The sequence below is a fragment of the Geodermatophilus sabuli genome (genome assembly GCF_010686765.1).
Classification (GTDB): Bacteria; Actinomycetota; Actinomycetes; order Mycobacteriales; family Geodermatophilaceae; genus Geodermatophilus; species Geodermatophilus sabuli_A.
Map to the genome: position 1 here is coordinate 113668 of NZ_JAAGWF010000004.1, position 49057 is coordinate 162724.

The window sequence follows — 49057 nt, forward strand, 5'->3', positions numbered from 1 at the left end:
CGAGGACGAGAAGTACTGCATCGACATCCTGACCCAGGTCTCGGCCATGACGAAGGCGCTCCAGTCGGTCGCCCTCGGACTGCTCGAGGAGCACATGAGCCACTGCGTCGTCCAGGCGGCGCAGGCCGGCGGCCGCGAGGCCGACGAGAAGGTCCGCGAGGCCTCCGAGGCCATCGCCCGCCTCGTCCGATCCTGACCCCACCCTCCGAGGGAGCACCCATGAGCACCGCCACGTACACCGTCGTCGGCATGACCTGCAGTCACTGCGTCAGCGCCGTCACCGAGGAGGTCGGCGGCCTGCCCGGCGTCACCGAGGTCGCCGTCGACCTGCCCAGCGGCGGCCTGACCGTCACCAGCGACGCCCCGGTCGACGAGGGTGCCGTGCGCGCCGCCGTCGAAGAGGCCGGCTACGAGGTCGCCGGCAGCTGACCGCCGGTCCCACCCAGATCATCCCGAGAGGACGCCCGATGAACGCCCCCGCAAGGCTCGCCGCGGTCGCCCTCGGCCTGGTCGCCGTCTTCGGCGCCGCCGTCGGCGTGGGGTCGCTGGTGGGCCCCGTCGGCACCGTCGGGACGGCCGCAGCCGCGTCCCCGGCTGAGGGACACGGGGACGACGGGCACGAGAGCGCCCCGGCCGAGCCGCCGGCCACGTCCCTGCCGGCCGGGCTCGCGGTGGCCGCCGACGGCTACACCCTCGAGCTCGGGACGCCGACCGCCCCCGCCGGGCCGGCCACCGAGGTCCGCTTCCGCGTGCTCGGCCCCGACGGAGCACCGGTGACCGCCTTCGAGGTGGCGCACGAGCAGGACCTGCACCTGGTCGCCGTCCGCCGTGACCTCAGCGGCTTCCAGCACGTGCACCCCGAACGCGTTGAGGACGGCGTCTGGCGGGCCACGCTCGGCCTGACCCCCGGCGCGTGGCGACTGTTCGCCGACTTCGTGCCCGCCGCGGACGGCGAGAACCGGGTGCTGGGCGCCGACCTGTCCGTGCCCGGCGGTTACGCCCCCGAGCCGCTGCCCGCGCCGTCGGCGGTCGCGGAGGTGGACGGCTACACCGTCGTCCTGACCGGGGACCTGGTGCCGGGCCGGGAGTCGGAGCTGACGCTGAGCGTCAGCCGCGACGGCCGCCCGGTCACCGACCTGCAGCCCTACCTCGGCAGCTACGGGCACCTCGTCGTGCTGCGCAGCGGCGACCTGGGCTATCTGCACGTGCACCCCGCCGACGGGCCGGCCGGTGCGGCGCCCGCGCCCGGGCCGCACGTCGGCGTGCTCACCACCGCGCCCACCGCCGGCACCTACCGGGTCTTCCTGGACTTCCGCCACGGCGACGCCGTGCACACCGCCGCGTTCACCGTGACCACCACTGCGCCCGAGGAGGCCGGCTCGTGAGCGTCGACGCCCCGCCCACCGAGCTCGAGCTCGCCATCGGCGGCATGACCTGCGCCTCCTGCGCCTCCCGCATCGAGAAGAAGCTCAACCGCCTCGACGGCGTCACCGCCACGGTGAACTACGCGACCGAGAAGGCGCGGGTCAGCTACGGCGGCGACGTCACCGCCGCCGACCTGATCGCCACCGTGGAGAAGACCGGCTACACCGCGCGGCTGCCCGAGCCCCCCGCCGCCGCGGCTCCGGAGGAGCCGGGCGGCGACGGGCTGCGCACCCGGTTGCTGGTCTCCACGCTGCTGACCGTGCCGGTCGTGGCGATGGCCATGGTGCCGGCCCTGCAGGTGGAGTACTGGCAGTGGCTGTCGCTGACGCTGGCGGCCCCGGTCGTCGTCTGGGGCGGGCTGCCGTTCCACCGCGCGGCGTGGACCAACCTCCGGCACGGCGCGGCGACGATGGACACCCTCGTCTCCCTCGGCACCGGCGCGGCGTTCGCCTGGTCGCTGTACGCGCTCGTCCTCGGCACCGCCGGCGAGCCGGGGATGACCCACCCGTTCGAGCTCACGATCGCCCGCACCGACGGCAGCGCCACCATCTACCTGGAGGCCGCCGCCGGGGTGACCACGTTCCTGCTGGCCGGCCGGTACGCCGAGGCCCGCTCGAAGCGGCGGGCGGGCGCGGCCCTGCGCGCCCTGCTGGAACTGGGCGCGAAGGACGTCGCGGTGCTCCGCGGTGGCGTCGAGCACCGGGTCCCGGTCGACCGGCTGGCCGTCGGGGACCTGTTCGTCGTCCGGCCCGGTGAGAAGATCGCCGCCGACGGCGAGGTCACCGAGGGCGCGTCCGCGGTGGACGCGGCCCTGCTCACCGGCGAGTCGGCACCGGTCGAGGTCGGGCCCGGGGACGCCGTCGTGGGCGCCACCGTGAACGTCGGCGGGCGGCTGGTGGTGCGCGCCACCCGGATCGGCGCGGAGACCCAGCTGGCCCAGATGGCCCGTCTGGTCGAGGAGGCGCAGCACGGCAAGGCCGCCGTGCAGCGCCTGGCCGACCGGGTGTCGGGCGTGTTCGTCCCCGTCGTCCTGGCCCTGGCGGCGGCGACGCTCGGGTTCTGGATCGGCACCGGCGCCGGACTGCCCGCTGCCTTCACCGCAGCCGTGGCGGTGCTGATCATCGCCTGCCCGTGCGCCCTCGGGCTGGCCACCCCGACCGCGCTCATGGTCGGCACCGGCCGGGGTGCCCAGCTCGGCATCCTGATCAAGGGCCCCGAGGTGCTGGAGTCGACCCGCGCCGTGGACACCGTGGTGCTCGACAAGACGGGCACCGTCACCACCGGCCGGATGACCCTGCACGACGTCGTCCCCGCTCCGGGTGTCGACGCGGACGCGGTGCTGCGGCTGGCCGGCGCCCTGGAGCGGGCCTCCGAACACCCCGTCGCACGGGCGGTCGCGGCCGCCGCGGCGGAGCGCACCGGCCCGCTGCCCGCCGTCGCGGACTTCGCCAACGTCGCCGGGCTCGGCGTGCGGGGCGTGGTGGAGGGCGCGGCCGTGGTCGTGGGCCGGGCCGCCCTGCTGCAGCAGGGCTCGGTGCCCGTGCCCGCCGGGCTGACCCGCGCCCTGACCGCGGCCGAGGCCGAGGGGCGGACCGCCGTCCTCGTCGCCGCGGACGGCACCGCCCTCGGCGTCCTCACCGTCGCGGACGCGGTGAAGGAGACGTCGGCCGCGGCCGTCGCCCGGCTGCGGGGCCTGGGCCTGCACCCGATCCTGCTGACCGGGGACAACGCGGCGGTGGCGCGGTCGGTCGCCGCCGAGGTCGGCATCGACGAGGTCGTCGCGGAGGTGCTGCCGCGGGACAAGGTGGACGTCGTCCGGCGACTGCAGGCCGAGGGGCGCGTCGTGGCGATGGTCGGCGACGGGGTCAACGACGCCGCCGCGCTCGCGCAGGCCGACCTGGGGCTGGCGATGGGCACCGGGACCGACGTCGCCATCCAGGCCTCGGACCTCACCCTGGTGCGCGGCGACCTGCGGGCGGCGGCCGACGCCATCCGGCTGGCGCGGCGCACGCTGGCCATCATCCGGGGCAACCTCTTCTGGGCGTTCGCCTACAACGTCGCCGCGATCCCGCTGGCCGCCGCCGGGCTGCTCAACCCGATGATCGCGGGCGCGGCGATGGCGCTGAGCTCGGTGTTCGTGGTGACCAACAGCCTGAGACTGCGCCGCTTCGCCCCGCTCTGACATCCGCGGCGGACTCTCGGCGCCGAGAGTCCGCCGCGGGTGTCAGAGGGCGGGGAGGAGGAGCAGGGCGGTCGGGACCAGCAGCAGCAGGACGGCCGACGCCAGCGCCAGCACCCGGGCCCAGCCGGGCAGGGGGGACGGCGGCGCGAGCAGCCGGACCACCCGCTCGCGCACGGCTCCCCCGGCCACCGCCAGCGCTCCGCTGGGGACCGCCGCTCCCCCGGCCCCGCCAGCGGCCGCGACGATCGCCCGCGCCAGCGTGCGCCGCCGGTCGGGCCCCGACAGCGAGCGCAGGGCCACGTCGTCGGCCCGCATCTCCACCAGCGTGCGCACCGCCGCGTGCGCCCCGGCCGCGGCCGGCAGCACCGGCAGCGCCGCCTCCCACGCCACGAACGGCAGCAGGTAGAGGTGGTGGTGCTCGCGCAGGTGGGCCCGCTCGTGCGCGACGACGGCGGCCAGCTGCGCGTCGTCGAGCTCGGCGACCATGCCGGAGGAGAGCACCAGCATCGGCCGCCCGCCGGGGATGCAGAAGGCGACCGGCGCCGGGTGCTCCAGCAGCCGGGCCTCGGGCTGCGCGGCGGGCCGGACGACGAGCTCCAGCAGCTCCCGGTGCCGCCGGCGGGTGCGGGTCGTGCGCAGCCAGGACAGCAGCAGCACGCCGACCAGCTCGGCGGCCAGCACACCGGCCAAGGTCAGGGTGACCCAGTGGTCGCCCCGGACGACGGCGTCCGCCGGGTGCCCGGTGAGCACCGACCAGGCCGCCTCCGGCAGCGAGTGGCCCCAGGGCGCCAGCCCGTGCACCAGCAGCGCGCCGATGATCGACAGCCCGCCGGCCAGGCCGACCGCCTGCCAGCAGACCAGGGCCACCAGGGGGTCACGGCGCGGCCACCGGGCCCGCTCGAGCAGTGCGGGCACCGGCCAGGCGAGCAGTGCGGCCAGCACGGCCAGCGCCGCGGCGGTGGCGGGCAGCACCGGGTCAGCCGCGGTCGAGCAGCTCGCGCAGCAGGCGGGCCTCGTCCGCGTCGACCCCGCCGACGAACCGGGCCAGGGCGGCCTGCCGGTCCCCGGCCTGGCCGAGCACCTCGTGCATGAGCTCGGCGGCGTGCTCCTCCCGCGTGGCCCGCGGGCGGAAGCGCCGCGGCCGGGCCTCGTCGTGGACCACGAAGCCCTTCTGCTCCAGCCGGGTCAGGACCGTGTGCACGGTGGTGAGCGCCAGCCCGCGGTCGGCCAGGCCCTCCCGGAGCTCGGCGGCCGAGACCGGGCCCGACGCCGACCACAGGCGGTCCATCACGGTCCGCTCCAACTCCCCCAGCGACGCCACGGGCCCTCCTGTCCGGCAGATCACACGGGCTTCTTCTACGTGTCGTAGAACTGTACTTCTACTCGGCGTAGAAAGAAGTCGACCGATCGTACGTCGCTGGTGAGGGAGACAGGCCGTGGACGTCCTGGACGTGGCGCGCTGGCAGTTCGGGATCACCACCGTCTACCACTTCCTGATGGTCCCGCTGACGATCGGGCTCGGGATCCTGGTCGCGGTCATGCACACCATGTGGGTGCGCACCGACAAACCCGAGTGGCTGCGGATGACCCGGTTCTGGGGCCGCATCTACCTGATCAACTTCGTCCTCGGCGTGGCCACCGGCCTGGTGCAGGAGTTCCAGTTCGGCCTGGCGTGGAGCGAGTACTCGCGCTTCGTCGGCGACGTCTTCGGCTCGCTGCTGGCGCTCGAGGCGCTGCTGGCCTTCTTCCTCGAGTCGACCTTCCTCGGCCTCTGGATCTTCGGCTGGGGCCGCATCCCGAAGCGGGTGCACCTGGCCGCGCTGTGGGCGGCGGTCATCGGCTCGATCGTCAGCGCGTACTTCATCATCGCCGCCAACTCGTGGATGCAGCACCCGGTCGGGGTGGTCACCGACGACGCCACCGGCCGGCCGGTGCAGGTCGACTTCCTCGCGGTCCTGACCAACAACACCGCGCTGGCCGCCTTCGGCCACGCCATCGTCGCGGCGCTCATGGTGGCCGGCGCGCTGCTCGTGGGCATCGGGCTGTGGCACCTGCGCCGGCGGACGCTGGCCGCGCAGCCCCAGGACGTCGATCACCGGGTCTGGCGCCGGTCGGTCCGGCTCGGCGGCTGGGTCTCGCTGGCCGCCTTCGTGCTGGTCGCCCTCACCGGTGACTGGCAGGGCAAGCTCATGTACCAGCAGCAGCCGCTGAAGATGAGCTCGGCCGAGGCGCTCTGCGAGACCGAGGCGCCGGCGTCCTTCTCGATCTTCGCCTGGGGGAAGCTCGGCTCGAACGAGTGCGACGACGTCCACTCGATCACCGTCCCGTACCTGCTCAGCTACCTGGCACACGGCGACTTCTCCACCGCCGTCCCCGGTGTGCACGACCTGCAGGAGGAGTACGCGGCCGTCTACGGCGAGACCTACCCCGACGACCCGTCGCGCTTCGGGGACCGGGCCGGCGAGCCGATCGACTACACCCCGGTGCTGGCGGTCACCTACTGGAGCTTCCGGCTCATGATCGGCATGGGTGCGGTGTCGGCGGGCGTCGCGGCGTACGCGCTGTGGGCGACGCGGCGGGGACGGGTGCCGACCTCGCGGATCGGCGTGTACGGCGCCCTGCTCGCGGTCGCCGCGCCGTTCGCCGGCAACGCCACCGGCTGGATCTTCACCGAGATGGGCCGGCAGCCCTTCGTCGTCCACCCGAACCCCGACGTGCCGGTCGACGAGCAGGTGTGGTTCTTCACCGCGCAGGCCGTCTCACCGGGCATCTCCGCCGCCGAGGTCTGGACGTCGCTGACCGTGCTGACCCTCGTCTACGGCGCGCTGGCCGTCGTCGAGCTGTGGCTGATCGGCCGCTTCGTCCGCCGCGGGGTGACCACCGGGGACGGCGCACCGACGCCCGGCACTCCTCCCAGGGGCACGCCGGACGACGGCGGCGCCCGCCGCGACGACGACGTCCTCTCCTTCGCCCACTGAACGCCCACTGAGCCCGCTGGAGCCCTGACCATGGACCTGCAGACCCTCTGGTTCGCCGCCGTCGCGGTGCTCTGGACCGGCTTCCTGCTGCTCGAGGGGTTCGACTTCGGCGTCGCCGCGCTGCTGCCGGTGCTCGGCCGCCGACCCGCCGACCGGCACCTGGTGCTGCGCACCATCGGCCCGCTGTGGGACGGCAACGAGGTGTGGCTGATCACCGCCGTCGGCGCGGTGTTCGCGGCCTTCCCCGGCTGGTACGCCACCTGGCTGCCCGCGCTGTACCTGCCGTTCGTGCTGGTGCTCTTCGGCCTGATCGTCCGGGCCGTCGCCTTCGAGTGGCGGCACTCCCACTCCGCCCCCGCCTGGGACGCGACGTGGACGCACGTCATCACCGCCGGCTCGCTGATCGCCGCGCTGGGCATCGGCGCCGCGCTCGGTGCCACGACCCTCGGTCTGCCCGTCGACGCCGACGGCAGCCGGGTCGGTGGCGCACTCTCCGGCCTGGGCTGGCCGGCGCTGGTGGGGGCGGTCGCCGTCCTGGCGTTCTCGGTCGTGCACGGGGCGGTGTTCCTCGCGCTCAAGACCGACGGGCCGGTGCGGGTCGCGGCCCGGGCGTTCGCGCTCCGCTGGGCACCGGTGGCCGCGTTGCCCCTGCTCGGCTGGGCGGCGGTGGTGCACCTGCGGTACGGGACGCCGGTCACCGCGGCGCTGTGGCTGGTCGCCGCCGTCTCGGTGGTCGTGGCCTGGGCCCGGCTGAAGGTCGGTCGCGAGGGCCAGGGCTTCGCCGCGTGGGGGACGACGCTCGTCGCCGCGGCCGCCACCATCTTCGGCGCTGCCTACCCGGTCGTGCTGCCCTCGACGATCGACCCGGCCTTCGACGTCACGGTCCCCGACGCCTCGGTCAGCGACTACACGCTGACGGTCATGACCTGGGCGGCCGGGATCGGGCTGCCCGTGGTGCTGGCCTACCAGGCGTGGACCTACTGGGTGTTCCGGAAGCGGCTGACCGCCGAGCCCCTCTCCGAGCCGCCCGCCCAGGTGCCCGCATGACCGGCCGGAGTGGCCACGGAGGCCGTCCCGAGACCGCCCGGAGTGGCCACGAAGGCCGGCTCCGGGGGCCGCTGGGGGCGCTGGACGGGGTCCCGGGGATGCGCGGAGCGCTCGTCCGCGCCGCCCTGGCCGCGCTCGGGCAGACCGCCGGGCTGGTGCTGCTCGCCGCCGGGCTGGCGCACGCGGTGGCCCGTGCGGCCGGTCAGGCCGAGGGACCGGTGACCGGCCCGCTGGCCCTGGCCACCGCCGGGGTGGCGCTGCGGGCCGCGGCCGGGACCGTCGGCGAGCTGCTGGCCGACCGCGACGCCCGCCGCGCCGAGGAGTCGCTGCGGGCCCGGCTGGTCGCCCGGCTGGCCGACTCACCGGCGGCGGTGGCGGCCGCCGGTGGCCCCGGCCCCGCGGCGGTGCTGGCCACCACCCGGTTGGCCGACCTGGGCCCCGGGCTGGCGGCGTACCTGCCCGCGCTGGCCCAGACGCTCGTCGTCCCCCCGGTGCTGCTGGTGGTCCTCGCCGCGACCGACCTGCTCTCGGCCGGTCTGGTCGCGGTCACCCTGCCGCTGGTGCCCGTGTTCATGGTGCTGGTGGGCCTGACCACCCGGGACCGCACGACGGCCGCCGCCCGCGCGCTGGACCGGATCGCTGCGCACGTCGCGGAGCTGGTCCGGGGCCTGCCGGTGCTGGTCGGCCTGGGCCGGGCCGCCGAGCAGGCCGCCGCGCTCGCCGAGCTCGGGGAGACCTCCCGGCGGCGGACCCTGTCGACGCTCCGCCTGGCCTTCCTCTCCTCGCTGGTGCTGGAGCTGGTCGCCACGCTGTCGGTCGCGCTGGTCGCCGTGACGGTGGGCCTGCGGCTGGTGCACGGTGACCTGGCGCTGGCCGTCGGGCTGACCGCGCTGCTGCTGGCACCCGAGGCGTTCGCCCCCCTCCGGGCGCTGGGGTCGGCCCACCACGCCACCGAGGACGCCGTCCTGGCCGCCGCCGAGGCGCGCGCCGTGCTCACCGCCGCCGCCCCCGCCGACCCTCGCGCCGGAGGTGCGGACGACGACCCGCGCGGCGCCGACCTGGCCGTCACGGGGCTCACCGTCCGCTACCCGGGCCGGACCGTGCCCGCGCTGCCGCGGGTGGGCCTCGCCGTCCGCCCCGGCGAACTGGTCGCCGTCCGCGGGGCGAGCGGTGCCGGCAAGTCGACGCTCCTGGCGACCCTCGCCGGGCTGGTCGCGCCGGACGCGGTGGTCGAGGGCGCGGTCACCGGCGTCCCGGCCGGTGGGGTGGCCGCCGTCCCACAGCACCCGCGGACCACCGGCGAGACCGTCGCCGACGAACTGCGCCGGCACGCGGCCTCCGAGCCGGGCGTGGACGAGGTCGTCGGGGAGGCGTTCGTGGTCGAGGCGCTGGCGCGGGTGGGCGCGGAGCCGCTGGCCGGCCGCCGCTGCGACACCCTCTCCCCCGGTGAGCTGCAGCGGGTGGCGCTGGCCCGCGCGCTGGTGCGGGTCCGCCGCGGCGCTCGGCTGCTGCTGCTCGACGAGCCGACCGCGCACCTGGACGCCGACGCCGCCGCCCGGGTCGCCGCCGTCCTCGCCGGGCTGCGCGGCACGGTGTCGATGCTGCTGGTCACGCACGACCCGGCCCTGGCCGCACTGGCCGACCGCACGGTGACCCTCCCTTCCCCCGCCGCACCGGACGGGACTCCCGGCGCCGCAAGTCCGCCTCGAGGGACCCCCGGCGTCTGGAGCTCGGTACCGGTCCGGACTCCCGGCGCCGAGAGTCCCGAACCCCGACGGACTTCCGGCGCCGCAAGTCCGGGAGCGCGGGTGCGGGGTGGGCACCGGTGGCCGCGCCGGGCGCTGGTGCGGGCGGTCGCGGCCGGCACGGCGTCGGCCGGTGCGGGTGTCGCGCTCACCGCGGTCTCCGGCTGGCTGATCGTGCGGGCGGCGGAGACGCCGCCGGTGCTGACGCTGCTGGTGGCGATCGTGGGCGTGCGCGCCTTCGGCCTCGGCCGCGCCGGCCTGCGGTGGGTGGAGCGGATGACGGCGCACGACGCCGCCCTGCGCCTGGCCGCCGGTCTGCGGGTACGGGTGTGGCGGGCGCTGGCGGCGCAGGGCATCGCCGCGGACCGGACGCCGGGGGCCGCGCTCGCCCGGGTGGTCGGTGACGTCGGGCTGGTGCAGACCCTCTCGGTGCGGGTCGTGCCGCCCGCGGCCGTCGCGGGCACGGTCACTGCCGGCACCGTCGCGGCGCTGGCGCTGGTCTCTCCCGCGGCCGCCGGCGCCGCCGGGCTGGTGCTCGGCGCAGCCGCCGGGCTGGTCGTCGCGGTGCACCGGCGGGTGGACGCCGGCGCCGCCCGCGCGGAGGGAGCGCTGCGGGTGGAGCAGCTGCGGGACACCAGCACCGCGCTGGAGGGGGCGGCCGACCTCCGCGCCCACGGCCTGGCTGCCCGGACCGCCGCCGACCTCGGCCGGCTCGCGCGGTCGCGGTCGCGCGCGGCGCGCACCGGCAGCCGGGCCGGGGCCCTCGGTGCCGGGCTGGTCGGGCTGGGCACCGGGCTGGCCGCGATCGCCGCGGCGTGGGTGGGCTCGCGGCAGGGCGTCGCCGGTCCGCAGGTCGCCGTCCTCGCCCTCGCGCCGCTCGCCCTGGCCGAGCCGCTGGCCGGCCTGGTCGGGGCGCTGCAGCGGCGCGGCGCGCTGGCCGACGCCCGCGACCGGCTCGGCGCCGTCCTGACCGCGCCCGTGCCCACCGATCCCACCGACCCGTTGCCGGTGCCCGTGCCGGTGCGGCGGCTGACGACGACCGACCTCACCGCCGGCTGGCCCGGTGGCCCCGACGTGCTGCGCGGGCTGGACGCCGAGGCCCGCGCCGACGGTCGCTGGCTGGTGCTCCGTGGCCCGTCGGGAGCGGGCAAGTCGACCGTCCTCGCGGTGCTGCTCGCGGCGCTGCGCCCCCGCGGCGGCAGCTACACGCTCGAGGACGTGCCCGCCGACCGGCTGACAGGCGACGGCGTGCGGTCACGGATGGCCTGGCTGCCGCAAGAGACGCACGTGTTCGCCTCGACGATCCGGGCCAACCTGGCCGTGGCCGCCCCCCGGGGCGAGCTGAGCGGACCCGGCGGCGAGGCGCGGATGCGGGCCGCCCTCGGTGCCAGCGGCCTGGGCGGCTTGCTCGCCGGGCTGCCCGACGGGCTGGACACCCCGGTCGGCGCGGGCGGCACGGCGCTGTCGGGCGGTGAGCGGCGGCGGCTCGCGGCCGCACGGGCGCTGCTGGCCGACCGCGACGTCGTGCTGCTCGACGAGCCGACCGCCCACCTGGACCCGCCGACCGCCGCGGCACTGGTGCGCGACCTGCGGGCGGCGCTGGCCGGCCGGGTCGTGGTCTGCGTGACCCACGACGACGCCGTGGAGCAGCCCGGGGACACCGTCGTCCGCCTGGGGGAGCCGGTCGCGACGCTGACGCGCTGAACTGTCCGACGTCTCGGGCAGGCTGCCGGCATGGCGTCCTTCACCGGTTCGGTCTTCCTCGGCATGAGCGTCGACGGGTTCATCGCCCGCCTCGACGGCGACATCTCCTGGCTCACCGGCGGCGACGAGGGCGGCGGCGCCCCCGACGACGGAGCCGGCGGCGACTTCGGCTTCACGGAGTTCGTGGCCGGCATCGACGCCCTGGTCATGGGCCGCGGGACCTACGAGGTCATCGCACCGTTCGCCGAGTGGCCCTACCAGGGGCGGCCGGTGCACGTGCTCAGCTCGACCCTGACCGAGGGCGCCGATCCGCGCATCACCGCGGTGCACCGCTCCTTCGACGACGCCGTGGCAGCACTGTCCGCGGCCGGCTACCGGCGGGTGTACGTGGACGGCGGGCGGACCGTGCACGCCTTCCTCACCGCCGGGCTGATCGCCGATCTCACCCTCTCCCGGGTCCCGGTGCTCATCGGCACCGGTCACACCCCGTTCGGCGAGCTGCCCGCCGACGTCCTCCTCGAGCACGCCGCGACGCAGACCTTCCCCGGCGGCATGGTGCAGACCACCTACCGCGTCCGCCGGTAGGGCTGCGCGCGGCTCAGGCGGCGGGGACGTCGACGGGGATCTCCGGACCGAGCCGCGCCCCGAGCTGCAGCTGCAGGTCGTTCCCGGACCAGAAGCTGCCCGGGTCGTAGGCGTTGCGCGGCAGGCTCCCGTCGAGCAGTCCCATGGCGGTGTAGGTCGCCGCGACCAGCTCGGCGCAGAACACCGTCTCGGCCGTCGTCCCACGGCGCAGCCGGCCGTTGACCCAGCCACGGACCAGCCCCCGCGTGGTCGGGAAGGGCCGGCCGTCCAGGCGGGCGACGGTGCGCAGGACGGCGTCCTCCATCTCGGGCGTCACGCCGCCGTCGTCGGCCGGGCCGACCAGCTGCCGGAGCCACGCTCGCTGGCCGTAGCGGTGGGCCCAGGTGCGGACGGCGTCGGCGAGGTCGTGCAGCTGGACGCCGCGCTGGTGCTCGCCGGTCCAGGCGTCGGGCAGCGACCGGCCGAGCTCGGCGTGCCAGAGCAGCGGCGGCAGGTCGTCGAGCACCAGCGCCATGCCGACGTGGTTGACCGGCGCGTTGGTCAGGGCGCGGATGGCGCGGTCGGCGACCGATGCGCCGCGGAACACCCAGACGTCGCCGGTGCGGGTGAGCTCGACCGCGTCGTCCAGCGGGAGGGCGCGGGGCGGGGGCACGCGGCTACGTTAGGGGACCGTGCGCCTCTGGAAGCTCCTCGGACTGGCCGGCCTCGCGGGCGTCGCGGCGAGCGGGGCGGTGCTCGCCCGCAGCGAGCGCCAGCGCCGCGCGACCACCCCGGAGGAGGTCCGGGCGCGGCTGCGCGAACGGCACGCCACCCTGGTCGACGTCCCTGATCCGCTCCCACCCGCCCCGCCGGCCGTCGAGCGACGGCGGCTGGCCCGGCTGCTGCGCCGCGGCTGACCCGCCTCACGCAGGGCGACCGCCACACGGGGTCGCGCGCGGACCGGTTCCGGGCGGACCGCTCCGGGTCGACACTGCGGAGCGCCCGCCGGCGCTGCCGGGCGTCGTGAACTGGGTCATCCGCCCGGCGCGCCGACGCGGTCATCCCACCGCACGGGGGACGACTGCGAGGAGACGGCCATGTCCGAGCACCCGAACGTGCAGCGGCTCCGGGACGGCTACGACGCCTTCGGGAAGGGCGACTTCTCCGCCCTGGACGACCTGTTCGCCGAGGACATCCGCTGGCACGAGGGTGGCCGCAGCCAGCTCGCCGGCCACCTCGAGGGCCGGGCGGCGGTGTACGACCTGTTCCGCCGCCTGTTCGAGCTGACCGGAGGGACCTTCCGGCTCGACGTGCGGACCGCGTTCGCCGACGACACCGACGGCGTGGTCGTGGCCGTCGCGAGCGGCCGGGTCGGGAACCGGTCGTTCGACCAGCTCATGGAGGCCCACATCTGGCGGTTCTCCGACGGGCGGATCGCGGAGTTCTGGCACGCCCAGACCGACCAGTACGCCGTCGACGAGGTGTTCGGCTGACGATCAGCCCCGCCCGCTGACGGTCACCTCTCCCCGCGGCCAGCGCCGGGCCCTCGTCCTCGAGCCTCACGCCGGAGGCAGCGAGTTCCCTGGCCGCCGCGCACTGCCCGCGCCGCCGGCGCGTCGGGGTCGGCTCACGGACGCGACCGGCCACGCCTGGGACTCCGGTGCGGCCGCAACCCGTCGTCGACCCGGGTCGGCGGGTGCATCCGCGCGTCCCTGTCGTACGGAATGATGTATCGGCCGGGCACGACCGGATGGCTCGGCACAGAACGGAGGACGCAGCACCGGTGACCACTCTCGGGAGCAAGCAGTCCCAGGACGACGCCGACCTGCTGGCCGCACTGGCCTCGGGCGGGGACCTGAAGACGTTCCTCGCCGACCTCGTCGAACTGGCGGCCAAGAGCACCCCCCGCGCGGCGGCCTGCGGCCTCACGATGGCACGCTCCTCCGGCCCGGTGACGGTCACGGCCACCGACGCCCTCGCCCAGCAGGCGGACGAGGGCCAGTACGAGCTCGACGACGGACCGTGCCTGGAGGCCATGCGCGAGGGCGTCGTGGTGCGGGTCGAGGACATGACCCGCGAGACCCGCTGGGGCGTCTACCCGGCGCGCGCAGCGGACGCCGGCGTCCGGTCGTCGCTGTCGCTCCCGCTGGTGGTCGAGGGCCGCAGCCGCGGAGCGCTCAACCTCTACGCCACCGAGCCCGGTGCCTTCGGTCCCGATGACGAGACCACGGGCACGAACTGGGCCGGCCACGCGTCCGGCGCCCTCGGCGTCGCGCTGCGGATCGCTGACAGCGACGAGCGGGCCGACGCGCTCCAGGGCGGCCTGGACACCCGCACGACGATCGGCCAGGCCGTCGGGCTGCTCATGGCCCAGGAGCGGTGCACGGCCGAGCAGGCGTTCACGCTGCTGCGGCTGTCCTCCCAGCGGCGCAACGTGAAGCTGCGCGACGTCGCCACCAGCGTGGTGACCACCTTCGAGGCCGGCCTGCCCGACGGTCCCGCCCGCTGGTGAGCCCGAGGCGTCCGCCTCAGAAGCCGCGCCAGCGGCCGTCCTTGGCGTTGCGCTCGGGCCGGGAGGCGAAGACGTTGCCCTCCGTGGGTGCCGCGTCGTCGCCGGCGAGGGCGAACACCCGGAACAGCGGTCCCACCAGCGCGTCGTAGACCGCCGGGAGCAGCCGGAACCCGGCGATCACCACCGGGTTCGCGACGCCGGACTGCACCAGCCGGCGCGGCCGGTCCAGCCGCGCGAGCACCGCGCGAGCCACCCGCTCCGGCGAGTACACCGGGGGTGGCGGCCGTCCCGTGCTGCCCGCCCAGGTGGCGCCCTGGTAGTAGATCGGGGTGTTGACCCCGCCGGGGGCGACCGCCGAGACGTGCACGCCCGGGGCGTCGCGGACCTCTTGCTGCAGGGTGCGGACCAGACCGAGCTGCCCCCACTTGGCGACCGCGTAGGTGCCCATGAGGGGGGCGGTCACCGAGGCCAGCAGCGAGCTCACCACGATCAGGTGGCCCGCGCGCTGCCGCCGGAAGACCGGGAGCACCGTCCGGGCGAGGTTGGCGGTGCCGTGCAGGCTGGTGTCCACGACGGCCTCGAACGCCGCGCGCGGCACGTCCTCGATCCGCCCGTAGGCCATGGTCTGGGCCGAGTGGACGACGACGTCGAGCCGGCCGAACCGGTCCAGGGCGCTGTCCACGGTCCGCCGCAGCGCGTCCGCGTCGACCACGTCGGCCGGGCAGACCAGGACGTCCTCCGCCCCGGCCGCACGGGCCTCGACCGCTGTCGTCTCGAGCGCCTCCCGCCCGCGGGCGACGAGGACCAGGCGTGCACCGCGGCCGGCCAGGTCCAGCACGGTCGCCCGGCCGATCCCGCTGGAGGCGCCGGTGACGAGGGCGGTCAGCGGGCGCGACGGGGCATCGGACGACGGCGGCATGGGTCTCCTCGGGCTGGGGCCCGGGACCCGCCACGCCTGGCGGCCGACCCGGATCGACGGAGTCCCACCTACCCCGCAGGCCGCCCGGTCATGCAGGACGCGGCGGCAGCGCGGCCAGCAGCCAGCCCGGGCCGGTGACCGCCGTCCCCGCGGGCAGCCGCTCGCGCAGCCCCCGGTCGGCGGTGACCACCACGAGGTGGGTGCCCGCGCCGGCGATGCGTGCCGCGGCGGCGACGAGGGCGTCGTCCCCGCTGCCGGGAGCCCGCACGAGCGTGACGCCGTCCTGGTCGGGCACGTCGCGGGCGGCGCCCTCGACCACCGCGACGACCTCGTCGCAGCGCAGCGCCTGCCCGCCCGGCGTGGTCACCGACCCTCCGGTCAGGGGTGCCAGCTGCGCCAGCAGCCGGGACGTCGCACCGGCGCGGTCGCGCCACCAACCGTCGGGCCGGGACCCCACCACGTTGGCCACGTCGACCAGCAGCACCGCCATCGTCGTCCCCTCCGCCGCTCCGGCCGTCCCCCGTCCGGGCGAACCGCCGGGCCGGGCGTTTCCCCTGGTCGCGTCGGGGAACCGTGCGCCGGGGAAACGAGCGCAGCGTCCCTCGGAGGAGTCCGCCATGGCCAGCAGCGACCGCACCGCCCACGACCACGACGCGACGAACGGCGGCGCCGGCGCATCGGCCACCCGCGGCGCAGCCCGGGACGCCGTGGCCGCCCAGCGATCACGCTTCGGCGGCATCAAGTGGGGCGCGGCCTTCTTCGGCTGGCTGTCGGCCAACGGGCTCGCCGTCCTCCTCATCGCGCTGCTGTCGGCCGCCGGGGTGGCCCTGGGCCTGACGCAGGGACTGGAGTCCGTCGACGACGCCCAGGCCGAGTCCATCGGGGTGAGCGGCGCCGTCGCGCTGCTGGTGGTGCTGTTCCTCGGCTACCTCGCCGGCGGGTACGTGGCCGGGCGGATGGCCCGCTTCGACGGGCCCCGTCAGGGTGTCGCCGTGTGGCTGGTCGGGCTGGTCGTGATCGTCGCGCTGTCGGTCGCCGGGTACCTGCTGGGGCGCGAGTACAACGTGCTCGAGGCGCTCAACCTGCCGCGGATCCCGATCGACGAGGGCACCGCCACCACCGCGGGGATCGTCACCCTGGTCGCCATGGCGGTGGCCACGCTGCTGGGCGCCGTCCTCGGCGGTGCCCTCGGCACCCGCTACCACCGCAAGATCGACCGCGTGGGCTACACCGGCTGAGCCCGCCGTCGAGGCAGTGCCCCGGGCGGCGAGCGCTCCTGCTCCGTCGGGGGCCGTGCCGCGTCAGGGGCTGTGCCCTGTCGGCGGGCGCTCCTACGCTGCGGCCATGTGCCGGAACATCCGCCCCCTGGCCAACTTCGAGCCGCCGGTGACCCATGACGAGGTCCAGGCCGCCGCGCTGCAGTACGTCCGCAAGATCAGCGGCACCACCAAGCCGTCGCGGGTCAACGAGGAGGCCTTCGACCGCGCGGTCGCCGAGGTGGCCGACGCCAGCGCCCGCCTGCTGGCCGCCCTCGTCACCGCCGCCCCACCGAAGGACCGCGACGTCGAGGCGGCGAAGGCGCGACAGCGGGCGGCGCTGCGGTACGGCAGCCAGTCCGCCTGATCGGCGGTACCCAACCGGATCGGGCACGACGGGAGTGGGCGGGCCGCCCGCGGGGTAGGTCCTGGGCTCCTGCCGGGCGACGTCGCGCGTTCCGTCCCGGCGCCCCCGCCGCCAGAGGAATCCCCGTGACCCGCACGCCCACCGCCACCCCGCACTCCGCCCCGCATCCGGCCCCGCAGCCGGCCGGTGCCACCCGGTGCCCCGACTGCACCGACGGCCTGGGCAAGCCCCGCCCCGTGCGGCCGGGATCGTGGCGGGACCGCATCCGGCAGCGCCCCGCGTTGGCCACCGCCTACCGCGTCGCCGTCTTCGTGGCCGGGCTGCTGTTCGTCCTCCTCGGTGTCGCGCTCACGGTGCTGCCGGGTCCGCTGACCATCCCGCCGGTGCTGGCCGGGCTCTGGGTGTGGTCGACGGAGTTCGACTGGGCCCGCCGCTTCTTCGCCGCCTTCCTCCGCAAGGCGCGGGCGGCCTGGCAGCACGCCCGCCAGCACCCGGTGAGCTCCGCCGCGGTCACCATCGGTGGGCTGGCCGCCGCCGGCGCCGTCTTCTGGGCCGTGGGCCGCTTCGACCTGGTGGAGCGGGCCGCCACCGCGCTGGGCGGCTGATCCCCGCCCCGAGGGCATCAGCCCCGGCCGACCTCGTGCGGGTCTGGGGTGCGGAACGGCGGGTCCGCCGGCTGGCCGGCGCCGACCTGGGGCTGCTCGGCCTCCTCCGGCCGATCGGGCTCCTCGCCCTCGATCCCGAACCCCTCGGCCGGCTCGGGTGCGCCGGCACCGGGGTCCGCGGCGGGGATGCCGTCGTCCCCCCGGCCCAGGTTCGGCTCGAACGGTCCCGACATCGACATGGTGTGCCTCCTCCCCGCCCGCACGGGGGCGGCTGACCGGGGCATACCCGGCGCCCGTTGGTGGAACTACTCCGCTCCAGGTGAACGACGGGTGAACGGTGATGGGGCGGTGAGGGGCATGGCCGACACGCACGCGGCGCGCCACCAGGACGGCGCTCCGGAGGAGACCCGCAAGGAGCGGGTCGACCGGGAGCTGCTGGAGCTGCTCAACGAGCTGCGCGTGGCGTTGCCCGGCGTCCAGTTCCTCTTCGCCTTCCTGCTGGTGGTGCCCTTCCAGCCCGGCGGTGCCGAGCTCACCGAGTTCCAGCGGGACGTGTACTTTGTGACGCTGCTGGCCGCCGCCGTCGCCACCGGCCTGCTCATCGCCCCCGCCGCGCAGCACCGGGTGCTGTTCCGCCAGAAGGACAAGGAGGCGCTGCTCACGCGCAGCAACCACTCGGCGCTCGCCGGCCTGGTGGTGCTGGCCCTCGCGATCGTCGCGGCCGTCCTGCTGGTCACCGACGTCCTCTTCGACCTGACCCAGGCCTCGCTGGCGGCCGGCGCGATCGGCGCGCTGCTCGCCTGGTGGTGGATCGCCGTCCCGTTCTGGAAGCGGGCACACACCCCGTCCGACGACCCCGACGGGGACTGATCGGATCGGTCAGGCCCCCGCCGACGGGTCCTCCAGCGCCAGGCAGATGGCCGCCACGACCAGGTCCGGGTCCTCGTGCTCCCTCAACGGCGCACCCGATAGCGCAGGTGAAGCACCCGGTTGCCCTGAACAACCACGTCTGGGTCTTCCAGCAGGTGCTGCGAGTCGACGGAGCCGAAGTAGCGCTTGCCGGACCCGAGCACGACAGGAGCGACGTCCATGCGTACCTCGTCGACGAAACCTGCGGCGAGCACCTGGCCGCCGACGTCGCCAGCAGCGACCTCGACAGTGCGGGCACCCGCGAGCTCCTTCGCCTTGGTCACGGCCGCCTCGATGCCGTCGACGAAGTGAAACGACACGTTGGGGTCCCAGCCCTCGGGCGCCGGCCGGTGTGTCACGACCACCACGTGGTCGATCCCGCTCGGAGGCGTCCCGTCCCAGCCGTCTGTGACGTCGAAGACGTGGCGGCCGGCGATTGTCACCCCGATCTGGTCCCAGTACGGCCGGATGTGGTCGTAAGACGCTTGTGACACGTTCAGAACGCCGCTTTCGTCCAACGGCACGTCACCGCTGACCAACCATTCGAACAGTGGACCGGGATCGTCATTCCCAGCCGCAATGAAGCCATCCACCGAAACCGACGCATTCATGACAACTTTCCCCATGGGTTTCTCCTCTGCTTGGAGTCCCAACTCTCGCGTGTCGTGAGTGGTCGCTCTTGTAAGAAATCAAGCGGCTGGCAGCGGCCAGCCATCCAGCGCGTGGTTGGGATGCTCGCGTAGGAAGCGTTGCCGGAGTTCGACATACCGGGTCGGCGTGAGCCCGGTGAACTCCCGGAACTCGTGGGTGAAGTGGGCCTGGTCGAAATAGCCTGCGCCAGCCGCCACGTCTCCCCAGTCGATTGGTGCGGCTACGTTGATCGCCAACACGGTGGCGGTGAATCGGTAGCTGCGCGCCAGCCGCTTCGGCGTGACGCCGATGACCTCCTTGAACCGCTTCGCCAAGTACGTGCCACTGGCCCGGGCTGCCACGCCGAGGTCGCTGATCGGCACGGCTCCGCCGGTCTCCGCGATGGCGCTGCTCAGGTGGCGGACGATGTCCAGGCCGTTGACCGTGCGCAGCCGTCGAACCAGTTCCTCCTCGAGCAAGATCAGCATTTCGTCCGGTGCGTCCGCCGAGGTCAGACGGTGTCGCAACTCAGCGATAGCGGGCTGACCCCAGATCTGCTTCACCGTCGCCGGTCGGTCGCACAACTCGGCCGCGGGCATCGGAAGAAAAGGTGCCAGCCCCCACGGCCTGAAGTGGACACCCACGGACCGGGTCGGGGTTGGGTAGCCGAACTCCCAGGCACGGGTGGGCGTGGTGACCGCGCAGCCGTCGGTGTATTCCACGGCTTCTCCGTCGGTGCCTGCGCGGATGAGAAACGGCGCCCCGAGGTTGACGATGAGCAAAGGGGCGGGTGCCGCCGGCAGCATCAACCGGGAGTACGGCGGGGTGCCCTCCAGGTAGTAGAGGTCGTAGATCAGCCCATCCAGCGGCGGACCGGGCACCCTGGACACATACTCCACGTTGACATCATCGCATCGAGCCGGCGCCGATCCCTGACGGGCGGCCCGGCGCATTTCGGGCCCCAACTACACCCCACTTTGTGAAGAGCCACGTTGGCGTCCAGCTTGGCCACCCACCAGTCCCGGTTCGCCCGGGGGACGTGCCCGCAGGCCGGACAGGCGTGCCAGAAGTACCCGTCGAGGAAGACGACGAGGCGGCGCCCCTTCCAGACCAGGTCCCCGCGGGCCCGGGTCGCCGGACACGGACGGACGTCGACGCGATAGCGCACCCCTCGGGCGTGCAACCTCCGGCGGACCGCGAGCTCGTTCGCCGTGTCCCGCCGGGGCTGGCTCCGGAAGCGGGCAGCGACGACGCCGGAGGTGGCCGGGGCGCGGGTCCCAGGGCTCTCTCGGTGTCGGTCACCGCACCTCCCGTCCGTGCCGGCACCGTACGGCGCACCGACGACGGGATCGCGCGGCCGGCAGCCGGCAAGGGTCGCCTAACCTGCAGCGGTGAGCACGACGGCGACCCGCACTCCCCCGGCTGCGCACGGCGCGCCGGGTCGGGCGCCGCGCTGGTCCCCGGTGGAGCTGCTGCCGCCACTCGTCGTGGGTCTCCTGGGCGGCCTGCTGCTGCTGCCCGGGCACGGCCTGTGGTTCGACGAACTCTTCACCGCCGAGGTCGGACGGCGGCCGTTCGGCGAGATCCTCACCGCGATCGTCGAGGGCCGGGGGACGACGAGCTACCTGCTCGACGTCCCGCCGTCGTACAACGCGCCCTACTACTTCGTGGTGCACGCCTGGGTGTCCCTGCCCGGGATCGGCGGCGACACCTCGTTGCGGGTGCTGTCGCTGCTGGCGACCGCGGGCGGGCTGGCGCTGGTGACCAGGGCGGTCTCCCGGCTGGCCGGGCGGGCGACCGGGGTGCTGGCCGGGGTGCTGCTGGCCACCGCGCCACTCGTGCTCGAGCAGGCGGTGGAGGCGCGCAGCTACGGGCTCGCGGTGCTCGCCACCGGCGGGGCGCTGCTGGGGCTGGTCCGGTGGCTGCAGGAACCCCCGCGGGGGCTGGCGCTGTTCGGGCTCGCGGGGCTCGGGATGGGACTGGCGCACTGGTACGCGGCGACCGTGCTGGCCGCCTTCGTCGTCGCCGTCCTGCTGCTGCGGGGTCGGCGTGCGTGGCCCCTCGTGCTGACCGGATGCCTCGCCGCCCTCCCCGTCGCCGGGCTGGTCGCGGTGAACCTGCTCAACGGCACGGGTGCCCGGAACGCCGAGCACCTGCGCGACACCGACGGCACGCTGGCCGATCTGGCGGTCGAAGCCTGGGCCGGTGGGCGCACGCCGTTGCTGTACCTGACCGTCGGCCTCGCTGTGCTGGGAGGCGTGCGCGCGACCGGGCTGCGGGTGGTCGGCGCCTGCTGGGTGCTCGTGCCGCTGCTGCTGCTCCTGGCAGCGGAGGTGGTGCGGCCGGTCTACCTGCCCCGGTACCTGCTGGCCGGCCTGATCGGGCTGGGTGTGCTCGCCGCGGGCGGTGCACTCGCGGTGCCGCGGGGGGCGCGGGGGCCGGTCGCCGTCCTGCTGCTGGCCTGCTCGCTGCTCGCCAGCGCGCCCCTGGCCACCCGGGAGCCGCGGGAGCGCGCCGACGAGCTGGTGGCACTCCTGGTGGAGCGGCACCGGGCCGGAGAGCCGGTCGTGGCGGCCGACCAGCGGTCGGCGACGGGCCTGGACCACTACGTCCGGACGGCGGCGCCGCAGCTCCGGCCCGACGTGGTCCTGCCGCCGGACGACGCGCCCACCGAAGCCGACCGGGTGTGGCTGGTGCGGCGGATCATCGACGGGGCACCCGTGCCGACCGACGACGACGAGATCCTGGCCGCCGCGGGGTTGCGACTCACCGACGAGTACGCATTCCCCGCAAGCAAGACCGACCTCGTCCTGCAGCTCTGGGCACGCTGAACCGGCGCCGCCATGTGGCGCCGTAGTCCGGCGCCGGGGGTCAGGCGGCGAGTCGGTCGGGGTGGAGGTGGATCTGGGTGCCGTCGGGGCGCCAGGTGCGCCATCGGCCGTCGGGTTGTCGTTCGATCCGGTACCCGTGGTGGACCTTCGTGTGGTGGCGTTCGCAGAGCAGCGCGGAGTTGTCCAGGCTGGTGGCGCCGCCGTTGATCCACTCCAGCAGGTGGTGCACGTCGCACCAGTGGGTGGGGGCGGTGCAGCCGGTGAACACGCAGTGCCGGTCGCGGTGCTCCACGGCGCGGCGTAGGTGGGGTGGGACGACGCGGGCGGTGCGGCCGACGTCCAGCGGCAACCCGTCGGGGTCCAGGACCAGGCGGGTGATCGTGGCGTCGCAGGCCAGCCAGCGGGCCCGGGCGGCCGAGAGGGTGGCGCCGAACCCGGTCTCGGCCACCCCCGCCCCGATGCCGGCGGCCCCTGCCCCGATGGCGGGGTCGGCCAGGTCGGCCAGGTCGATGGTGAGCACGACGTGCGGTTTGACGGTGCGCAGCACCGGCAGCCGGCCGGAGGCCAGCGCGGTGTCGGCGAGTTGGACGAGGGCGTCGCCGAGGGTCTGGGCGCGGGTGCGCCGGTCCCCCGCGCACCGCCCGGCCTGGACCAGGGACTCCAGCGCGGCGGCCAGTTTCTCCCCGCCGACGGTGTCGAGTTCTCCGCGGACCGACAACGACCCGTCGGGGTGGCGGGCCAGGGTCAGGGCGCGGCCCTCGGTGGGGTCGGGTTCGATGCCGTCGGGGGCCAGGCGGGTCAGGTAGTGCCCGACCACCCGGGCCAGCTGCACCGGCTGCCGACTGGCCGCGGTGGCGGCCAGCACCGCGTCGACCTCGGCCACGTCCACGCTCTGGTCGGCGGCGGCGGCCAGCCGCTCCGGGGTGGTCACCGGCACCACCACGGTGACCTGCTCGGCGGTGATGGTGCCGGCGGCGAAGGCGGCCGCGACCGCGGGCAGGGCCTCCAGGGCGCGGCCGGCGCGGAGGATCCGGCCGGCCTCGGCGGTGGAGAGCCGGGCGTGCCCGCGCAGCCAGGACTGCATCGACTTGAGCCCGTCGTGTTCGGCGGCCTGCCGGGTATCGGCGGCCCGGACGGTGCGGGTCAGCTCCGCATCCAGCCGGTTCCGGCCCGCCACCAGGACAGCGGTCCGGTCCAGCAGCGCACCGTCGGACAGGGCGTGCAGATCGTGCCCGGCCAGGGCGTCCAGGACCGTGTGCAGCTCGTCCACGACACCTCCCTCCCACCGGATCGATCACCTGTTCGAATCCTACCGGACTGGAGGCCCGTTCAGAAGACGAATCCCCAGGTCAGCTGTCCATCCACAGATCCGCGCACGCCATTGACGTGCCATCCCGGAGGAGCCACCGCCTCACTCGCCCGTGGCGCCGTCGATGGCCTCGCGGATCAGGTCCGCATGCCCGTTGTGCCGCGCGTACTCCTCGATCAGGTGGATGAGGATCCAGCGCAGGGAGCACTCCTCCTCCCGTCCCCAGGGCCGGTCCGCGGTGTCCAGCGGGAGCTGACGCGCGACCTGCCGCACCGCCTCCGCGGCGGAGCGCCAGGTCGCCCAGGCCGCGTCCACCTCGTCGGCGGTCACCGTCGCCGGGTCGACCCGCCAGTGCTCGTCGGAGTCCCGGATGACGTCCGGCCACAGGTCGAACGGCAACCCGCCGAACCCGACCAGCCAGCCCGTCTCCACCGCGGCCAGGTGGCGCACCATCCCCAGCAACGTCAGGTCCGTGGTGGGCACGGCCGTCGTCGCCAGCTGCCGCGGGGTCAGCCCTGCGCACTTCCACTCCAGCGTCTGCCGCTGGTAGTCCAGGAAGCCGGTCAGCAGGGTCGCCTCGTCCCCGGTGAGGGGCGGCTCGGTGCGGACGTCCTCAGGGGCCATGGGGGGCTCCTCCTCGATCGTCGTCTGCGGCGCAGTCTGTCCGGAGCGACGTCCGGGCGGTCAGCGGCGGCGCAGGACCGAGCGTCACCGGCGGCGGTGGCGCAGGGCCCAGCGCAGGGAGCGCGCCGACTGCGCCAGCCGGGCGCGCGCGGTCCAGGCGGAGCGACCCTCGACCCGGCGCTGCCGGGTCACCGGCACGCTGGTGACCGGCCGCCGGGCCAGCCCCACGGCCAGCACGATGCTCGGGGCGTCGGCCGTCAGGACCGCGTCGCGCACGCGGGGGCCCATCGCGAGGAAGGCACCCGCGTCCGGCGGCAGGCCGGTGAGCCGGGTCGCGAGCCGACGGTGCAGCGTGCCGGTGAGCCGCCGGAACACCGACTCGTACGCGCCCCGGCGGCCGGCGAACACCGCCTCCACGTCACCGCGGGCGAGCCGGTCGAGCAGCAGCGGGACCGCCTCGGGTGGGTCCTGCAGATCGGCGTCCAGGCAGACCCAGACGTCGGCGCCGGGTTCGGAGGCGAGCCCGCGGGCCAGCGCGACGTGCTGGCCACCGTTGACCGTCAGCCCGGTCACCCCGATCCGCGTGTCGGCCGCACTCAACGCGAACGCGACCCGCGCGCTGTCGTCGGGCGAGGCGTCGATGACGAAGCGCAGCCGCCAGTCGCGGCCGTCGAGCGCCGTGGCCAGCCGCTGCGCGAGCGGGGCGAGGGTCGCCTCGTTGCGGTAGACGGGCACGACGACGGCGACCCGCGGTCCGCCGCTCACCCTTCCGCCGCCCAGGTCCGGGCCAGCCCCTCGGCCAGGTCCACGGTCGGCGCCCAGCCGAGCAGGCGGCGGGCCGCGGTCGGGTCGCTGACCCAGTCGGCGCTGTCCCAGTCCCGGCCCGGGTGCGCGCCGGGAGCGGTGGCGATCGGCCGGCCGGTGACCCGCTCGGCGGTGGCCACGAGCTCTTCGGTGGAGGTCTGCACCCCCGTGCCGATGTTGAGCACCTGCCCGGGCGGGAGGTCGTCGGCGAGGCCGGCCCGGACGCAGGCGTCCACGACGTCGTCCACCCACACCCAGTCGCGCCGGCTCAGCCGCGCCGGTAGCGGCACGACGGCGCCGGTCCGGGCGGCGTCGAGCACCACCGGGACCAGCCGGGTGCGGTGGTCGCCGCGGCCGTACACCTGGAAGGCGCGCAGCACCGCCGCCCGCACCCCCCGCTCGGCCGCCGCGGCCTGCAGCAGCAGTGACCCCGCCGCCTTGGTGCCGCCGAAGAAGCCGCGCGGCCGCAGCGGCGCGTCCTCGGACAGCGGGGACGGGCCGGCCGCGTACTCGGTGGACGAGCCCAGCCGCACGACCGCCCGGCAGGAGTCCGGCAGCGCGTCGACCAGCCACGGGCTGGTGTTGACCGCGACGGTCGCGGCCCGCTCGGCGGGCGTGGCCTTGGCCCGGCCCGCGGCGAGGGAGAAGACGACGTCGGGTGCGGCCGCGCGCACCGCAGCCGCACCGGCGACCGGGTCGGCGAGGTCGACGTCCGCGCGGGTCAGCCCGACGACGTCCCAGCCGTCGGCCCGCAACCGGTCCACCAGGTGCCGGCCGACGAACCCGCCCGCGCCGGTGACGAGCGCCCTCACGCCGGCTGGGCCACCGGGGCGCCGGTCACCGCGGCGACGAAGGCCGCCCGTCGCTCGGCCACCTCGGCCGGCGCCGCGTCGCGGAGGTCGGCCAGCGCCGCGAGCAGCCGGGGCAGCTCGACGTACGGGTCACGACCGGCCATGTCCGCGGTGAACGACCGGCGCAGGAAGGTGAAGTCGGCGCCCAGCCGGATCAGCTCCGCCGCCAGCAGGTCGCCGGGGACGGGAAAGCCGCCGCCGGGCAGGGTCAGCCCCCCGACGCCGAAGGGCCCGGCCACCACGGTCCGCACGGCGTCCACCGTGCCGTCGACCAGCGGCGTGAACAGCTGGTCGCTGCCCCGGTCGATCCGCAGGTCGTTGAGACCCACGTAGATCCGCGACAGCGGCCGCCGGGCCAGCTCGGCGGTGCGCCCGACGGCGTCCTGGGTCTCGACGAGGATGCCCAGCCCGCAGCGCCCGGCGACCAGGTCCAGGGTGCGGTCGACCTCCTCGGCGCTGCGGACCATCGGCAGCAGCAGCTCGTCGGCTCCCCGGGCCACGGCGTCGTCCACCTCGCCGGCCGTCCAGGGGCCGTAGCCGTTGACCCGGCACAGCAGCCGCCCGCCGGTCGCCGCCCGCATGCGGGAGAGGTCCGCGGGGGTGTCGGCGTTGATCTGGGTGCCCTCGCCGAGCTGACGGCGGTGCTTCCCCCGGCGCTCCCAGTCGACGACGATCCCGGCCGCGCCGGCGGCGACCACGTCGGCTCCCCAGCGGGGGTCGACCGTGAAGAGGAAGAGGTCCACGCCGGTGAGCTTAGGCACACCTAACAGACCTGGGGAGACGGGGCGTCCCCGCGGCTACGCCACGACCGGTGTCGCGGGCGTGTCCGCCGCGCCCGCGGGGAAGGGGAGGGCCGCGCCGACGACGCCGACGGACACGTCCGCACCGGCCGTGGGCAGGTCCCAGCCCTCCAGCCGGGCGCTGAGCGCCAGTCCCGACGGCAGCTCGAGCCGCACCCGCGCGTCGTGGCCGAAGAAGTCGACCCCGCGCACGCGGGCCGACGGCGCCCCGGGGGACGGCGGCGCCAGGCGGAGCTGCTCCGGCCGGAGCAGCACCCGCGCCGGGCCGTCGGCGCACGACCCCTCGAGCGGGAGCACGCCGAGCGCCGAGTGCGCCTGCCCGTCCCGGATCTCGGCGTCCAGCACGACGGACTCCCCCACGAACGTCGCCACGTCGAGGTCCCGCGGGCTGCGGTAGAGGGTCCGCGGATCGGCGAGCTGGACCAGCCGTCCACCGCGCAGGACGGCGACCTCGTCGGCCATCGACAGCGCCTCCGACTGGTCGTGGGTGACCAGGACCGCGGTCGCGCCCGAGGCGGCGAGGGCGTCGGCGACGGCCTGCCGCGTCTCCTCCCGCAGCGAGGCGTCGAGGGAGGAGAACGGCTCGTCGAGCAGCACCAGCGAGGGCTCGGGCGCCAGCGCGCGGGCCAGTGCCACCCGCTGCTGCTGGCCGCCGGAGAGCTGGTGCGGGGACCGCTGCGCGAGCCCGGCGTCCAGACCGACCAGGGTGAGCAGCGCGTCGATCCGGCCGGCGTCGCGGCGCTGCCGACGGGGCAGCCCGAACGCGACGTTGCCGGCGACGGTCAGGTGCGGGAACAGCCCACCCTCCTGCGGCACGAACCCGATCCGCCGGCGGCGGGCGGCGACGCTCCGCCCGGGTCCGGCCACCAGGCGGCCGCCGATGTCGATGCTGCCGCTGTCGGGGTCGTCGAAGCCGGCGATCAGCCGCAGCAGCGTCGTCTTCCCGCAGCCGGAGGGGCCCAGCAACGCGGTGAGACCGCCCTCGGGCACGTGCAGGTCCACCCCGGTCAGCACGGGGGTGGCGCCATAGGAGCTGGTCACGCCGGTGACCGTCAGGGAGCTCATGTCGGGGGGACCTCGTCGGGCGTCACGTCGTCAGACCTCGTCGGGCATCGCGGGAGAGCAGGACGGTGGCAGGGGCCGAGAGCAGCACCATCACCACGGCGTACGGGGCCGCCGAGCCGTACTCGACGGCGCTGCTGGCCGACCAGAACGCGGTGGCCAGGGTGGTCGTGCCCGTCGGGGCGAGCAGCAGCGTCGCGGTGAGCTCGGTGACCACGGCCAGGAAGACCAGCGCGGCGCCGGCGCCGATCCCGGGCGCGAGCAGCGGCAGGGTCACCCGGCGCAGGCGGTCGGGCGCCGAGGAGCCCAGCGAGGCGGCGACGTCGTCGTAGACCTGCGGCGACTGCTCGACCGCCGCGCGGACGGTCACGATCGCCCGGGGCAGGAAGAGGATCGCGTAGGCGGCCAGCAGCACCGGCACGGTCTGGTAGATCCACGGGGTGACGTTGATGGCGAGCGTGACCAGCGCCAGCGCGATGACGATCGCCGGCACGGAGCTGCCCAGGTAGGTGCTGCGCTCGAGCAGGGTGGTGAGCCGCCCCCGGGCGCGCACGGCCAGCCAGCCGGCCGGCAGGGCCATCGCCGTGGTGACGACGGCAGCGGCGGCGGCCAGCCCGAGCGTCGTCCCGGTGGTGGTCGCGAGGACGCCGAGCTCCAGCCCGGCCGAGGTCCCGCGCACCAGCCAGACGGCGAGGCTGACCAGCGGCACCGCGAGCGACAGCCCGACCAGGCCGGCGAGCCCGAGCAGCGCCGGGACGGTGAGCGCTCCCAGCCGCGCCGGCCGGCCGGGGCGGGCCACCCCGGCCCCGGTCCGCGCGTACCCGCGCCGGCCGCGCAGCCGCAGCTCGGCCAGCAGCAGCAGCAGGCACAGCAGCACGAGGACGCCGGCCAGCATCGTCGCGCCCGGCCCGTTGAAGGTGGCCCGGTACTGGTCGTAGATCGCGGTGGTGAAGGTCGGGTAGCGCAGCATCTGCAGGGCGCCGAACTCGGCCAGCACGTGCAGGGCGATGAGCAGGCTGCCGCCGAGCAGCGCCACCCGAAGCTGCGGCAGCTGCACCCGGCGGAAGACCGCCCAGCCCGACAGCCCCAGACCCCGGGCGGTCTCCTCCAGCGCCGGGTCGAGACCGCGGAAGGCCGCGACGACGGGCAGGTAGACGAACGGGAAGTAGGACAGCGTCACGACCAGCAGCGCGCCGCCGTAGGTGTCCAGCCCCGGCAGCAGCGAGATCCACGCGTAGCTGTTCACGAACGCCGGCACGGCCAGCGGGGCGACCAGGAGCACGTGCCAGATCCGCCGTCCCGGGAGGGCGGTGCGCTCCACCAGCCAGGCCGCGGCGACGCCGAGGACGGCGCAGAGCAGCACGGTGCCGCCGACGAGCCGGGCGGTGTTCCACAGCAGCCGGCCGACCCGGGGCCGGAACACCAGGTCCTGGATGCCGCTCCAGCCCACGTCGACGGTGTACGCGGCGATGTAGCCCAGCGGGAGCAGCGCCAGCGCGGCCACGGCCGCGGCCAGCACCAGGGTGACCGGGGTGCGGCCCGCCCCGGAGCGCGCGCGGGCCCGGCCCCGGGGGGCCGGCCGGACCGGCGTCCCCGGGCCTGCGGCCGGTGCGACGGGGGCGCTCAGAGCAGACCCACCTCCTGCATGAGCTCGGTGACCCGCCGCTGGTCCAGCGCGCCGGGGTCCACGTCCGGGGCCTGCAGGGTGTCCAGCGGCGGGAGCACCTCTGCCGAGGCGACGCCGGTGCCGACGGCGTACTCGAGCGCGGAGCTGTCGGCCAGCCGTTCCTGGGCCTCGGGGCTGGTCAGGTAGGCCACCAGCTGCTGGGCCTCCTCGGGCTGGTCGGAGGAGGCGAGGACGCCGGCGCCGGAGACGCTGAGGAAGGCGCCCGGGTCCTGGTTGCCGAACAGGTGCAGCCGCGCGTCGTCGCCCTTGAGCGCGTTCTCGGCCTGGTCGCGGTACCAGTAGTAGTGGTACATGATCCCGGCGTCGATCTCGCCCTCGTCGGCGGCGACCATGACCGCGGTGTTGCTCTGGTAGACCTCCGCGTTGCGCTCCAGCCCCTCCAGCCAGGCGCGGGTGGCGTCCTCCCCGCGCAGCGCGAGGACGGCGCTGACGATCGCCTGGAAGTCCGGGCCGCCGGCGGCGATGCCGATCCGCCCCTCCCACGCCGGGTCGGCCAGGTCCATGATCGAGGCCGGCAGCTCCGCCTCGGGCAGCACGTCGGGGTTGTGGACGAGGACGGTGGAGCGGGCCGCGAAGCCGGTCCAGTTGCCCGACGAGGGGCGGAACTGCTCGCCGACCTGCTCCAGCGTCGCGGCGTCGAGCGGGGCGAGCAGCCCCTCGGTGTCGAGGATGTCGATCGAGGGGCTGTTCTCGGTCAGGAAGACGTCGGCGGGCGAGGCCTCCCCCTCCTGGACGATCTGGTTGGCCAGCTCGGCGTCGTTCGCGTCGCGGAACTCCAGCTCGATGCCGGTCTCGTCGGTGAACCCCTCGACCATCGTGCGGACCAGGCTCTCGTGCTGGGCGCTGTAGACGGTCAGCGTCGGAGCGGCCGACGCCTCGTCCCCGCAACCCGCGAGCACCCCGCCGGTGGCCAGGGCGGCGAGGATGGTGGCGGTGGTCCGCCGCGGCCTGAACACGTGATGTCCTCCTGGGATAGGCAAGGCAAGCCTGAGCAGAAGGTGTACCACCTGCGGGAGGATGAGGGCGCCGGCCATGGGCTACAACTCCTCTGTGACGTCGCTGCCCGCCCCTCCGCCGCTGCGTTCGGCGCACTTCGCCGAGCTGAGCCCGTTCGAGGTCTACGCGCTGTGCCGACTGCGGGTGGACGTCTTCGTCGTGGAGCAGCAGTGCCCCTATCCCGAGCTGGACGGGCGGGACGTCGAGCCGGCGACCGTGCACCTGTGGTTCGAGGAGGACGGGACGGCGCTGGCCACGATCCGCGTCCTCGACGACGGGGACACCCGGGCGATCGGCCGGGTCGCCACGGCGGCGACGGCCCGCGGCCGGGGGCTGGCGGCGCGGCTGATCGAGGCCGGCATCGAGCTGTGCGGCGACGTCCCGATCACCATGGGCGCCCAGGCCCACCTGGAGGGCTGGTACGGGCGCTTCGGTTTCCGCCGCAGTGGCCCCGACTACGTCGAGGACGGCATCCCGCACCTGCCGATGCGCCGCGAGCCCGCCTGACCCGCCCGCGGCCCCTGCACCCGGTCCAGCCAGCCGACCACGAGGGCGTGCGGCACGGTCAGTGCAGCGAGCACCGGCAGCAGCGCGGCGACGACGTCCAGCCGGTCGTCCCCGGCGGCCGCCAGCAGCGCGAGCGCGCTCCCCGCGACGGCCGTCGGCAGGGCCGCAGCGCGCGCGAACCGACCCAGCGGCGGCCCGGCGCGGCCGGCCGCGAGGTCGGCGGCGTTCCGGGGGTCCTCCGCGACGACCCGGGCGACGTGCCGGGTCGAGTGCCAGGCGCCGAAGTAGACGCCCAGGGCCGCCGGCGGCGGCAGCACCAGCACGACCGTCGTCAGGAGCGCCAGCTCACCGGCCTCCATGAGGCGTCGACGGGCGAGCAGCGCTGCGCCGAGCAGCGCGGCTGCCCCGATGACCGCGGGCACGGTCCAGCCCGGCAGCAGCGGTGCTGCGCCCGCCCGGTCCGGGACGACCCGGCCGACGACGGCGGCGGCGTCCGGGAACGGCCGGGCCAGCGGGACCACGAGGACGACGGCGCCGACGACGAGTGCCGCGGCTGCCCGGCGGCGCACCGGGACGCCGGCGCGCAGGTGGGCGACGGCGGTCTCGCCGCTGCCGAAGTGCCAGACCGAGAGCGCGACGAAGACCGCCAGCCCCGGCCCCGGCGCCCAGCGGAACGCCAGGTAGGCCAGGACGGCGAGCGCTGCGTACCCACCGGCGAGTGCGGCCAGCTGCACCGGGCCGAGTCCCAGCCGGCGGGCGGGCAGGAGGTGGTCCACGGCCCCGTGCGGCAGCCCCAGGAGCAGCCCGGCGAGCAGCACCGCCCAGGAGGCGGAACCGACTGCGCCGGGCGCGACCAGCCCGACGCCGAGCGCCGCGACCGTGGCCGCCACCGACACGGTGGTCGCCGTCCGGACCGCCGCCCGGACCGGCGTGCGCTCCCCCGCCGCCGCGGTCAGGACCGGTCGCCTCGTCGCCGACCGCCACCGGCCTGCTCGCCGCGCGCGGACGCACCGCTGCCCTGCCCCCCGCCGGGGTCGCCGTCCCGCTGACGGCGGGCGTCGTCCCCGGGCCGGCTCATCCGCGCGAGCACCGCGGGCGACACCCTCGCCAGCTCGGGCAGCACGCCGTCGCTCTTGTGCACGTGCGACGACCAGACCGGCTCCGGGTGGGTGTCGACGCCGGCGGCGACGTCCTCGGCGGTGCGCAGCTTGGCCACCTTGTGGATCAGGACGCCGAACCCGATCTTGGCGACGACGTCGGCCGCCGAGTAGCCGACCTGCATCGCGGTGTACCAGGCGGGCGTGACGTCGGCGAAGACCGGTACCGCGTAGACCAGCGGGTAGATGCCGAAACTGGCCAGCAGCACGATGGTCGCGTTGCGCAGGCTGACCGCGGCCTCGGCGCCCATGGTCGGCAGCGACCGGCGGACGGCGCCGATCAGGGCGACGTAGAGGTAGGCGAAGAACGCGGTGCTGATCAGGCCCCACACCACGAGCGCGGTGGTGTCGCGGCCCTGGTCGAGCACCTGCGCGCCCAGGTAGCCGGTGGCGATCATCAGGAACGCCGCGGCCATCGTGCTGAACCGCAGCCGGCGGGCGGCCTTCCCGGCCACCGAGCACACCGCCAGCAGCTCGACGGTCAGCAGCGGGACGGTGACCGACCAGTCGATGTAGCGGGTGCTCTCCGTCGTCCGCGCCTCCTCGGTGGGCACGTAGACGCCGTCCTCCAGGCGGAACCCGGTGTCCCAGTCCAGGTAGAGCAGGAGGTAGGCCGCCGTGGCCACGGCGGCCAGGCAGACCGCGGCGTAGGCCGAGGGCCGGTAGCGGGCCGACACCTCCTCCCGGCTGGCCCAGGCGTACAGCAGGTAGGCCAGCAGGGCGAAGCCGGCGCCGAGGACGGCGAACTGCACGACGTCGTAGAGGCCCAGCGGCATCGTCTGCAGCTCGGGGACGGGCGGGTCGGACGGATCCACGGACGACTCCGATGGCCGGGGGAGGTGAGCGGGTGGCTACCCGCGGTCGCCGCCCGTCCAACCGTCGTCGCCGTGGACCCGTCCGCCGCTCAGCGGTGGTGCCGGAACGGGCCGGTGATGGCGAACACGTAGCCCGGGGTCGCCGGGTCGGCTCCCTCGTCCGTGCCCTCCTCACCCTCCTCCGGGCTGCTGCCGTCCCCCTGGATGTTGGCGAACAGGATCCGGCGGTCCGGCGAGAAGTTGGGGCCGGTGAACTCCGACTGGGCCTCGGTCTCGTTGCGGGCGAAGAAGAACGCCTCCCCGTCGTCGGTGGCCCCGACCAGGTGCTGGGCGCCCTCGCCGTCCTCGGCGATCATCACGCCGCCGAACGGCGAGACCGTGATGTTGTCCGGTCCGTCGGGGTCGCCGTCCTGGTCGGTCGGCGTGTAGGCGAAGAGCAACGTCAGCTCGATCGTCTGCTTCCGCGCGTCGAGGAACCACACCTGCCCGTCGTGGGACGCGGCGCTCGCCTCCTCGGGGTCGTCCTCGGGCGTACGGGCGAACGAGGCGGTGAAGTAGGCGCCGCCGTCTCCCCACCACATGCCCTCGAGCTTCTGGCTGCGGGTGATCTGGTCGTCGGCGAACTGCTCGCGGGTGGGCGTCGTGGTGGCGTCCCGGTCCTCGACCGCTGCCCACTTCAGGGAGTACCTGGTGCCGATCTCCTGGGCGACGGAGAGGTCCCGGACGAGCTGCCCCTGACGGTCGTGGGCCTGCATGGCCTCGAGGACCCCATCGGTGTCGCCGAGCTCCTTGAGCGCGCCCCGGCCGAGCCGGAACTCGCGCGGCGGCGTCCAGCGGTAGAGGAGACCGTAGGGGCCGCTCGCGTCCTCGGTGAGGTAGAGCTGCTCCGTGCGGGGGTCGACGACGACGGCCTCGTGGGCGTAGCGGCCGAGCGCCTTGATCGGCTTGGGGTCCCGGTTGTCGTCCTGGTCGTACGGGTCGACCTCGAAGACGTACCCGTGCCGCTTGGTCAGCGGCCCGTAGCTGCCCTCGTCCCCCTCGACCGCCTCGGTCTCCTCGCAGGTCAGCCAGGTGTTCCACGGGGTGACGCCACCGGCGCAGTTGTTGTGCGTGCCGGCCAGGCTGACGTACTCGCGGACCCGCTTGCCGTCCCGGTCGACCTCGATGTTCGTGGTCCCGCCCCCGGCGGCCGGGTCGTAGGTGAGGCCCTCGAGCGGCGGCACGGGGTTCTCCTCGTCGCCGCCGACCTCGTGGTTGGTCACCAGCACCGCGCCACCGCGGCGCAGCGGGAAGCTCGCGCTGCCGTCCGGGTCGGCCGGGGTCTTCGAGCCGTCCTCCATCACGGTGACACCGGTCTCGGCGATGATCGTGTAGGTGAAGCCGGCCGGCAGGGCCAGGATGCCCTTCGGGTCGGGGACGAGCGGCCCGTAGCCCACCTCCCCGTCGCGGCCCTTGCCGCGGCCGTCGCCACGACCGTCCTGCGCGGCGGCCGGTCCGGCGCCGAACAGGGTGTCGACGCTGCCGACCAGGACGATGCCGAGCCCGGTCGTCGCGCCGCGGCCCAGGAGGCTGCGCCGGGAGAGCCCGGCCTTGGAGTCGTTGAGGTCTTCCGAGGTGGTCACGCGCTGGCCTCTCTCTGGAGCGTCGTCGGTCGAGGGCCCACGCTCGGCAGCCGAGGTGACCACCAGCCCAACGCCGGCCGAACGACGCCGGTCCGGGGACGGCACGCCGGGGGAACCGCACGGCGCGTCGCCGGGACACGCCTCCTGGGTGCCCGTCCGCTCACAGGCTGTCGAGGAGCACCATCGCGCCGTGGAACCGACCGGAGTCCTGCTCGACGCCGCGACCCGCCTGGAGCAGCTCGCCGCGCGGACGACGCCCGGCGACTGGCGGACCGCGGGGCTGCTGGCGAGCCGGCCCGAGGTGGTCGCCCACTCGGAGGACGGCCGCACCGAGCACGTCGCCGAGGCGCGGGCCGGTTCGGGCGCCTGGATCGCGGCGCTCTCCCCCGCCCTGGCCGTGCCCCTGGCCGCGTGGCTGCGGGCGGCGGCGTCCGCACCGGTCCAGCCGGCCGCGGAGGCGTTCGCGCGCGCTCTGCTGGCGCGGCTGCCGTGAGCCGGCGACCGCGCGGAGACCCGTCCCCCCGAACCGGGCCTCCGCGCGGCGCCGGGACACTGTACGAGACGAGGGGGTTCTGTTTCGAGTCCTGGCGGCGGCACGGACCTGCCACGGCCCACTGGACGCGCTCCCCACCGGGCGGGACGATCGGGACGTGGCCTCCGCTCCCGACCCGGCCCGCCGGCGGGCGTACGCGCACGACGCCGTCGTCGAGATGACCGGCGACGGGGACGATCGGGCACCGGGTGGGGCGGTCACCGTGGCGCTGTGCGGCAGCTGGTCGCACGAGCCGCCCTGCCCGCTGGCGCCGCACCACACCGCCGCCGACCGGGTGGACGACCGGGTCCGGTTGCGGCTGCTGTTCGCGACGGACCCGGACGACGAGGCGCGGGTGCGCGCCCTGGTCGAGGACGCCCTCGCCCGCGGGGAGGGCGTGGACCCGCACGGTGCGGTCAGCTGGTGGCGCCTGCTGGAGGCGGCGCCGTCCGCTGTCCGGCCGGAGGAGCGGGAGCACGCCGAGCGGCTGGTCCGGAGCTGACGTCGGCGCCGCCTGCGCCACGTGCTGGGACGGGCTCCTACGGTGGCGGCGTGGCCGCCTCGGACACCCCTCCCCCGGCATACCTCGTCGACGCCGCGGACAAGGCGCTGCAGCTCGTCGCCCTGCTGCAGACGACCGAGTCGGTGAGCGTCAGCGAGGCCGCCACGGCCCTCGGCGTGGCGCGCTCCACCGCCCACCGGCTGCTGGCGACGCTGCGGCACCGGGACTTCGCGGTCCAGTCCGGGGACCGGCGCTACCGGGCGGGGCCGGCGCTGCGTCGCACGGTGACCCGCCCCCGGTCGACGACGGCGCTGGTCGAGCTCGCCGCACCGCTGCTCCGCCGGCTCCGCGACGAGGTGGACGAGACCGTCCACGTGGTCGTGCTCGACGGCACCGACGTGGTGTTCCTGCACAGCGAGGAGAGCCGCCAGCCGCTGCGGATCGGCTCCCGGGCCGGCGCCCGGCTGCCCGCCCGGCACACCTCCGGGGGCAAGGTGCTGCTGGCCGCGCTGCCCCCGGCCGAGGTGGACGCCCTGCTCGGCGGTGAGCTGACACCGGCGGAGCTGGCCGCGCTGCACGAGCACCTGGCCGGCGTGCGCGCCGTCGGCCACGGGCTCAACCAGGGCGACACCGAGCCCGGGATCAGTGCGATCGGCGTCCCGGTGCTCGACGACCGCGGCGCCGCCATCGCCGCGGTCTCGGTGTCGGTGCCGGCGATGCGGCTGCGCCGGGCCCGGGTGCCGGAGCTGGTGGGGGCGTTGCGCCGCTGCGCGGCCGAGCTCACCAGCCTCGCGGGCTGACCGACGGCCCCGGGGCGTCGTCCGCACGCCGGGTCACAGCCAGGCCGGCACCTCGGGGATGCCTCCGTCGGCGGTCAGCCCCTCGCCCCGGCTGCGGCCGGTCAGCCAGCCGGTGACGGCCGGCAGCGGGCCCGAGACGGCGACCGCCCCGGTCCCCCACTCCCGGTCGCCGGCGAAGACCACCACGTCGGGCACCTGGTCGCGGCGGTCCCACATCCGGAAGACGTCGTCCACCATCGCGGCCTGCACCTCCTCGGCGACGTCGCCGAAACCGACTCCGGCGTCGAGGTCGACGGCGTGCACGTACACCTCGCGGCAGCGCATCCAGGGCACCTCGGCCGCCGGCACCGCACGCCCCTGGGCGGTCTCCACCTGCGCCGACCAGGCCTCCTCCGGCAGGCCCTGCACCGCGTCGGCCAGCCGGGCGGTGGCCGCCAGAACCTGGGCGCGCAGCGCCGGCGCCTGCAGCGCGGCGGACTCGGCGATGCCGGCGTCACGCGCCTCGGGCGTGGGGTACATCGGCGTCCTGACCCCCGTACGCGCCCAGGTGAGCAGGTTGACCAGCGCGTCGGCGTTGCGGGCCACGTGCGCGAGGACGTGCCGGCGGTCCCAGCCGGGCAGCAGCGAGGGGACGTCGAACTCCTCGTCGGTGAGCCGCCCCAGTGCGGTGCCGAACAGCCGCTCGCCGTCGGCCCACCAGGTCAGCGTCTCGGGCCGGCTCATGCCCGCTTCTCCGCCACGCAGGTGTTGCGGCACTCGCCCAGGCCGGCGATCGCGGTGGTCAGCACCGCGCCCGGGGTGAGGTACCGCGGTGGCTTGCGGGCGTGGCCGACGCCGCCGGGAGTGCCCAGGGCGAGCACGTCACCGGGGTCGAGCGTCACGATCGTCGACACGTAGGCGATGGTCGCGACGGCGCCGAACACCATGTCCGAGGTGTTGGCCCGCTGCACCACCTCGCCGTCGACCGCGCAGGTCAGGTCCAGCCCGGTGCCGGCCTCGTCGGGCGTCACCAGCTCCGGGCCGAGCGGGGTCGTGGCCTCGAAGGTCTTGCCCTGCAGCCACTGCAGCGTGCGGTACTGCCAGTCCCGGGCGGTGACGTCGTTGAGCACGGTGTAGCCCGCGATGGCGGCCTCGGCGGTCGCCTCGTCGGCGTGCCGCACCCGCTGCCCGACCACCACGGCCAGCTCGGCCTCCCAGTCCACGGCCTCGGACGCGGCGGGGAGCACCACGTCGTCGTGCGCGCCGATCAGCGCCTCGGCGAACTTGGCGAACAGGGTCGGGTACTGCGGGGTGTCCCGGCCCATCTCCCGGATGTGGGCGCCGTAGTTGACGCCCACGCAGATGACCTTGCCCGGCCGCGGGACGACCGGTGCGTAGTCGAGGCCGGCCCGGTCGTGCGCCGGGCCGTCGGCGGCCGCGGCGACGTCCCGCCACCCGGGGACGGCGAGCAGCTCGCCGACGTCGGCGTGGCCGGTCTCGACGGCCCGGTCGCCGTCGACGCGGACGGCGCGGGTGCCGGCGGCGGTGCGGATCGTGGCGAGGCGCATCAGGCGTCGTCCCCTTCGGTGACCTGGGTGCGGAGCAGGCTGAGCTTCTCGAACACCGGGGCGTCGGAGAAGGTGAACAGGTCCAGACCGTCCTCGGCCTGCAGGCTGAACTCGGTCCAGGCGGGCACCGCGACCACGTCGCCGTGCCCGAGGGTGCGGACCTCGCCGTCCATCGTCACGGTGCCGCCGCCGGTGAAGACCTGCCACACCGACGACGCCGACGTCCGGCTGCGACGGGTCCGGGTGCCCGCGGTCAGGCGGTGCATCTCGGTGCGCATGGTGGTGAGGGCGTCCCCGCCGGTGGTGGGGTTGCTGAACCGGATCGCGGCGTGCCCGGGCTCGACCAGCGTGCCCTCGACGCCCTCGGCGGCCAGCTCCAGCTGCGCGGTGAGCGCCGCGTCGGTGTGCACCCAGCGGTAGGCCATGAGCGGCGACTGCGGGCGGGCGCCGACGGCGGCCACCGGGGTCAGGCCCGGGCCGCCCCACAGCCGCTCGGAGTTCGACCGGTCGGGGGTGCGCTTGTCGCGGACCTCGTCGGGACCGAACTCGAAGAAGCCCTGGTCGACGGCGGCGACCAGCGGCACGTCCAGCCCGTCGAGCCAGGCCATCGGGGTGTCCGACACGTTCTGGTGGCCGTGGAAGTGCCAGCCCGGCGTGAGCAGCAGGTCGCCGCGGCGCATCGCGACCGGGTCGCCGTCGACGACGGTCCACACCCCCTCGCCCTCCAGGACGAAGCGGAAGGCCGACTGCGAGTGCCGGTGCTCGGGGGCGTCCTCCCGCGGGTTGAGGTACTGGATCGCCGCCCACAGCGTGGGCGTGGCGTAGGGGTCGCCGGGCAGCCCGGGGTTGCCCAGCCCGATGGCCCGCCGCTCGCCGCCGCGGCCCACCGGGACGAGGTCGCCGCTGCGGGCGGCCAGCGCGTAGAGGTCGTCCCACCGCCACAGGTGCGGCACCGCCTTCGGCTGCGGGTGTGGCGGCATGAGGCCCTCGCGGGTGCGCCACAGCGGGGTCATGCCCACCGCCTCGAAGTCCCGGTAGAGGTCGGCCAGCCGGGCCTGGTGCTCCGGGCTGTCGAAGTCGACGGTGGTCGGGCGGTTCTCCAGGGCGGTCATCGCACTCGCTCCCTCGCGGCCGCGGACGCCGACGGCCGCGGAGGAGGAGTTCCCGGCGGCGTCGACGAGGACATCTGCGACGCTAGGTGACCGTTCGTCAGGGCACGACGGCTGAGTTCTCGGGTTCTGCACACCGGAACCGGTTCTCCCGTTCACTGCGGAATTCCCCGTGGGAGGGCGTCGCGAGACCCCCCGCCTCGACGTTGAAGAGCTGTGGTAGACAGCGCCGTCATCGTCGTCGTGGGGCGCACGCGAGGGCAGCCGCTATTCCGCTATGCGAACCACGGGCCCGCTATGATTCCGTCATGTTGAACGATGCTGCCGCGGCACAGCTCGTGGGTTCCGCAGAGAACCCTGGCCTGACGTCGGTGGACAACGCGCTGTGGTTGCTGCAGCTGATCGGCGAACGCCAGGCCCTCCGGGTCGCCGAGGCCGCCGACCTGCTCGGCGTCGCTCGTTCCACGGCCCACCGCCTGCTCAGTGCGCTGCGCCGCCGTGACTTCGTGATGCAGGACCGGCCGAACGGCGCCTATCGTCCTGGCCCCGCACTCAACGCGATCGGTGTGGCCGCGATCAGCCGCATCGACATCCGTCGGGTGGCCCGCCCGGTGCTGGAGGAGCTGCAGGAGCAGACCCAGGAGACGGCGAGCCTGGCGGTGCTCGAGGGAGCCACCGTCCGCTTCGTGGACTGCGTGGAGAGCCTCCGCTCGGTGCGCGTGGGCAATCGCACGGGGATCGTGCGGCCGGCTCACGCCTCCGCCGTCGGCAAGGCGATCCTGGCCCAGCTCCCGGCCACCGAGGTCGAGCGCCGCTACCCGGAGGAGGACCTGCCGCAGCACACCCCCGCGTCCCTGACCGACCGCGGCACGCTGCTGGCAGACCTGCGAGAGGTCCGTGTGCAGGGATATGCCCTCAACTGGGAGGAGAGCGCTGACGGCGTCTCGGCCGTCGCCGTCGCCCTGCGCGACAGCGCGGGGACGCCCATCGCGGCGATCGGCATTGCGGCGCCGATCAGCCGGACCGGAGGCGTGACGGGCCTGCGGGCACTCGCCCCGGCCGTCACCGCGGCCGCCCAGCGGGTGCAGGACCGCCTGCGCAGCACCACCTGAGCCCCCTGGCGCGGTGGTGGACCATCGCCGTGAGGATGTCGCCCCACACCGTGCAGGCCGTCCGGCCCCGTCGTCGAGGACGATGACCCCGCCGGGCGCGACGCCGTCCAGGTGGTCGCCGACGGTGCCGGCCGGGGACCCGAGAGGCCGGCCAGCGGGTGGCCGCTCTACGGGGTGTCGCTCCTGCTCATGGGGCCGCGGCCGCCGGGGCCGGGAACGGCGGCGGTCCTGCGTATGGGTGCCTCCTGCTCTCGTCGAGCTGCGGCTCAGCGGCGCAACCGCGCCGCGGCCCGTCGGATGCGTTCCAGGTAGGGCTCGGCCGGGTCCCCCTCGGCCGCGGCCGAACCCCGCAGGAGGGCGGCGACCGCGGTGCGGAGTGCGGCCGTCGCATCCGCGGGCACCGCGCCGGTCCGCCAGCCGACCTTGCGGTCGGGACGGACCAGCACCGCTCCGGTGTCACCCACCTCGCGCACCGCCGTCCAGTCGCTGTCCTCGTCCGGCACGACCACGACCACGACCGGGAAGCCGGAGGATGTCGAGGCCGCCGCGGCGGCGTCCTGCCAGGCCACGGCGGCAGCAGGGCCGACGACCAGGGTCAGTGGGTCGGCCGCGACCAGATCGAGGGTGGACACCGGCCCGCCGTGGCCGGGGAGCCGCCGGAGCCAGACGTGCGGCAGGTGGTGGCCGGGACGCGTGGTCGGGACGTACTCGATCGGCGAGACGTCGATCGGCGAGGCGTGCCCCGGCGGCAGCGAGCCATCGGGGACCAGCGCCCCCGCCTCGTAGGAGTACCCCGCCTCGACACCCAGCTGGCTGTAGTCGTCGGCGTTCGCGGCCACGGCGTCGGCGACGCGAGCACGGCGCTCGTCGCCGACGGGGCCGTCGCTGACGAAGACGCCGATCTCCGCCCAGCCCTCGTCCTCGGTCATGCCGGGACCGAGGCCCAGGGCGGCGCCGATGGGCGCGTGCCGGCCGGCGTTCTCGAGCGCATGGGCGGTGTAGTAGGCCGCGATGGGCCGCCGCTCGGTCGCGTAGGTGTCGAGGAGTGCGTCCCCGGCCCAGCCGTGCAGCACGGCGGCGAGCTTCCAGGCCAGGTTGTGCACGTCCTGCACCGCGCAGTTGAGGCCGAGGCCGCCCGTGGGTGGATGACGGTGCGCGGCGTCCCCCACCAGGAACGCAGACCCGACCCGGAACCGCCGGGCGACGACACCCTCGTACTGCCAGTGACTGACCGAGTTCAACGTCATCGGATGGTCAGGGGCCAGCCCGAGCATCTCCCGCGCGCGCCCCAGGAGCGCCTCGTCATCCGGGGCGGGCGCATCATCGGGTCGGGGCGTCACGGCCACGAGCCACTCCGGCGACTCCCGGCCGTACCGGAGGGGACCGAGGGCCTGCAGCGCACCGACCGTGCGTCCCTGCCCGCTGGGCTGGATGAAGTGGGCGAGCAGTGCATCCGGCTCCGCCCACACCGAGAGGTCGGCGCTGACGTGGTAGCTGACCACGTCACGGATCGCCCTCGGGCCCTCCAGCTCCACCCCGAGCAGCGAGGAGCTGACCCGCCCGCCGTCGGCGGCCACGAGGTACCGGGCTCGTACGCGGCGGATGTCGCCAGTGTGCCGGTCGACGATGGTCGCCGTCACCCCGCCGGTGCCGTGCTGCTGCAGGGCGATCACCTCCTGGTGCGCCCGGATGCGCCCCGGGCAGCAGGCGTCGGCGTGCCCCCACAGCAGAGGGTCGAGCCGGATCTGCGGCAGGTTGGAGAACCGGCGGTGGCTGGCCCGGGCATAGCGCTCGGCGTCCGGGCCGCCTCCCCAGGCCGGCACCTCCCCCAGCTTGAGCCCGTGCAGCGGCGTGGGGCCGGTGACGGACGTGTACCAGACGACCTTCCGCCACCGGTCGTCGGCGGGCGCCAGGGCATAGACGTCGTCGGCGACGCCCATCTCCGCGAAGACCTCCATGGTGCGGACGTTGAGCAGGTGCGCCCGCGGGAAGCGCGACTCCGGGCCCCGCCGCTCGACCAGCAGCACCTCGATCCCGCGCTGGGCCAGCAGCACCGCCGCCGACAGCCCGGCCGGTCCGCCGCCCACGATGAGGACCGGCACCTCCTCCGGCCACTCCCCCGGCGCGAGTGGGGGCAGCAGTGCCGGCCGCACGATGGCCGCGTCCACCATGGCCGTCCCCCTCGTCCCCGCCCCGGGGCTCAGCGCTCCTGCCCGGGCTCGGCGTCCTGCCAGGCCACGAAGCCCATGCCGCAGCCGGTACCGGCCTCGGACCGGTAGCAGGGCTGGTACTCCACGACCCGCGCGCGCAGTGGCGACTCGGCCAGAGCGCCGGCCACGACGGTCCAGTTGCGCAGCTCCGAGGTGCCCGAGCGGAGCACCTCGTCGGGCAGGCCGGCGAGGAAGTCCGCGTCCTTGGTGACCAGCGCCTGGAGGAACTGCCGATCGAGGTCCTCGTCGATGACGAAGTGGCTCAGTCCACCCGAGGCGACCAGGCCCACCCGCAGCGCTCCGGGAAAGCTGCGGATCGCCGCCCCCAGGGCGACGCCGAAGTCGTAGCAACGCCGGGCACTCGGGGGATTGGGCTCCCAGAACGTGTTGACGAAGACCGGCACGACGGCCGGGATGTCGGCTCCGCCGCCGAGGACCTGCTGGAGCACGAAGCCCCAGCCGTGCGGGATGCCGTGGTCGCGGTACTTCCCGGCCGGGAGCTCTCGCGACGCGCCGGGGTCGAATCCGGCCCGGCTGGTCTGCTTGATCAGGTGCAGCGCCAGCTCCCCGTGGCAGCGCCGCGTGGTGCTCTCCCGGGGCACGTTGGCCACCTCGGCGATCGCGAGACCCGGGGGCATGGCGTCGAGGTCCTCCTGGGTGAAGGGCTCGTGCGCGACGGTGTCGCCCCAGTAGACGGCGAACTGCGGGAGGAGCTCGTCGGTGAAGGTCTCCTTGTGGTCGCTGCTGACCACGACGAGGACGTCGAGGCCCGCGTCGCGGGTGATCCGCCCCAGCTCGTCGATGGCCGCCCGGCTGGCCGTGTGCCGCTTCTGCCACAGCTCGGGGTCGCACTCCGCGGCGAACGCTGCGCCGCGCAGGTCCCGCAGCTGCTCGAAGTCGTAGTCCTCCCCGCGGTACGCCAGAGCCGGGTTGCGATGGTCGGCCCGCGCCCGCTGACCCCACTCCTCCGGCGGTGTGCTGAGCTGGGGCGCGTGTGAGGTGCCGATGCCGAGTCGGATCTCTGCCATGGGGATGCCCTTCTCGTCAGCGCAGGGGGACCGGGGCTAGATGCGGAACAGCTCGCGCGCGTTGGTCTCGAACAGCTGCTTGCGCTGGCCGTCGTCGAGCCAGTCGATGTCGTCGATCAGCAGGTGGATGTCGTCGATCCAGCGGCCGGTCTCCGGGTCCTTCATCGAGCCGGTGCCCGGCTTCTCGGTGCCGAAGAGGCAGCGGTCCACACCGACGGCCCGGAGCAGCAGCTCGATCGAGTCCTGGCTGTAGAGGCAGGTGTCGTAGTACAGCTTGCGCAGCTGTTCGCGGAACGTCGTCCCCTGGCGCAAGGCCCCCGGCAGGAAGCGGCCGCGCTGGTAGGGGATCGCGCCGCCTCCGTGGGAGACGACGATCTTCAGGTCGGGGAAGTCGGTGAGGACCTGCGACTGCACCAGCGCCGCCACCGCGAGGGTCTCCTCCTGGATGAAGTGCAGCGAGTAGCTCTCCCGCGCCGGCGGGCGGCAGCCGGCGGAGTGGATCAGCGCCGGGACGTCCAGTTCGCAGAGGACCTCCCACACCGGGTACCAGAAACGGTCACCGAGCGCCGGCGGCTGGGCGCTGCCCTCGTACGGGTCCGGGTTGAACAGCGCGCCGACGAAGCCGTGTTCCTGGACGCAGCGGCGCAGCTCGGCAGTCCACTGCTGGGGGGTCAGCTCCATGCTCTGCGGCATCCCGGCGAGCCCGCGGAACCGCTCGGGCTCCAGCCGGCAGGTGCGCGCGATGACGTCGTTGGTCTCCTCGACGTACCACTGGACGAGCTTGCCCTGCTCGCTGTGCATCATCTGGTACGGCCGCGGCGAGATGATCTGGATGTCCACGCCCGCCTCGTCGAGGTGGGCCATGTGGGAGGAGCCGCCGAAGCTCTTGCTGGGCTCGGTCAGCGCGGCGCGCAGCGTGTCGTCCGTGACACCAGCAGATCCGCGGCCGTGCGCGCCGCGGTGGGCGAGGAGGTTGGCCTTGTAGGCGTACAGCGACTCGGGAGCGCTGACGTGTCCGTGGACGTCGATCTTCATGGGTTCTCCTCGAGAGCGGTGGACCGGCCGGCGCGCGCACCCCCGGAGGGCCGCTCGGGGCGCACACTCGTCGCCCTCCCCCGGCGTGCGACTCGACCGTGTCCGGTCGCGGCGCCGTCCTCGGGCTCCTGGTGGACTCGTCGCAGTGGACTCGTCGCAGTGGACTCGTCGCTCAGGGCCGCTCGCGCCGGGCCGACGTGCGCCGCGGTCCTGTGACGCGGAACACTAGTGCAGCGTTCGGCGGAGAGGACAAGAGTCATGGGGGAATTCCGCTATGTGCACGGCCGTACCCGGGAAGCGGGCGCCGGGCGGCGGCGCCGGTCCGGTTCGCCATCGAGGAATTCCGGGGCCATCCATTGCGTGACGGCGGACACAGGGCGGTAGTTTGCCGCGTTGTGGTCGGCCGTCCCCGGCCCCGGCAGCCGGCACCGCCCCTGGCGACCCAGTTCCGGTCGCCGCGCGCGGCGACCGGGTCCCCGGCGGGAACGACGGTGCCCGACCGGTCCGCTGCAGATGCCCGGAGGTGCTGATGACCGCGCTGTCCCCGCTCGTCGAACTCGACCCGGACGCCGTGCGCGACCCAGCCGGGGTCTACGAGCAACTCCGGGAGCGGGGTGTCCACCACGCCCCGGAGATCGACGCCTTCGTCGTCGCCCGACACGACGACGTCGTCCGGGTCCTCCGCGACGGGCGCACCTTCTCCTCCCGGAACACCGTCGGCCGCGTCCTACCGCCCGCCGACCCGTCGAACCCCAGACCCCCGCTGTCCCCGCTGCTGCTGCTCTCCGACGACCCCGAGCACGCCCAGCGGCGGTCCATCGTCAACAGGGCCTTCACGCCCTCGAAGATCGCCGCGTGGGAGCCGCAGATCCGGCAGGTGGCCGAGGAGCACGTCGACCGCCTCGGTGACCTCGGCGAGGTCGACCTGGTCCGCGACCTCGCCGCGCTCCTGCCCATCCGCGTGGTCAGTCTGGTGCTCGGCGTGCCGCTCCGGGACGTCACGAGGTTCCGCGAGTGGTCCGAGGAGATCACCGCGTCGGTCGGCAACCACGGCGGGGACCCGGTCCGCCGCGAGCAGGTGCAGGACGCCTTCTCGAGCTACATCAGCCTGCTGCTCGACCAGTGGGACGGCACCGTCGACGCCCGCGTGCTCTCCCAGATCGCCGCGGCCGAGCGCGCCGGCGAACTCACCCGCACCCAGTGCGTGAGCTTCGTCGCGGAGCTGCTGGTCGCCGGCAACATCACGACGACCCACCACATCGCCAGCAGCATCGCCCTGCTCGGCAGCACGCCCGGGCTGCTGGACCGGCTGCGCTCCGACCCGAGGCTGGTGCAGCCATTCGTCGAGGAGTCCCTGCGGCTGGAAGCGCCGATCCAGGGTTTCTACCGCTTGGCGATGGCCGACGCCGAGATCGGTGGCGTGCCGATCCCCGAGGGCTCGCGGGTGTTCGTGCTGTACGGCTCGGCCAACCGCGATCCGCAGGTCTGGGAGGACTGCCCCCACCTGCGCCTGGACCGGCCCAACGCCGCCGCCCACCTCGCCTTCGGCAAGGGGGCGCACGCCTGCATCGGGTCGTCGCTGGCGCGCCTGGAGGGGCGCGTCGTCGTCGAGGTGCTGCTCGACCGGTTGGAGACCCTCGAGCTCCTCGCCGTCCCTGCGGACCTGCCCTACCTCGCGAGCTTCGTCAACCACGGGCCGGTCAGCCTGCCCGCGAGGGTCAGGCTGCGGGGGTCCGTCCCGGCGCAGGAGGTCGGCTCGTGACCGTCCGGATCGTCGTGGACTTCGACGTCTGCGAGCAGCACGGCCAGTGCGTGGAGGCTGCACCCGCCATCTTCCGGTTCGACGACGAGGGCCAGCTGCAGCACCCCTCCGAGGTCGGCGACGAGTCGGCCGCCGACGCCGAGGACGCGCAGTTCCTCTGCCCCACCCAGGCGATCATGGTCACTCGGGAGCCCTGAGCCCCGAGGCCTGAGCCATGGCCGGCCCGCGGGCGCGGGTCGTCGCCGTGGGCGCAGGACTGGCCGGTCTCCGGACGGGACACGGCCTCCGACGTGCCGGTTCCGACCCCGATGTCCTCCTCGGGGGTGACGCGCCACACCCGCCCCACTACCGCCCGCCGCTGTCCACGCCACTGCTCCTCGGCGGCTGGGGCCCCCGACCGGGCCCTCCTGACCACGCCGGCCACGCTCGCCGAACAGGCGATCACCTGCGCACGGTCGCGCGACGACGGCACGAGCCACTGCCGTGGCCGCGGACCGACCACGACGCGATCCCGTGCACCATCTCGACGGAGTACCGCGCCGGGGTCCCGGTCGAGGTCGTTCACGGTCCGGTCGCCGCGCGCGAGTTCGTGGCCGCGGACTGCCGAGACGCGCGGGTGACCGGCGGGCTGATGGTCGGCACGCCGCGACTGTCGCCGAGCTGACGGCGGCGCTGCGAGCGGGGGCGGGGATCGGAGAGCCGACCCGCGACCCGGCTGAACCGTGAGGTCGTTCCGCAAGCTGGAATTCCCTCCGCCTCTGTTCCCCAGCAGCGCGTCTCTCGTTACGTTCCTCACACCCGCTCGACGTGATCGGGGCCACACCGCAGACGCTGATGCAGGGCCGACGCCTCAGGGGGTCCCATGCCAGCCGCCGGTTCCCAGGCGGGCCGATCGAACCGGCCTCACTCGGCCGGGGCGCTCCGACACCTGACCGCGGGCGGTCCCCGACGCGTCCTGTCGCTGGTGGCGCTGACCGTGCTGACGCTCGCGATCGCGGTGCTGTTCGTCTACCCCACCGTCATGGTGGTCGTCGGGGCCTTCCGGACGTCGTCCCCCGGCTTCCCGGGCGAGTGGTCGACCCAGGCATTCGTCGACGCCTACACCTCCGGCGAGACCTACGAGCTGCTCTGGAACTCGGCGGCGTACGCGCTGGCGACCACCACGCTGTCCCTGACCCTCGCGGTCTTCTTCGCGTGGATGGTCACCCAGACCAACACCCCAGGTCGCCGGTTCGTGACGCCGTTGATGATCGCGCTCATCACGCTGCCGTTCCTCTTCTTCGGCATCAGCTGGGCGATGCTCGGCAACGAGCGCGTCGGGCTGCTCAACCAGCTCATCCGGATGGTGCTCCCCTACGAGGAGGGACCGATCAACATCCGGTCGTGGGGCGGGATCATCAGCGTCAGCACGCTGAAGATCACGGCCATCAACTACATGCTGATCCTGGGCGTCTTCCGGACCCTGGACCCGGCGCTGCGTGAGGCCTCGCTGATCGCGGGGGTCAGCCGCCGTCGCACGTTCTTCCGGATCGAGCTACCGATCCTCGCGCCCGTCCTGCTGGCGCTGGCCCTGATGGGCTTCGTGCGCGGACTGGAGTCCTTCGACGTCCCTCTGCTGCTCGGGGGGCCGGCCGGGATCCAGGTGTTCTCGACGCAGATCTACGACTACCTGACGACCAGCTTCCCGCCCTCGTACGCACAGGCCAGCGCCCTCGCCGTCCTGGTCATGGTGATCATGCTCGTGCTGGTGCTGCTCATGTGGCGGTTCATCGGCAAGCGGGAGTTCACCACCGTCGGCGGCAAGGGCCAGCGGATCGAACTGGTCGACCTCGGCGCCTGGAAGTTCCTGTGCACCGCGGCGATCGTCCTGTACGCCCTCGTGGCGCTGGCCTTCCCGCTGATCCAGCTGGTGCTCGGCTCGCTCCAGCCCGAGTTCGGTGTCCTGTCGGCCTCGCTGACCCTCGAGCACTACCGGGCGATCTTCGACTCCGCGATCGTGGTGTCCGCACTGCAGAACACGGCGTTCATCGTGGTGGTCGGGGGTTTCCTCGCCGTGCTGCTCGCGGTCGTGGTCGCCTACATCGTCCAGCGCTCGGCATCGAAGTTCCGGTGGTTCCTGGAGGGAGCCACGTGGCTCCCCTGGGGCCTGCCGGGCATCGTCCTGGCACTGGGCATGCTCTGGGCCTACCTCTCGGTCCCCTTCCTCCGTGGGCTGTTCGCGACCACGTGGATCGTGATGCTCGGTCTCATCGTGGTGGCCACGCCGATCGCCGTCCGCCTGGCCAACGCCGCGATCGCGCAGGTGCACCGGCAGCTGGAGGAGGCCGCCCGCATCCACGGGGCGTCCCAGGCGCGGGCGGCCGTGGGCATCGTGCTCCGGCTGATCCTGCCGAGCCTGCTCGCGGGCTGGCTGATCGTCGGCGTGATCATGGCCGGTGACCTGGCGATCCCGGTCATGCTCTCCGGTCCCGAGAGCCAGACCGTCCCCGTCGTCCTGCTGCAGCTGCTCGACTCGGGCCAGTCCTCGCAGGCCGCGGCCGTCTTCTGCGTGATGCTCGCGGCGATGGCGCTGGTCCTGGCGCTGGGTGCCCTCCTCCGCGCCGTCGGGTCCCGCGTGATCGCCGGTGGCGCCCCGAAGCCGCCCGCCGCACCGGCTGCCGAGAGCGGCGACGCGCCGGTCCCGGCGCGGGTGCTCGAGCCGGAACTGACTCCGGTCCTGGTCCCCACCCGCCCGTCCACCGGAGGAGAGTGACGATGGCGCAGATCGATCTGAAGGGTCTGACCAAGGAGTTCGACGGCGGCGTCCGCGCCGTGGACGACCTCGACCTGCAGATCGCCGACGGCGAGTTCGTCAGCCTCCTCGGGCCCAGCGGATGCGGGAAGACGACGACGCTGCGCTGCATCGCCGGACTGGAGCGTCCGACCGCCGGCGAGATCCTGTTCGACGGAGCACCGATCGTGTCGCTCGAGCGGGGGGTCTTCCTCCCGCCGGAGAAGCGGCACATGGGGATGGTGTTCCAGAGCTACGCGCTCTGGCCGCACATGACCGCCTTCGCCAACGTCGCCTACCCGCTCAACCGCAGCAAGACCGTGGACAAGGGCGAGATCGCCCCTCGGGTGGAACAGATGCTGGCCACCGTCGGTCTCAGCGACGTGGGCGGCCGCCTGCCGAGCAAGCTCAGCGGCGGGCAGCAGCAGCGGGTGGCGCTGGCGAGGGCACTGATCAACCGGCCCCGCGTGGTGCTCTTCGACGAGCCGTTCTCCAACCTCGACAGCATCCTCCGGTCCCAGATGCGTCGCGAGGTGCGCAGTCTCCACGAGCGTCTGGGCACGACGTCGGTCTACGTCACCCACGACCGGACCGAGGCGATGGCGCTGTCCGACCGCGTCGTCGTCATGAAGCTGGGCGTGATCCAGCAGATCGGCACCCCTCGGGAGATCTACACCAAGCCCGCCAATCGCTTCGTCGCTGACTTCATCGGTTTCGACAACATCCTCAAGGCGGAAGTGGT

The 49057-nt window shown here is 74.8% G+C and carries 50 protein-coding genes and 1 pseudogene (1 of these 51 cut by a window edge); 25 read left to right on the top strand and 26 right to left on the bottom strand.

Annotation, left to right across the window (positions count from 1 at the left end):
- The 4 genes in view from GCU56_RS03375 to GCU56_RS03390 are tightly spaced (at most 38 nt apart) and all read left to right on the top strand, a layout consistent with a single transcriptional unit that may run on beyond the window.
- Positions 1–196, top strand: the 3' portion of a protein-coding gene (locus GCU56_RS03375) for a metal-sensitive transcriptional regulator (RefSeq protein WP_345771608.1). 98 nt of this gene lie to the left of the window's left edge; the window shows 196 of its 294 coding nt (coding positions 99–294); the start codon falls outside the window, past its left edge; its stop codon occupies positions 194–196.
- Between the two features lie 23 nt (positions 197–219).
- Positions 220–429: a heavy-metal-associated domain-containing protein gene (locus GCU56_RS03380; RefSeq protein WP_163480100.1), complete on the top strand. Its 210-nt coding sequence runs from the start codon at positions 220–222 to the stop codon at positions 427–429.
- A 38-nt stretch (positions 430–467) separates the two neighbouring features.
- Positions 468–1385: a hypothetical protein gene (locus GCU56_RS03385; protein ID WP_163480101.1), complete on the top strand. Its 918-nt coding sequence runs from the start codon at positions 468–470 to the stop codon at positions 1383–1385.
- On the top strand, positions 1382–3607 hold the full coding sequence (locus tag GCU56_RS03390; RefSeq protein WP_345771609.1) for a heavy metal translocating P-type ATPase: 2226 nt from the start codon (positions 1382–1384) through the stop codon (positions 3605–3607). Before GCU56_RS03385 ends, GCU56_RS03390 begins: the two co-directional genes overlap by 4 nt.
- A gap of 42 nt (positions 3608–3649) precedes the next feature.
- Here the strand turns inward: GCU56_RS03390 and GCU56_RS03395 are convergent, their stop codons facing one another.
- Both GCU56_RS03395 and GCU56_RS03400 read right to left on the bottom strand, forming a co-directional pair.
- Positions 3650–4579: a M48 family metalloprotease gene (locus GCU56_RS03395; RefSeq protein WP_163480102.1), complete on the bottom strand. Its 930-nt coding sequence runs from the start codon at positions 4577–4579 to the stop codon at positions 3650–3652.
- Positions 4580–4583: 4 nt separating this feature from the next.
- Positions 4584–4928 carry a BlaI/MecI/CopY family transcriptional regulator gene (locus GCU56_RS03400; RefSeq protein WP_163480103.1) on the bottom strand — a complete coding sequence of 115 codons (345 nt, stop codon included), beginning with the start codon at positions 4926–4928 and terminating at the stop codon, positions 4584–4586.
- A gap of 115 nt (positions 4929–5043) precedes the next feature.
- On the opposite strand from GCU56_RS03400, the gene GCU56_RS03405 reads away from it, so the two are divergent.
- The 4 genes from GCU56_RS03405 (at position 5044) to GCU56_RS03420 (ending at position 11666) form a co-directional block, all read left to right on the top strand.
- A complete protein-coding gene (locus tag GCU56_RS03405; protein WP_163480104.1) occupies positions 5044–6585 on the top strand; it encodes a cytochrome ubiquinol oxidase subunit I in 1542 nt (513 codons plus the stop codon).
- Between the two features lie 30 nt (positions 6586–6615).
- A complete protein-coding gene (gene cydB / locus GCU56_RS03410; RefSeq protein ID WP_163480105.1) occupies positions 6616–7632 on the top strand; it encodes a cytochrome d ubiquinol oxidase subunit II in 1017 nt (338 codons plus the stop codon).
- 98 nt (positions 7633–7730) lie between these two features.
- Positions 7731–11081, top strand: a complete 3351-nt coding sequence (gene cydC, locus GCU56_RS03415; protein ID WP_239521698.1) for a thiol reductant ABC exporter subunit CydC — start codon at positions 7731–7733, stop codon at positions 11079–11081.
- A 30-nt stretch (positions 11082–11111) separates the two neighbouring features.
- Positions 11112–11666, top strand: coding sequence for a dihydrofolate reductase family protein (locus GCU56_RS03420; protein ID WP_163480107.1), 555 nt, complete (start codon positions 11112–11114; stop codon positions 11664–11666).
- A 13-nt stretch (positions 11667–11679) separates the two neighbouring features.
- Here the strand turns inward: GCU56_RS03420 and GCU56_RS03425 are convergent, their stop codons facing one another.
- Positions 11680–12318 carry a hypothetical protein gene (locus tag GCU56_RS03425; protein ID WP_163480108.1) on the bottom strand — a complete coding sequence of 213 codons (639 nt, stop codon included), beginning with the start codon at positions 12316–12318 and terminating at the stop codon, positions 11680–11682.
- 19 nt (positions 12319–12337) lie between these two features.
- Here GCU56_RS03425 and GCU56_RS03430 point away from each other — a divergent pair, with 19 nt between their 5' ends.
- The 3 genes from GCU56_RS03430 to GCU56_RS03440 all read left to right on the top strand — a co-directional run bounded on the left by GCU56_RS03430 (position 12338) and on the right by GCU56_RS03440 (position 14157).
- Complete coding sequence (locus tag GCU56_RS03430; protein WP_163480109.1) at positions 12338–12562, top strand: hypothetical protein; 225 nt, start codon at positions 12338–12340, stop codon at positions 12560–12562.
- A 180-nt stretch (positions 12563–12742) separates the two neighbouring features.
- Entirely contained in the window at positions 12743–13138 is a 396-nt protein-coding gene (locus GCU56_RS03435; protein WP_163480110.1) for a nuclear transport factor 2 family protein, read from the top strand.
- Positions 13139–13428: 290 nt separating this feature from the next.
- Positions 13429–14157: an ANTAR domain-containing protein gene (locus tag GCU56_RS03440; RefSeq protein ID WP_163480111.1), complete on the top strand. Its 729-nt coding sequence runs from the start codon at positions 13429–13431 to the stop codon at positions 14155–14157.
- A gap of 16 nt (positions 14158–14173) precedes the next feature.
- Here the strand turns inward: GCU56_RS03440 and GCU56_RS03445 are convergent, their stop codons facing one another.
- Together GCU56_RS03445 and GCU56_RS03450 are read right to left on the bottom strand one after the other, a co-directional pair.
- Positions 14174–15076 (bottom strand): SDR family NAD(P)-dependent oxidoreductase, encoded by a 903-nt coding sequence (locus GCU56_RS03445; protein WP_163480112.1) that lies wholly within the window; start codon positions 15074–15076, stop codon positions 14174–14176.
- Positions 15077–15164: 88 nt separating this feature from the next.
- Positions 15165–15566, bottom strand: a complete 402-nt coding sequence (locus tag GCU56_RS03450) for a hypothetical protein (RefSeq protein ID WP_163480113.1) — start codon at positions 15564–15566, stop codon at positions 15165–15167.
- Between the two features lie 127 nt (positions 15567–15693).
- Between GCU56_RS03450 and GCU56_RS03455 the strand changes: the two genes are divergently transcribed.
- From GCU56_RS03455 to GCU56_RS03465, 3 genes are all read left to right on the top strand, one after another.
- Complete coding sequence (locus tag GCU56_RS03455) at positions 15694–16314, top strand: hypothetical protein (protein WP_163480114.1); 621 nt, start codon at positions 15694–15696, stop codon at positions 16312–16314.
- A gap of 106 nt (positions 16315–16420) precedes the next feature.
- Positions 16421–16699, top strand: a complete 279-nt coding sequence (locus tag GCU56_RS03460; protein ID WP_163480115.1) for a DUF2277 domain-containing protein — start codon at positions 16421–16423, stop codon at positions 16697–16699.
- Positions 16700–16824: 125 nt separating this feature from the next.
- Positions 16825–17304, top strand: a complete 480-nt coding sequence (locus GCU56_RS03465) for a PGPGW domain-containing protein (RefSeq protein ID WP_163480116.1) — start codon at positions 16825–16827, stop codon at positions 17302–17304.
- A 17-nt stretch (positions 17305–17321) separates the two neighbouring features.
- Here GCU56_RS03465 and GCU56_RS03470 read toward each other — a convergent pair whose 3' ends face one another.
- Positions 17322–17543: a hypothetical protein gene (locus tag GCU56_RS03470; protein ID WP_163480117.1), complete on the bottom strand. Its 222-nt coding sequence runs from the start codon at positions 17541–17543 to the stop codon at positions 17322–17324.
- A 118-nt stretch (positions 17544–17661) separates the two neighbouring features.
- Here GCU56_RS03470 and GCU56_RS03475 point away from each other — a divergent pair, with 118 nt between their 5' ends.
- Complete coding sequence (locus GCU56_RS03475; protein WP_163480118.1) at positions 17662–18174, top strand: DUF6328 family protein; 513 nt, start codon at positions 17662–17664, stop codon at positions 18172–18174.
- A gap of 83 nt (positions 18175–18257) precedes the next feature.
- On the opposite strand, the gene GCU56_RS03480 is transcribed toward GCU56_RS03475, so the two are convergent.
- The 3 genes and pseudogenes from GCU56_RS03480 to GCU56_RS25465 all read right to left on the bottom strand — a co-directional run.
- Entirely contained in the window at positions 18258–18839 is a 582-nt protein-coding gene (locus tag GCU56_RS03480) for a dihydrofolate reductase family protein (protein ID WP_163480119.1), read from the bottom strand.
- A 63-nt stretch (positions 18840–18902) separates the two neighbouring features.
- Entirely contained in the window at positions 18903–19742 is an 840-nt protein-coding gene (locus GCU56_RS24990) for a helix-turn-helix domain-containing protein (protein ID WP_204331395.1), read from the bottom strand.
- Positions 19697–20059: pseudogene (locus GCU56_RS25465) on the bottom strand (hypothetical protein); the annotation flags it as partial. The pseudogene GCU56_RS25465 and the gene GCU56_RS24990, both read right to left, overlap by 46 nt.
- 175 nt (positions 20060–20234) lie before the next feature.
- On the opposite strand from GCU56_RS25465, the gene GCU56_RS03495 reads away from it, so the two are divergent.
- On the top strand, positions 20235–21674 hold the full coding sequence (locus GCU56_RS03495; RefSeq protein ID WP_163480121.1) for a glycosyltransferase family 39 protein: 1440 nt from the start codon (positions 20235–20237) through the stop codon (positions 21672–21674).
- A gap of 40 nt (positions 21675–21714) precedes the next feature.
- Here the strand turns inward: GCU56_RS03495 and GCU56_RS03500 are convergent, their stop codons facing one another.
- From GCU56_RS03500 to GCU56_RS03535, 8 genes are all read right to left on the bottom strand, one after another.
- Positions 21715–22944 carry a DUF222 domain-containing protein gene (locus GCU56_RS03500; protein ID WP_163480122.1) on the bottom strand — a complete coding sequence of 410 codons (1230 nt, stop codon included), beginning with the start codon at positions 22942–22944 and terminating at the stop codon, positions 21715–21717.
- A gap of 141 nt (positions 22945–23085) precedes the next feature.
- On the bottom strand, positions 23086–23607 hold the full coding sequence (locus tag GCU56_RS03505; RefSeq protein ID WP_163480123.1) for a DinB family protein: 522 nt from the start codon (positions 23605–23607) through the stop codon (positions 23086–23088).
- 84 nt (positions 23608–23691) lie between these two features.
- Positions 23692–24372: a glycosyltransferase gene (locus tag GCU56_RS03510; protein ID WP_163480124.1), complete on the bottom strand. Its 681-nt coding sequence runs from the start codon at positions 24370–24372 to the stop codon at positions 23692–23694.
- Complete coding sequence (locus GCU56_RS03515; protein WP_163480125.1) at positions 24369–25223, bottom strand: NAD-dependent epimerase/dehydratase family protein; 855 nt, start codon at positions 25221–25223, stop codon at positions 24369–24371. The genes GCU56_RS03510 and GCU56_RS03515 overlap by 4 nt, the downstream gene beginning before the upstream one ends.
- On the bottom strand, positions 25220–26005 hold the full coding sequence (locus GCU56_RS03520) for an aldolase (protein ID WP_345771610.1): 786 nt from the start codon (positions 26003–26005) through the stop codon (positions 25220–25222). The genes GCU56_RS03515 and GCU56_RS03520 overlap by 4 nt, the downstream gene beginning before the upstream one ends.
- Before the next feature lie 54 nt (positions 26006–26059).
- Positions 26060–27127 (bottom strand): ABC transporter ATP-binding protein, encoded by a 1068-nt coding sequence (locus GCU56_RS03525; protein WP_163480127.1) that lies wholly within the window; start codon positions 27125–27127, stop codon positions 26060–26062.
- A 22-nt stretch (positions 27128–27149) separates the two neighbouring features.
- Positions 27150–28643: an ABC transporter permease gene (locus tag GCU56_RS03530; RefSeq protein WP_345771611.1), complete on the bottom strand. Its 1494-nt coding sequence runs from the start codon at positions 28641–28643 to the stop codon at positions 27150–27152.
- Between the two features lie 104 nt (positions 28644–28747).
- Positions 28748–29767 (bottom strand): iron ABC transporter substrate-binding protein, encoded by a 1020-nt coding sequence (locus GCU56_RS03535; RefSeq protein WP_345771612.1) that lies wholly within the window; start codon positions 29765–29767, stop codon positions 28748–28750.
- Between the two features lie 61 nt (positions 29768–29828).
- Here GCU56_RS03535 and GCU56_RS03540 point away from each other — a divergent pair, with 61 nt between their 5' ends.
- Complete coding sequence (locus tag GCU56_RS03540; RefSeq protein ID WP_239521700.1) at positions 29829–30314, top strand: GNAT family N-acetyltransferase; 486 nt, start codon at positions 29829–29831, stop codon at positions 30312–30314.
- Here GCU56_RS03540 and GCU56_RS03545 read toward each other — a convergent pair.
- The 3 genes from GCU56_RS03545 to GCU56_RS03555 form a co-directional block, all read right to left on the bottom strand.
- On the bottom strand, positions 30263–31204 hold the full coding sequence (locus GCU56_RS03545) for a beta-carotene 15,15'-dioxygenase, Brp/Blh family (RefSeq protein ID WP_163480129.1): 942 nt from the start codon (positions 31202–31204) through the stop codon (positions 30263–30265). The two genes, GCU56_RS03540 and GCU56_RS03545, sit on opposite strands and share 52 nt — an antisense overlap.
- A 62-nt stretch (positions 31205–31266) precedes the next feature.
- A complete protein-coding gene (locus tag GCU56_RS03550; RefSeq protein WP_163480130.1) occupies positions 31267–32286 on the bottom strand; it encodes a bacteriorhodopsin in 1020 nt (339 codons plus the stop codon).
- 89 nt (positions 32287–32375) lie between these two features.
- On the bottom strand, positions 32376–33908 hold the full coding sequence (locus tag GCU56_RS03555) for an alkaline phosphatase PhoX (RefSeq protein WP_163480131.1): 1533 nt from the start codon (positions 33906–33908) through the stop codon (positions 32376–32378).
- 190 nt (positions 33909–34098) lie between these two features.
- Here GCU56_RS03555 and GCU56_RS03560 point away from each other — a divergent pair, with 190 nt between their 5' ends.
- From GCU56_RS03560 to GCU56_RS03570, 3 genes are all read left to right on the top strand, one after another.
- Positions 34099–34401: a hypothetical protein gene (locus tag GCU56_RS03560; protein WP_163480132.1), complete on the top strand. Its 303-nt coding sequence runs from the start codon at positions 34099–34101 to the stop codon at positions 34399–34401.
- Positions 34402–34558: 157 nt separating this feature from the next.
- Positions 34559–34942 (top strand): hypothetical protein, encoded by a 384-nt coding sequence (locus tag GCU56_RS03565; RefSeq protein ID WP_204331396.1) that lies wholly within the window; start codon positions 34559–34561, stop codon positions 34940–34942.
- Positions 34943–34992: 50 nt separating this feature from the next.
- A complete protein-coding gene (locus GCU56_RS03570) occupies positions 34993–35742 on the top strand; it encodes an IclR family transcriptional regulator domain-containing protein (RefSeq protein ID WP_163480133.1) in 750 nt (249 codons plus the stop codon).
- 33 nt (positions 35743–35775) lie between these two features.
- Here GCU56_RS03570 and GCU56_RS03575 read toward each other — a convergent pair whose 3' ends face one another.
- Genes GCU56_RS03575 through GCU56_RS03585 form a run of 3 tightly spaced genes read right to left on the bottom strand, consistent with a single transcriptional unit; the run spans position 35776 to position 38401 of the window.
- The gene (locus tag GCU56_RS03575) at positions 35776–36465 is read right to left on the bottom strand and encodes a maleylpyruvate isomerase family mycothiol-dependent enzyme (protein ID WP_163480134.1); all 690 of its coding nucleotides are present in this window, start codon (positions 36463–36465) and stop codon (positions 35776–35778) included.
- The gene (locus tag GCU56_RS03580) at positions 36462–37289 is read right to left on the bottom strand and encodes a fumarylacetoacetate hydrolase family protein (RefSeq protein WP_163480135.1); all 828 of its coding nucleotides are present in this window, start codon (positions 37287–37289) and stop codon (positions 36462–36464) included. The genes GCU56_RS03575 and GCU56_RS03580 overlap by 4 nt, the downstream gene beginning before the upstream one ends.
- Positions 37289–38401: a cupin domain-containing protein gene (locus GCU56_RS03585; protein ID WP_163480136.1), complete on the bottom strand. Its 1113-nt coding sequence runs from the start codon at positions 38399–38401 to the stop codon at positions 37289–37291. Before GCU56_RS03585 ends, GCU56_RS03580 begins: the two co-directional genes overlap by 1 nt.
- Positions 38402–38706: 305 nt before the next feature.
- Here GCU56_RS03585 and GCU56_RS03590 point away from each other — a divergent pair, with 305 nt between their 5' ends.
- Positions 38707–39510 (top strand): IclR family transcriptional regulator, encoded by an 804-nt coding sequence (locus GCU56_RS03590; protein ID WP_163480137.1) that lies wholly within the window; start codon positions 38707–38709, stop codon positions 39508–39510.
- 266 nt (positions 39511–39776) lie between these two features.
- Here the strand turns inward: GCU56_RS03590 and GCU56_RS03595 are convergent, their stop codons facing one another.
- The 3 genes from GCU56_RS03595 to GCU56_RS03605 are packed head-to-tail and all read right to left on the bottom strand — an operon-like array spanning position 39777 to position 43783.
- Complete coding sequence (locus tag GCU56_RS03595) at positions 39777–41681, bottom strand: FAD-dependent oxidoreductase (protein WP_163480138.1); 1905 nt, start codon at positions 41679–41681, stop codon at positions 39777–39779.
- 29 nt (positions 41682–41710) lie between these two features.
- Complete coding sequence (locus GCU56_RS03600; protein WP_163480139.1) at positions 41711–42748, bottom strand: hypothetical protein; 1038 nt, start codon at positions 42746–42748, stop codon at positions 41711–41713.
- A 36-nt stretch (positions 42749–42784) separates the two neighbouring features.
- Positions 42785–43783, bottom strand: a complete 999-nt coding sequence (locus GCU56_RS03605; RefSeq protein ID WP_163480140.1) for an amidohydrolase family protein — start codon at positions 43781–43783, stop codon at positions 42785–42787.
- 529 nt (positions 43784–44312) lie between these two features.
- Between GCU56_RS03605 and GCU56_RS03610 the strand changes: the two genes are divergently transcribed.
- The 4 genes from GCU56_RS03610 to GCU56_RS03625 form a co-directional block, all read left to right on the top strand.
- Positions 44313–45545: a cytochrome P450 gene (locus GCU56_RS03610; RefSeq protein WP_163480141.1), complete on the top strand. Its 1233-nt coding sequence runs from the start codon at positions 44313–44315 to the stop codon at positions 45543–45545.
- Positions 45542–45742 (top strand): ferredoxin, encoded by a 201-nt coding sequence (locus tag GCU56_RS23675; protein ID WP_163480142.1) that lies wholly within the window; start codon positions 45542–45544, stop codon positions 45740–45742. The genes GCU56_RS03610 and GCU56_RS23675 overlap by 4 nt, the downstream gene beginning before the upstream one ends.
- A gap of 767 nt (positions 45743–46509) precedes the next feature.
- Positions 46510–48297 carry an ABC transporter permease subunit gene (locus GCU56_RS03620; RefSeq protein ID WP_163480143.1) on the top strand — a complete coding sequence of 596 codons (1788 nt, stop codon included), beginning with the start codon at positions 46510–46512 and terminating at the stop codon, positions 48295–48297.
- A 2-nt stretch (positions 48298–48299) separates the two neighbouring features.
- On the top strand, positions 48300–49057 hold a 758-nt coding region (locus GCU56_RS03625), incomplete at its 3' end, for an ABC transporter ATP-binding protein (protein WP_163480144.1).

What these genes read in the sequence shown, in the direction of transcription:
- GCU56_RS03380 (WP_163480100.1), top strand. Translation starts at nt 220, where the DNA reads ATGAGCACCGCCACGTACACCGTCGTCGGCATGACCTGCAGTCACTGC.
- GCU56_RS03385 (WP_163480101.1), top strand. Translation starts at nt 468, where the DNA reads ATGAACGCCCCCGCAAGGCTCGCCGCGGTCGCCCTCGGCCTGGTCGCC.
- cydB (WP_163480105.1), top strand. Translation starts at nt 6,616, where the DNA reads ATGGACCTGCAGACCCTCTGGTTCGCCGCCGTCGCGGTGCTCTGGACC.
- cydC (WP_239521698.1), top strand. Translation starts at nt 7,731, where the DNA reads ATGCGCGGAGCGCTCGTCCGCGCCGCCCTGGCCGCGCTCGGGCAGACC.
- GCU56_RS03420 (WP_163480107.1), top strand. Translation starts at nt 11,112, where the DNA reads ATGGCGTCCTTCACCGGTTCGGTCTTCCTCGGCATGAGCGTCGACGGG.
- GCU56_RS03435 (WP_163480110.1), top strand. Translation starts at nt 12,743, where the DNA reads ATGTCCGAGCACCCGAACGTGCAGCGGCTCCGGGACGGCTACGACGCC.
- GCU56_RS03445 (WP_163480112.1), bottom strand. Translation starts at nt 15,076, where the DNA reads ATGCCGCCGTCGTCCGATGCCCCGTCGCGCCCGCTGACCGCCCTCGTC.
- GCU56_RS03450 (WP_163480113.1), bottom strand. Translation starts at nt 15,566, where the DNA reads ATGGCGGTGCTGCTGGTCGACGTGGCCAACGTGGTGGGGTCCCGGCCC.
- GCU56_RS03455 (WP_163480114.1), top strand. Translation starts at nt 15,694, where the DNA reads ATGGCCAGCAGCGACCGCACCGCCCACGACCACGACGCGACGAACGGC.
- GCU56_RS03460 (WP_163480115.1), top strand. Translation starts at nt 16,421, where the DNA reads ATGTGCCGGAACATCCGCCCCCTGGCCAACTTCGAGCCGCCGGTGACC.
- GCU56_RS03470 (WP_163480117.1), bottom strand. Translation starts at nt 17,543, where the DNA reads ATGTCGATGTCGGGACCGTTCGAGCCGAACCTGGGCCGGGGGGACGAC.
- GCU56_RS03475 (WP_163480118.1), top strand. Translation starts at nt 17,662, where the DNA reads ATGGCCGACACGCACGCGGCGCGCCACCAGGACGGCGCTCCGGAGGAG.
- GCU56_RS03480 (WP_163480119.1), bottom strand. Translation starts at nt 18,839, where the DNA reads ATGGGGAAAGTTGTCATGAATGCGTCGGTTTCGGTGGATGGCTTCATT.
- GCU56_RS03505 (WP_163480123.1), bottom strand. Translation starts at nt 23,607, where the DNA reads ATGGCCCCTGAGGACGTCCGCACCGAGCCGCCCCTCACCGGGGACGAG.
- GCU56_RS03525 (WP_163480127.1), bottom strand. Translation starts at nt 27,127, where the DNA reads ATGAGCTCCCTGACGGTCACCGGCGTGACCAGCTCCTATGGCGCCACC.
- GCU56_RS03540 (WP_239521700.1), top strand. Translation starts at nt 29,829, where the DNA reads ATGAGGGCGCCGGCCATGGGCTACAACTCCTCTGTGACGTCGCTGCCC.
- GCU56_RS03575 (WP_163480134.1), bottom strand. Translation starts at nt 36,465, where the DNA reads ATGAGCCGGCCCGAGACGCTGACCTGGTGGGCCGACGGCGAGCGGCTG.
- GCU56_RS03580 (WP_163480135.1), bottom strand. Translation starts at nt 37,289, where the DNA reads ATGCGCCTCGCCACGATCCGCACCGCCGCCGGCACCCGCGCCGTCCGC.
- GCU56_RS03585 (WP_163480136.1), bottom strand. Translation starts at nt 38,401, where the DNA reads ATGACCGCCCTGGAGAACCGCCCGACCACCGTCGACTTCGACAGCCCG.
- GCU56_RS03590 (WP_163480137.1), top strand. Translation starts at nt 38,707, where the DNA reads ATGTTGAACGATGCTGCCGCGGCACAGCTCGTGGGTTCCGCAGAGAAC.
- GCU56_RS03595 (WP_163480138.1), bottom strand. Translation starts at nt 41,681, where the DNA reads ATGGTGGACGCGGCCATCGTGCGGCCGGCACTGCTGCCCCCACTCGCG.
- GCU56_RS03600 (WP_163480139.1), bottom strand. Translation starts at nt 42,748, where the DNA reads ATGGCAGAGATCCGACTCGGCATCGGCACCTCACACGCGCCCCAGCTC.
- GCU56_RS03605 (WP_163480140.1), bottom strand. Translation starts at nt 43,783, where the DNA reads ATGAAGATCGACGTCCACGGACACGTCAGCGCTCCCGAGTCGCTGTAC.
- GCU56_RS03610 (WP_163480141.1), top strand. Translation starts at nt 44,313, where the DNA reads ATGACCGCGCTGTCCCCGCTCGTCGAACTCGACCCGGACGCCGTGCGC.